Here is a 40,918-nt window from a genome sequence, read left to right on the forward strand (position 1 = left end):
ACAGATGCAAATTGAGTTTATAATCCGAAACAGGATTTGGATATTCTATTTCAAAGTCTCAAACACCCGCTAGTTCCGTGCAGCTCACCAAGCCATCTTATCCCAAGGTTGGCGTTTCTATTTACACCGCTACATCATATTCTCTCAGAGCATCATTCAAAGAGGTCTTCTTATTGGTGCTTTCTTTACGTTTTCCAATAATCAAGGCACAAGGCACATTGTAGGTGCCAGCAGGAAATTCTTTAGCATAACTGCCAGGAATCACAACTGAACGTGCTGGGACAACGCCTTTCATTTCAATAGGCTTTTCTTGGGTCACATCTATAATTTTTGTGGAAGCGGTAAGGCATACATTGGCCCCCAAAACAGCTTCGGTTTCAACCTTTACGCCTTCAACCACAATACATCTACTCCCAATAAAAGCATTGTCTTCTATAATTACTGGTGCAGCTTGAAGCGGTTCTAAAACACCACCAATTCCAACACCTCCAGACAAATGTACGTTTTTACCAATTTGTGCACAACTTCCAACTGTAGCCCACGTATCAACCATAGTACCTTCGTCTACATAGGCACCAATATTTACATAGCTGGGCATCAATATTGTACCTTTGCTAATATAGGCCCCATGTCTCGCTACGGCGTGTGGAACCACACGAATACCTTTATCGGCATAGCCGCGTTTTAAAGGAATTTTATCGTGATATTCGAAAATCCCCACTTCAAAAGTTTCCATTTTCTGGATTGGGAAATAAAGGACTACCGCTTTTTTGACCCATTCGTTCACCTGCCACCCATTCTCTGTAGGCTCCGCAACTCTTAAAGTGCCTTCATCCAATAAACTAATGACACTCTTGATGCTTTCGATGGTGACTTTCTCTTTGAGCAATTCACGGTTTTCCCAGGCATTTTCTATGTTTTGTTGAAGTTGATCCATGTCTAAAGTTAAATTTTCACAAATATAAACGTAAAATTCGTAAAGGGAAATATTGAGCAATAAAAGGGGTACGGTCAATTGAAATTACATGGAGTATATGTTTTTTGTATTATCGTTATCTAAAAGATAAAATTTAGAAGATTGAGTTTCAAAAACCTAGAGTCAGTAATTAAATTCCCTTAACTTTGCCAGTATAAACGGTAAAAAGGAGATTCCTTTTTTCAAAGGGATTATTATGGCAAGAATTTTAGCAATAGACTATGGAACTAAACGCACTGGTATCGCGGTAACCGATGAGCTTCAAATCATCGCTTCCGGATTGACTACAGTTGCCACAAAAGAACTTTTGCCTTTTTTGAAGGATTATATTTCTAAAGAAAATGTAGAGTTGTTTCTTGTCGGTGAGCCCAAACAAATGAACAATGAAGTCTCTGAAAGTGAAGAGTCTATCCAAACATTTTTAAAGAAACTTTCCAAATCAATTCCTGATATGCCGGTTAAACGTGTTGATGAACGCTTTACTTCAAAAATGGCATTTCAAACCATGATTGACAGTGGACTTAAAAAAGGACAGCGGAAAAACAAAGCTTTGGTGGATGAAATCAGTGCAACAATTATTCTTCAAAGTTATTTGTACAATCAATAAATGTGCTTTAACAATTTTATTCTAAGCCTCTAAAATTCTAATAAGAATTGTATTTTTGCAGTCGAAAATTTAAAGAACAATGATTTTACCCATTATTGCTTATGGCGATCCCGTATTAAGAAAGGAATGCAAAACCATCACGGCAGAGTATCCCAACTTGAGCGAGCTCATTGCCAATATGTACGAAACCATGTATGACGCGTATGGCGTCGGTTTGGCAGCACCACAAATTGGACTCCCAATCCGCTTGTTTGTTATAGATACGACTCCTTTTGCCGAAGATGAAGATTTGACAGAAGAGGAGCAATCACAATTAAAGGATTTTAAACGTGTTTTCATCAATGCGAAAATTCTTGAAGAAACGGGCGATGAATGGGCATTTAATGAAGGCTGTTTGAGTATTCCGGAGGTTCGTGAAGATGTCTTTAGAAAACCAAAGATAAAGCTTGAATATCAGGATGAGGGTTTTAAAACGCATGTTGAAGAATTTGAGGGGCTTGTTGCTAGAGTAATCCAGCACGAGTATGATCATATTGATGGCATCTTATTTACCGATAAATTGTCCACCTTAAAAAAACGTTTGATCAAAAGCAGATTGAATAATATTTCAAAAGGAAACATTAGTGTAGATTATAAGATGCGTTTCCCAGCCATGAAAAAGAAACGTTAATTTTATACAATCGTAAAGGCAAAAGTATATATTTGTCAACTTCAAAATTAAAAGCATTTAACGAATATGAGTTTAGACAAGATTTTATCCATTTCAGGAAAACCAGGGCTATATAAAATTGTAACCCAAACACGTAGCGGTTTTGTAGCAGAATCCTTACTTGATAATAAGCGCATAACGGTGAATATTCATAGCAATGTGAGTGTTTTAAGTGAAATAGCCATGTATACACTAACTGAAGAAGTGCCATTACGTGAAGTTTTGAAAAAAGTACGCGATAAAGAAGAAGGTAAAGAAACGTCTATCAGCCATAAAGATTCTAAAGATAAATTGGAAGAATATTTCTTTGACGTTTTACCGGATTATGATGAAGACCGTGTGTATCCAAGTGATATCAAGAAGGTAATCCAATGGTATAACATCCTACAAAAGAATGATCTGTTATCTGCTTTAGACGAAGAAGAGGAAGAAAGTTCTACGGCCACTAAGAAAGTTGAAGGAGCGCAAGCCAAAACTACTGCTAAATCTACGGCTGCAAGAAACGATGCCGCAAAAGCATCATCTTCCAAAAAAGGCGGTACTGCGAAAAACACGAGTGCAAGAAAAACCTAAGAAGTATTAAGATATAAGTATTAAGTATAAAGACTTGATACTTTAACATACCCCACAATGTTATTTGAATATTGTGGGGTTTTATTTTGAAGACAATTTGACGATAAGTTTTTGGAGCTAATAGCACAATTAAAGAAATCCCTAATCCCAATCCCCAATCCCCAATTTCTCTGAAACGCTTTCAAGGACGGATTCATTCAGGTAGGGAAAGGTACGTTAGGGTGGCCCCTAATACTTAATACTAAGTACTTCATTCTACTAATAAGATTCTGAACAATAACCTTCATTGCCATCATCAATTTCGTAATTTTGAATTTTGGATAAAAAATAATCTTCATGACACGACGACAAGAACAATTACAAGCCTTTGACCGACTTTTAACGATTATGGATGAATTGCGAGAGCAATGTCCGTGGGATAAAAAGCAGACCATGGAAAGCCTTAGGCATTTGACGATTGAGGAAGTTTATGAGTTGGGTGATGCCATTTTAGATAAGGACTTGGACGAGGTCAAAAAGGAGCTGGGCGATGTGTTGTTGCACATTGTTTTTTATGCTCGGATAGGTAGTGAAACCAATAGTTTTGACATTGCCGATGTGTGCCACAGCATTTGCGATAAGCTGATAGACCGTCACCCACATATTTATGGCGATGTAGAAGTTGCCAATGAGGAAGATGTCAAGCGCAATTGGGAACAGATAAAACTAAAAGAAAAAGGTAAAACCAGTGTCTTGCAAGGTGTGCCTAAAAGCTTACCCGCAATGGTAAAAGCCAATCGTATTCAAGATAAGGTGGCAGGTGTAGGGTTTGATTGGGAACGTCCTGAACAAGTCTACGAAAAAGTAGAGGAAGAGCTCAACGAATTAAAAATGGAAGTGGCGAGTGGAAATGCTGACAGAATGGAGAGCGAACTTGGCGATGTATTGTTCTCCATAATCAATTACGCACGATTTTTGAAGATAAATCCGGAGAATGCTCTGGAGCGAACAAATAAAAAATTCATCAAAAGATTCCAATATTTAGAAGCTAAATCTGTAGAAATCAATAAGTCCTTGTCTGAATTGACCTTGTCAGAAATGGATGTCTTTTGGGAGGAAGCAAAAAAAGTATAATCTTTTTTCATTCCCGTAATCCAAACATGAGACTACGGACGTATATATATTATATTGGAACTTAATCTTAAAGTTTCAAAATCATAAGTAGGTAATCTTAATTATATTTTAAGCGGTATTAGTTAAGATTAAAAATTTAGTTTAGTTAGGGGTCAAAATCCTACCTGTTTTCACAGGTAGGATTTGATTTTTAGGCCAGTTTGTAATTTATGCCTTTGAATCTTACTCCTTATATAATACAGACTTACCTTTAAACACTTCTTTTAATTTTTGCTTCCATTTAAATAATGAATGCTTAATTACGTAATTGTATAAATTTCGCCAATCCTTTGATGAATTACATTTATGGATTGTTACCATCTGTTTTGGTAGATCTGGATTCATCTGATCACATAATTGGGCAACATAGTCAAACATATTGTATTCTGTAAGAACCTTCATCTTTGATTCTTTTAAATGAGACCTTCTTTTTTCGAAGGTATCTTCACTGATTACCTTATCTATAATAGCAACCGCAGCATCAAAGTCTTGAATATCTATAGATTGAAAAGAATCTTTATCAAAATAATCTGAGAGATTTTTGCAGCCATAATAAATTGGAAAGGTCTCCGCCAAAAAGCAATCTGATATTTTTTCGGTCCAATAATATTTTTCTGAGGAATTTTCAATGGCTATATGATATTTGTAGGGTGCCAAAACATCCCATTTATCCTCAAAACTATTGAACCCTTGCCCAAACACATCCAACCGATCTCCATAGTAAGCCTTTAGCTTTTCAACAAATTCAATTCTTTCGAGATGTCCTTTTGTAAATGCTTTATTACTCGTGATGACAGAAATGAGTTTTGTTTTCTTTGGTGTTTCATTGGTCATTAAATCATCATAGGTTAGAGAGTAAGTAACCTCATTGTTTTTTAATTTTTTAAAACCTACAAACCATGGAAGAATAGCGGGGCCTAATTTTAAATTTTTATGTTTTGTGTCTTCTTGGCAAGAACAAATTGTTCCAAATTGATTGATGTATCCTTTGGGATAAACAAGAACCGATTTTGGCTCTGTTGTCAATAAAATGGTGTTTTCCGGTGCAACCTTACAACTTTCAGACCCTCTAACACCTTTGCCCTGAACTACCCAGAAATCTGGCTCTTCAATTTTTTCATCAATGTAAAACTGATAGCGTCCATCCGAGGAAATTCCTTTCCCGTCTTTGGTCTGTCGAAACATTATTTTGCCTAAACTTTCTCGGTATGGCGTGAATTTAACTTTATACATGATTGTAGCTTTTCAAAGTGATATGATCAATAAACAAAGGTATAGGGTTTGCAAATGTAATTAAAATTTAGGCTTACGGTAACCATTCAAATTTAGACTCTGAGCAAAATTTTTGACTTTTAGTCGGGCTATACTATAAGTTCTTTAGAAAGACATAGGTTACACATGCAATCCAATCTCAAAGAACATGACCCTATTCTCGAGAATAAACCAAAAAAGAAAGTCCATTTTCAATACTAAAAATGGACTTTCTTTCACTATATAAAAAATGTTAATATAACTCCTTTAGTTTTTTGAACTTTTCTTCCCACATAGCCAAGTTTTCTTTGTGATTTTCAATGTTTTTCAACACATCCTTCACTAAAGGATTGCTCTCATCTATGTTTGAAAAAAACTGTAGGTTGTTTTCAAGCTGGTTGAGTTCGCCTTTGACTTCATCAATTTTTTTACGGATAAAGTGATGTTCATTGTCCAAAAGTCGAGTGTCATCAGGCTGCGATAGATGCTCTAATTTATTTTCAAATTTGATCATTTCAACCTCAGATTTGTCCAATTCTAATTTATTGAATAAACCATCAACCGTTTTATTGAATTTACCCTCAATAAAACGTTTATTTTGTGGTACTTGCCCTAAGGCATTCCATGCTTCGGTTTTTTGCTTGATGGTCTCCAGATCTTGTTCTGCATTCCCGCTTAACTTCAGCTCTTTTATTTCGTCAAGCAGTTGCATTTTCTTCTCAAAAGCATCTACTTGTTCTTGATTGGCAGCATTTCGTTCAGCATTGATCTTGTCAAAATAATGGTTGCAAGCCGCTTTAAATCGCTTCCAGATCTTATCACTATCCTTTCTCGGTACATGGCCAATATGCTTCCAATCACTTTGGATCTTCTTCATGAGTGGCGTAACAGTTTCAAAATCGCCACTATCCTTATTGTCCTCAGCTATCTTGATCAGTTCCAATTTCTTTTGCAAATTGGTATACTGTTCTTTTTTGAGGTTTTTATAAAAAGTATTTTTCTTTTTATTGAAAGTTCTAACGGCACCTTTAAATTTCGCCCAAGTGGCTTCATTCACTTTAATTGGTACTTTGCCAGCATTGAAAAATTCAGTTCGCAGGCCTTCAATGACCTTGATCTTATTTTGCCAAGCTTGATGTGAACTGACATTGTCTTTGGCTACCTCTTCAATTTTAGCAATAATAGCCTCCTTTTTTTCCAGATTGGCTTCGTGGGCTTTGTCCACATCAGCGTAATAAGCTTGACGCTTATCGTGTATGGTTTTGGTGGCATTGCTAAAACGTTCCCAAATAGCTTCTCTGTGTTCTTTGCCAACAGGACCTAAATCTTCTTTCCACATTTTATGGAGTACCTGTAACTCTCTAAAGGCTCTATTGGAATTGTCATCTTTGGCCAATTCTTCGGCGCGCTCTATAATTTTTAGCTTTTGTTCCAGATTATGTTTGAAATCCATATCGCGTAAATCGCGATTGAGGTGCAGAAAGTCATAGAAAATCTCAACATGATGATGGTAAGTATTCCAGGCATTATTGTATTTATCTCTTGGAATTGGTCCGGCGGTTCGCCACTCTTCCTGCAAATCTTTAAAATGCTTGTATGTGGTGTTAATATTTTCTTCAACATTAAGTAGACCTTTAATGTCTTCAATAATACGTAATCGGGTTTCTAAATTCGATTTAAGATTGGTTTCAAGCGTTTTATAATAAGCATTAAGTTTGTTCCGATAATCGTTATAAATGGCATTGAAACGTTTCTTAACCGGACTGGAATAGAAGAAATCAATTTCATGACCTCCTTCACTTAGAAAGTCATCTTTCTTTTCCTCAAGAACTTCTGAAAACTTAGAATTAAATTCTGTTCTGATTTCTTCAACCGGAGATTTGATGGTTTGAACTTTTTTGTTTTTCAACAAACTTTCAAATTCATCAGCCAATTGATCCATGGACATGGCGTGATAATCTTTCTCCTCCAAACTGTGACGCTCAACATTGCTGTCGTCCTCAGCATCTTCAGCATTAGAGGCTTCAATTTCTTCTTGCGCATCCTTCTTCTTGGCAGGGGCCTCTTCTGGGCTGCTTGTTTCAGATTCAGCAGCATCGGATTCCGTTGAAGATGTTTCCGTTACAGCTTCCTCTTTAGGTGTTTCTGGAGTTGTTTGTTCAAGGGGGTTTCCATTGCCCTCTACAGCATCAGGTGTATCAGTCTTTTCGGTTGACGTGATAGCGTCGCTTGAAGCGTTTTGGTCATTAGTCGCTGATTTTTCAGGGGTAATAGCCTCTTTTTTTTTAATATCGTTTCCATCTGCATTGTGCAGGTTATCTTTCTCTGACATGGTCATATTGATTAATTTTCGTGCAATTGTAAGCAAGTAAATATACTAACAACCCCTTAGATTACAAAAGAGAAACCTAATTTTAGGACAATTTGGTTATTTGGTCCAGATCTCCCACGCTTTTTCAGCCTGGTATTCCAACATCTTGGAACCGTTGCAGATGGAGGCACCCTGAATTTCGCCACACCTCAAGAATTTTGTTTGCACGGGATTATAAATTAAGTCGAAAAGTAGATGCTCTTTATTAATGCCATCGTAAGGAATATCAGGACATGCGTTGACTTCAGGATGGGTGCCAATGGGCGTGCAATTAATGATGATCTGATGGTCTTTAATGATGTCTTCCGTCAAATCTGAATATAGAAACATGGCTTTGGGGTTCGGACGTCGCGATACATAATCAAAACTTATTTTCAGTTTTTTCAAAGCATAAGCAATCGCTTTCGAAGCTCCTCCCGTACCCAGGATTAGTGCATGGCTATGATGTGGTTTCAGAAACGGTTTTAACGATTTCATAAATCCGTAATAATCCGTATTGTAGCCTTTCATCTTTCCGGAGGGATAGAACTTTATAGTGTTGACTGCGCCAATTTCTTCAGCTGTTTTATGAAGTTCATCCAAATATGGAATGACTTGTTCTTTATACGGTATAGTGACGTTCAGACCTAAGATGTCATTGTTGTTATTTAGAATCTCAGTAAATTGTGAGATATTGGAAATATCGAAATTTTCGTAAAAATAGGGGAGCTTCTCATTTTCAAACTTGGCCGTAAAATGCGCTTTTGAGAATGAATAGTCGATATTTTTACCAATCAGACCGAATTTAGACATTAATTTTTCGAGTTTTTTTTCCGTACCATTCTAATCCTAATACAATGGCAATTCCTACCACAATATATACAATTGCCATATAGGTTTCACCATTAAGGTCAGGAATAAATCGTTCATAATTTAAAACTACCTTTTTACCGGTTGAATCATAAATATATCCGCCGTTGTCGGTCATTCTATAAATGGTTTTTTTCCATGGCCAAACTACACCTAAAGAACCGACAATAAAACCGATAATGGACGCTATAGTGATACTTTTGTAGTGTTTAAGAATATAACTTAGTATGTGTGAAAAGGTTACTAATCCTGCAACGGAGCCAAGGGTAAACACAGCTAATACCTTAAGCATTCGAATGCGCTCAGAATTTTGAAAAAGGCTAAAATCGCCCACAATGATCTCATAAAATGTATCGGAAAGTGCATTGACAGAATCAACAAGCAATAGGACGTAATTTCCTAATAAGATTAATATAAAGGATCCTGAAAACCCTGGTAATGTCATTCCTGAAACACTGATGATGCCACAGAAAAAAACAAAAATCAAGTTATCGTTTTCTTTCGCGGGATCCAAAAAACTAATAGCAACCCCTAATGTAATACCTATGATTAATGAGCTTATGGTCTGATAATTCCAGTCGCTAAAATCTTTATTGATATAGTATATGGAGCCTATGATCATACCAAAGAATAGACTCCAAACATAGAGTTCGGAATGGACAAGAAAATAGTCCAGGATTTTTGAAACACTGAAATAACTGACCACCATTCCCAAAAAAAGTAAGCCCAAAAAGCGTCCATTGACATAGTTGAAAAAGCTCTTGTATCTTCCATTAAACAGAAGCTTAAATGCGGTTTTATTTACTTTTTGCAAAGAATAAATAAACTCTTCATAAAACCCTGCTACAAAGGCAACAACGCCACCGGAAACCCCAGGAACTTTATTTGCAGCACCCATTGCCAAGCCCTTAATGACTAGGAAGATCTTATCTTTAAAGGTTCTTGTGCTTTGCATTTATGAAGTTTTGGAGCCTATCCTTTCAAGGATGAAAATGGTTAAAAAGCCGATGGCCATAAGACCTGCCGCCATCCCTATTTGCGGGTCGATAGCATTATTTATTTCTGAATAATGAAATGGTGAAACACTATGTTCTGATACCATTTTGTAGGTATCAAAATCGTTGATTTCTCTTTGATACACTTCAATGGTGCCATACTCCGTAATTCGAGATACGGGTATCCTTTGTCCCGTAGATTTCTCTAAAATGGTAAAGGTCTCTTTCCAGGGCCATATTTTGTTGAGCGAACCAAAAATAAATCCGGTCAATACAGCCAAGGTAGTATTTTTATAGTGCTTGAACAGCCATTTCAAAATACGACTGAAGCTTAAAAGTCCTACCAACGCTCCAACTGCAAAAAGGGCTATTCGTTTAAAATCGAAGTCGTGCAAAGCGTCACTAAGCGTTTTATAGGCTCCTAAAATAACCAGAATGAAAGATCCTGAAATTCCGGGTAAGATCATTGCACAAATAGCAATAGCTCCAGCAAAAAATAGAAATATGGGGCTGTCGTTATTTGCTAAGGAAGGTAAGGTGGTAACATAGTAAGCTGCCAATGTTCCGAATATTAGAGCAACTATAGTACCCAAATTCCAGGTTTTAATCTGTTTGCCTACAAAGAAGATGCTGGCGACAATGAGACCGAAAAAGAAAGACCAAATTAAGACTGGATGCTCTTCAATCAGAAACTTTGCCAGTCGCATAAAAGAAACAAAACTTATAACAATTCCTGTAAGTAGGGCTACTAAGAAATTTCCGTTAAGTTGTTTCCAAAATGCAGAAAAACCACTGTCTTTAAATGTGGTCAACAAACTCAAATTGACGCCACTGATTGTGGTTATTAATTCTTCGTAAATACCCGAAATAAAGGCAATGGTGCCACCTGATACTCCAGGTACGGCGTCTGCCGCTCCCATTGCAATTCCTTTAAGTGAAATGAATAGGTAATCTATAAAGCGTCTTTGCATCTTTAGTTTTTCAAATAAGAAGCGTAAAGATATAGAATTTTACTTGGAGGTTTTTTTTGAATTTGAAATAATATTGAGCACCATTTGATGGTCGATAATCATCGGGAACAATTCCTCTAAAATAAAGGAAAATTCCGGATTGAGAAGCCATCCGTTTTTGAGGTGGTATTGGGCCTTTTCATTTTCCATAAGTGTGAAATAAATGCCTGCCAATCGGTACTCAATCTCTGCGGTTTCTGGATAAAATTCTGCTGCTTGAATAAGGTTGAGGGCCGCCGCTTCATACTCACCTAAATTAATCAGGACATCAGCTCTTGCGAGCCACGTATCTAATTCATAATTGCCAAGATCCAATGCTCTCTTATAGCCGCGTTCTGCTTCTTCAATAAAATGGAGACGATGATTGATTTGTGCATAAAGCTTCCAATACTTGACATTGCCATCATCAATATTAATGGCTTTGTTAATGTAGTAGAGTGCTTTATGGTAGTCTTTCTTTTTGTTATAAAATCGTGTAATCGCAATCCAGCCCTTGTCTAACAATGGATCTTCATGTACGGTTTTATAGTAGTATTGAACGGCCAAGTCATCTGAATGCAGCTTTTCATAGCAATTTCCTATTCTCAGTAAAGCAAATGAGGTGGGCTCATCAAGCGCCAAGGTCATATTGTAATTTTCAATGGCTTCGTTATACTGTTTCAACTTCTCCAATACTTTTCCTTTTTCAAGATAAGCACCTACAAATGTGTCGTCAGAAATAATGGCAAACTCAAATGCTGCTAACGCCTTTTTATAGTCTTTTAAAGTAAAATATTGCCTACCCAATTGGTGCCAGGCCATTTCACAATAAGGATTCTTGTCCAAGTAACGGTTTAAGAAATCAATAGCTTCTTCGTGCAGATCTAAAAACTCAAAACAATAGATGATGTTGTAAAGTGCAGAGTAATCCTCCATATCCAATTCCAAACATTTGATAAAATGGGATTTAGCGTTGTCAAACTGGTCCATAAAGAGATATTCCATGCCAATTAAGGCTTGTAAATCAGCTTCATCTTCCTCAGCATCTATGAGTTTCAGAGCAATTTTTAAGGTATCAATTGCTTTTTGATGTTCATGCCGCTTGGAAAGCACACTTGCTTTTTGAATATAAATTTCCTCATTGGAAGGCTCAAGGACATGAAGCGAATCTAAAAGTTTTTCTGCTTGTGGCAATTTATCTTCTAAGATATAAATTTCAACTTGAAAGAGTCTTAAAGTTATGGATGACGGATGTTGTTCCAGTCCCAATTTGACGGCTTTCTTTGCGAGCGCAATTCTGCCATTCTCAAAATAGAATTGAATAATATTTTCAAATTCATTTGAATCAAAAAACAACACGTTATTTGTTTTCAACATGGATTCAAATTTGGTCAGCGAATAATTATTGTCGTCGTCGTGTTGACTAAACTCCATAAGCACTTTGTATTGTTCGTTCAATTAAATGTAACGCTATCCTCAGTGAAAAGGGAATTTTAAGGCGAATGTTTTCAACAAATTAGTTAACATTACCAGCGCGTCATCTGTATTAGTTTGGGTTGTTGTTTGGTTAACAGTAAGTTATGATGGGTGCAAACCTAAGCAATTATAATGAAATTTCGTCTAAAATTGAGACGATAACTTGGCAGCCTTCAACTATTTCATCCTTTGTTATGGTTAAAGGAGGTGTTAACCGAATTGCTTTCGACTCAAAAAGTAGCCAAAAAAGTATCAGACCCCGGTTTTGTGCCTTTAAAATTAGTTGGTTTGCAATTTCTGCCGATGGTGTTATCGCAGCCAACATTAAGCCGCGGCCTCTAATTTCTGTAATCAAAGGGTGTTTTAAATGTTTTCTGAATAGTTGCTCTTTTTCAAGGGCTTCTGCCATTAAATCACTCTCTGTTACTTCTTTTACGGTTGCCAATGCTGCAGCAGCAATAACAGGATGGCCTCCAAAGGTTGTAATATGGCCTAATTTTGGAAAATCCTGTAAGGTGTGCATCATGGCTTTAGATGACGTAAACGCACCAATTGGCATGCCGCCGCCGAGACCTTTTCCAGTGACTAGAATATCGGGGATACAGTTGTAATGTTCAAAGCCAAATAATTTTCCGGTACGGCCTATACCTGGTTGAATTTCGTCCAATATAAGTAAGGCGCCTACTTCGTCACACCGTGTTCTTACTTTGGTCAAGTAGTTGTCAAGCGGCTCAATAAAGCCTGCACCACCTTGGATGGTTTCTAAGATAACCGCAGCAGTTTTAGGGGTGATCTGATTTAAATCTTCTTTATTGTTATAGGTTATAAAGTTCACATCTGGCATTAAGGGTCTGAAAGCTCGTTTGCGCTCTTCGTAGCCCATAACACTCATGGCGCCCGTGGTATTGCCGTGGTAGGCATGATGCGCCGCAATAATCTGACTTCTGCCGGTTGCACGACGTGCCAATTTTAAAGCACCTTCAATGGCTTCGGTACCCGAATTGACAAGGTAGGTGCAGTCTAAGGATTTTGGCAAATGCTGGGCCAATAATTTTGTCAGTTGCACCGCTGGTTCCTGAATATATTCACCATACACCATAACGTGCAAATATTTATCCAATTGATCCTTGATTGCTTTGACCACTTTTGGATGACGATGTCCTAAACTACAAGCCGAAACGCCTGCAACAAAATCGAGATAGGCTTTGTTGTTGGTGTCATAAACATAACAACCTTCGGCGTGGGAAACTTCCATAGCTAAAGGGTGCGGTGTTGTTTGGGCTTGATGATCTAAAAAATCGCTGGTCATTTTAATTGTCTTTTTTCTGAGGTTTTTGCAATGTTTTTACCTTTGATGAATCTTCTTTTTTAATTGCTGCCTTTGGAATGGTCCGTGACGCTTTCTGTTCTTCGTCTTTTCTGGCGTCTTTTGGTTTTGCATCTTCAACGCGCTGTAACAAAGCGTCATCAAAGAAATCTTCTTGTGGAATATAATCGTCTAATCCTTTGATGACTGGCAATTCCAATGGCGGATCGTCCGAAAATAAATCTGCAACACTTTTTGGACGCTCCTCTTCGCGCCAATCAAAACCTCGCAGTTTTCTTGCGTTTTCTGGAAATTCTGATTCTGGCCATATTTCGCCATCTACCTGATCAATCAAAGTTATAATCTTATATTCCTCCTCAATTTTAAGATTAATTTTACCTGATTTGGATTTGTTTATCCCTATCAATTCCTGATCGTCATCTCTTGAATAATTGATCACTTCTGCATTTTTGATAATATCCACATTGTAAAGATCATTGTCTTTAAATAGTCCAATCAGCCGCTGTCCTTTTATTTGATTATAACCAGCATCAAGAGTGTCCTTACTGATCAAAAAGGCATTGTCAAAGACAACAAGCGAGTCCAGTTGCTCTGTTTTGGGATTTGAAATAAGATGGATGGTATCTCCAGTCATTTGGTTTTCCAGATTCCAGAGAATAGGCCTTCGTTTTATGGTAAAAGCCTCAGTAGAGGAGAAGCGCTCCAAATTAATTAGTTGTGTCAGGCCAGATTTATGGTCCGCGTGGATGGAATCTGCTTTTCCACTTAAGTCACTTTTAAATATTTTGGCATTGTAATAGGCTCTGGTGATGCGATGCTCTGGTTTTCCTGTGACCATTAGAATGTCACTGTGCATATAGATGGAATCTTTTTCTTGAACGGTGATGGCCAATGCACGTTTGGTGATGAACACCGAATCTTTGGCACGCCATATTTCGGCATAATGTCCCCGGGCTATACTGTTATTAATGGTGTCTGTGACCGTGATATTATTGGTTGCAGAAGCAAAACTGATTTTCCTATCAAAATACATGCTATCGCCTTCAAAAACACGATTCTCATAATTTATTTTTGAATTTTTCACGAAATAGCCAGTATCGTTATTGGTGTCATAAAATCCACGCTCAGCATAAATGGTATTGGAATCGCCAACAATTGTGGTAGGACCATAAAGATAGGCATGGCCAGTTTCAGTATAAAAATCGAGATGATCCGTATTTAATGTATATTCTGGATTGACCAAAACCACATCCTGTACGAATTGGTATTTTTTACTATTCATATAATACCGACCAATTTGGCTCGTAATTGTTCCTGAGGTATCTCTCACAACTTTCCCTTTACTTTGGTAGTATGCTTGCTGCTTGACGCGGTCAAAATGAAGGGTATCTGTGGTCAAAACCGATTTTGGCTCGGTCAGCACCACATCACCACTAGCGAATGCCAGTTGCGTTTTACCACTATATTCGGCATACTTGGCGGTCATGTTTATAGTATCCCCCTGTATCATGACTACATTACTATAGGCTTCAATAAAGTCTTCCTTCTCGTAATAAACAGCTTGGTCACACCATAAATTAATACCTTCATGGGTGAAATGAACTTGTTGGGTATTATCTCTGGTGAAAACGGAAACCCCAGGGCCGCGAAGACTGTCAGAATCGACAAAGCCTGAGTATTCCACACGGATTTTCTTGAGTCTTTCAGTTTGCGATACCGCTGAAAAACTTAAACTTAAAAACAAAACAGTAAAAATAGATAATGCTTTCAATGTGCGACAGATGATTTTCAAAAGTAACTCTTTATTTTAAGCATTGTTTTACGTTAACATTAATTTAGGGCAGAATTATTAGGGAAAAGAGGATTTACGACACAAATTTTACGAATGTAATGGTTTTTATTAGAATAATCCGTTCAACCATTTAATAGAGTAATCCGTTGTAATACTATAACTAACCTGCCCAAAAGTGCGGGCAGGTTAGTTATAAAACTTATCTTATGATTGTCTGTTTTCTATCTGGACCAACAGAAACAATGGTAATCGGAATTTCAAGTTCTTTTTCTAAGAATTCAATATATTCCAACAAAGCTTGAGGCATATCGGAAGCATCGGTCATATCAGTCAAATCTTCGTTCCAGCCCTTAAAATCGGTGTAGATAGGAGTAACGTTTTCTGATTCAATATTATATGGTAAATGATGGATGACATCGCCTTTATATTTATACGCAGTACACACTTTTAGGGTTTTAAATCCTGAAAGTACGTCGCCTTTCATCATAATCAATTTTGTGACGCCATTTACTTGACAAGCATATCGCAACGCTACTAAATCTAACCAGCCACAACGACGGGAACGACCTGTTGTAGCGCCAAACTCATTGCCCACGCGACCCATGGTTTCACCAACTTCATCAAATAATTCGGTTGGGAAAGGACCTGATCCTACTCTGGTAGTATAGGCCTTGAAAATGCCATAGACCTCTCCAATTTTATTAGGAGAAATTCCTAACCCCGTACAAGCACCAGCTGCCGTTGTGTTGGAAGAGGTGACAAAAGGATAGGTTCCAAAATCAATATCTAGTAAAGAACCTTGAGCGCCTTCTGCTAAAATAGTTTTTCCTTTTTTATGGGCTTGGTGCAAGTATTCTTCAGAATCTATGAACGTTAGAGTTTTCAACACTTCGATGGATTTGAAGAATTCGTTTTCCATTTCCTTCAAATTATACTCCACATCCACATTGTAAAACGCAATCATGGCTTCATGCTTATCGGCCAAAGCGCGGTATTTTTCTTTCCAATTGGCCAACTCAATATCGCCAACTCTAATTCCGTTTCGGCCGGTTTTATCCATATAAGTGGGACCAATGCCTTTAAGTGTAGAGCCTATTTTGGCCTTGCCTTTTGAAGCTTCACTCGCAGCGTCTAACAAACGGTGCGTAGGTAAAATAATATGGGCCTTTCGAGAAATTAGAAGCGATTTTTTATAATCTATATTCTGTTCTTCAAGCTTGTCCAATTCTTTATTAAAAATGACAGGGTCAATCACAACACCATTTCCTACTAAATTAACGGTGTCTTCATGGAATATTCCTGATGGAATGGTATGTAAGACGTGTTTTTTGCCGTTAAACACTAAGGTGTGTCCCGCATTTGGGCCGCCTTGAAAGCGTGCAATAATGTTGTATTTAGAGGTAAGTACATCGACAATTTTGCCTTTGCCTTCGTCGCCCCATTGTAGTCCTAGTAGTAAATCTACTGCCATTTTTAAGAATCTTTAGGTGGTTCGTTTTTTGTTCCGTAAAAGTATAAGGAGTGGTTGTTGATAGAGATATCAAAAACCTCTTCAATCGTTTTTTTGATGGACTGGATTCTCGGGTCACAAAACTCGTAAACCTCGCCAGTATCCGTCAGGATGACATGATCATGTTGTTTATCAAAATAAGATTTTTCATAGTGTGCTTGATTCTGTCCAAATTGATGTTTGCGCACCAAGGCACATTCCAAAAGTAGTTCGATGGTATTGTACAACGTCGCACGACTCACCCGATAATTTTTATTTTTCATCTTAATATAAAGAGACTCTATATCAAAATGCTCGTCATTATCATAAATTTCCTGTAATATGGCATAGCGTTCAGGTGTTTTTCTGTGCCCTTTGCCTTCCAAAAATGTGGTGAACACATTTTTCACTATTTCTTGATTGCTATGTTTTGTATTTTGACTCATAATGTATGCCGAAACTTCGGGGGCAAATTTACGCCTTTTAAACTCTTATAACCTTATCAATCCCGTTAATTTTTTTGAGATTCTCCATGAGCTTTTTAAGCATGGTGTTATTTTTTACAACCACATTGATCTTACCTGAGAAAACACCATCATCACTTTGAAAACTAATGCTTTTCATGTTGACGTGCATATTAGAAGAAATGACTTTGGTGATGTTATTGACCAAGCCTAAATTATCAATTCCTGATAATGTAATTTGCGCAGCAAACTCCTGCTGAGAAGAGTCAATCCACTTGGCCTGCATAATTCTGTAAGCATAATTAGATTGGAGACTCAGCGCATTGGGACAGTTCTTTTTATGCACTTTTATCCCCTCGTTGATGGTTAGAAACCCAAAAACATCATCACCTGGAATCGGATTACAGCAGGCAGAAAGTTTATAATCCAGCTTTTCTTCTTCCTTACCAAACACTAAACTATCATATTTGGCGGTAATTTCATCTTTATCAATATTTTGGACTACCGTTGGTTTGCGGATCTTACTTTTGATATAGCTCATAATGGCACCGCTTCTTGAAGAAGCAAAGTCCTTGAGCATGGTATTATCAATAGACCCAATGCCCACCCTATAAAACAGATCTAAACTTGTTTTTAGTTTGAAGAACACTACCATCTCATTGATGGATTTTTCGTCGAGATTAATCTTAAGCTGCTTTAACTTTCGTCTTAAAATCTCCTTACCATCTACTGCAACTTCTTTCTTTTCATCTTTTAAAGACGATTTGATTTTACTTCGCGCCCTGGCCGTGGTAGCATAATCCAACCAATTACTATTGGGCCTAATGTTTTCTGAGGTTAATATTTCTACTTGGTCGCCACTTTGCAGTTCGTGACTTAGTGGAACTAATTTTCCGTTGACTTTGGCGCCTCTCGTCTTCATACCTATTTCGGTATGGATACTAAAAGCAAAATCGAGTGGAGTGGCACCTTTAGGCAACGATTTTAATTCGCCTTTTGGGGTAAATACATAAATTTCTTTGGAATATAAATTCAGCTTAAACTGTTCTACAAAATCGACAGCATTGGTTTCGTTGCTTTCCAAGGCTTCCTGTAGTTTATCAATCCACGTGTCTAAAGCATCCTCTGCATTACCCTCCTTGTATTTGTAATGTGCGGCGTAGCCTTTCTCGGCAATCTCATTCATACGCTCACTTCTGATTTGTACTTCTACCCAGCGACCTTTGGGCCCCATTACCGTAATGTGTAGGGCTTCATAACCGGTAGACTTAGGCGATGAAATCCAATCCCGCAAACGGATAGGGTTTGGAATAAAATGATCCGTGACGATAGAATAGATTTTCCAAGCCAGAAATTTTTCATTGGCATAATCAGATTTGTAAATGATCCTGACCGCAAATTTATCATAGACTTCATCAAAGGAAACACCTTGTTTGAGCATCTTTCTTCGGATGGAATAAATGGATTTTGGACGTCCTTTAATATCATAGCTCAAACCTTCCTTATCCAGGGAATCTTCAATTACTTTTGAAAATGCTTTGATATAGGCGTCTTGCTCTTCCTTACTCTCTTTGATTTTATTGTGAATCTCATTATAGACTTCAGGTTCGGTATATTTTAGTCCTAAGTCTTCCAGTTCACTCTTAATATTGTAAAGCCCAATCCGATGCGCCAGAGGTGCGTAAATGTACAAGGTCTCAGAGGCAATTTTCTCCTGTTTGTCTGAACGCATGGAATCCATGGTCTGCATGTTGTGGAGACGGTCGGCAATTTTGATGATAATAACTCGGACATCATCGTTGAGCGTCAACAACATTTTTCTGAAGTTTTCTGCCTGGGTTGACACGTCTGCTTCTTTGCTCAAAGATGATATTTTAGTCAATCCATCTACAATTCGAGCTACGGTCTTACCGAATTTTTCTTCAATATCGGCAAGGGTATAATCTGGGCTGTCTTCTACAACATCATGCAGTAAAGCTGCCGCAATACACGTCGCATCCAGCCCAATTTCTTGGGCTACAAGCCTTGCCACTGCAATAGGGTGAAAGATATAAGCTTCACCAGATTTTCGGCGTTGGTTTTTATGGGCATCAACAGCCACATCAAAGGCCTGCCTTATCAATTTTTTATCAGCAACGGTAAGGGTTTGGTAGCTTACCTTAAGCAGTTCTTTGTAGGCTTTTGCAATAGCCGCATTTTCTTTTTCTATGTCAACTTCTGTCATAAACTAAATGTAATACAAAGAAAAGAAATGAGCAATGTTTTTTGGAAGGAAAAAATTAGAATACTGTGGAAATCGGTCGAATAAATTACGATATATTTCACTCATATATCTTATAAAATACCTAAAAAAATCTGATTGCTCAGTACATTCTTACAGTGGACCCGTTATCTTTTATGGCACAATGAATAAATAGGGTTTTAAGTTAGATTTACACGGTTTAAGGACAATCAATAAAATCAAAAATTTCTAATTTTGATTTCAATTTAAACAGCCCTAAATATATTTCATGTCCTTTGAACGAACTCAAGAAAAATTAAAAATCTTAGCGGATGCCGCTAAATATGATGTTTCCTGCTCTTCAAGTGGAAGCAATCGGAAAAACACCAATAAAGGTATTGGAGATGCAACGGGGATGGGTATTTGTCATTCCTACACTGAAGATGGACGTTGCGTGTCTTTGCTGAAAATTTTGCTGACCAATCATTGTATTTTTGATTGCGCCTATTGTGTGACCCGAAAAAGTAATGACATTAAGAGAGCCGCCTTTAAGGTTCAGGAAGTGGTGGATTTGACCATCAATTTTTATCGACGAAATTATATAGAAGGGCTTTTTTTAAGTTCCGGGATTTTTAAAAGTGCGGATTATACCATGGAACGCTTAGTTGCGGTGGCAAAGAAATTGCGATTGGAAGAGAATTTCAACGGTTATATTCATTTAAAATCTATTCCTGGCGCATCAGACGAATTAATGAAAGAGGCTGGATTATATGCCGATAGACTGAGTGTTAATATTGAAATTCCCACAAAAGAAGGTTTGAAATTGTTGGCACCAGAAAAAAACCGGGAAGACTTTTTGAAGCCGATGCGAAAAGTTCAAAATGAAATCACTCAATATCAATCTGAGAAAAAAATTATCAAGAGTACTCCCAAATATGCACCTGCTGGTCAAAGTACGCAAATGATCATCGGCGCCAGTGGTGAGAGTGATCAGCAAATCATGTGGACCTCAAATTATTTTTATAAGAAGTTCAATTTGAAACGGGTTTATTATTCAGGTTATATTCCCATAAGTTACGACCACCGATTGCCCCAACTTGGAACAGACGTGCCCATGCTACGAGAGAACAGACTGTATCAAACCGATTGGCTGATGCGTTTTTATGGGTTTGAAGTCCACGAAATTTTAAATAACGACCATCAAAATCTCGATTTGGAGGTGGATCCAAAATTGGGTTGGGCCTTAAGAAACTTGCAGCATTTTCCTATTGACGTGAACAAGGCCGATAAACTTATGTTGGCACGTATTCCAGGATTAGGTATGAAGTCAGTTCATAAAATAATACAAGCGCGACAGTTTAGAAAATTGAATTGGGAGCATCTTAAACGTATGGGGGTCGCCTTGAATAGAGCTAAATACTTTTTAGTTTGTGATTCCAGAGATTTTGAAAGACGAGATTTGACCGGACCACAATTGAAATCGATTATTTTACAAAACAGTACGAGTAAATATCAAAAAATCTTAAGTCCACAATTGAATCTATTTGAATAAAATGAGGATTTCAGAAGAACATATTCTTGTTTATGATAGCACATTTGATGGTTTTCTAACCTGCGTTTTTGAAATTTACGAGTTGAAATTAAAGCAAGTTTCTTTTCAAAGAAAAAATCAGACGCAAGAATCTTTGTTTGGAATAAGCACAGAAATTATTACGGATTTAAAAAAGGCTGATCGGGTGTGGCAGGGTGTTAAAAACAAGTTGTCGGCAAGAGGAAGTTTACGACTGTATTATGCTTTTTTAAGTGAGCAACCTCAAGTAGAATCCCTTTTGTTAACGTATATTCAGCAGGCGTTAAAGAGCACGATTCCACTTGATTCTGATTTTGGGAACGAAACGGTTCTTAAAGTCTCCCAAATCGCTAAAAGTGTCGGAAGAGAGAAGCATAGAATGGAGGCTTTTGTACGATTTAAATTGACTAAGGATGACATTTATTTCGCAAATATTGAACCTGATTTTGATGTGTTGCCATTAATTTCCAAACACTTTAAAAGTCGCTATGCAGATCAAAAATGGATTATCTATGATTTGAAACGTCAATACGGATTGTATTATGATTTAGAGAAGGTAGACGTGATAAATTTAACATTGCCCGCAAACTTTGATCCAACCCAAACTACGAATGAGTTTTTTACGCCCTCTGAGATTGAATTTCAAACCTTATGGCAGAATTATTTTCAGTCCACAAATATCGTAGCAAGAAAGAATACCAAACTTCATATCCAACATGTCCCAAAAAGATATTGGAATTACCTTAGTGAAAAAAAACCTTAAGAAATTTCGGTTTAATATGATGTGAGCATTTTCTTAATCACAATTTAAAACCTTAAAATGTTTGCTTGCTATTAATTGCTTTTAGATGTAGGTCGGCTTCGCGGAATTGGTACCCGTATCCATTCCTTTTCTGTTTTTGGCTTGGTCTCTTCTTTAACAACCTTACCTGGCGCATTTAGTTTTTTCAGGTTTTGCTTTTTCTGGTGCCTAATAAAAAATTTTGATGTCAGTGCATAGTCATACTTAATACGATGTATGAATATATCGAATGGCTTGGTAGGTTTATATTCGCTCTCTGCAATGGCGACCTGTAAAAGCGTCCAATCCGGGGTTTTATCTTTCGGATCGGGTTTCAACCGATTGAGGTTATCAATATATTTTTTGTAGTATTTTTTAAAAAATAGAAACTTTAGGCCGTTGAGTTTATTATAAAACTGGTCAATATCCGTCTGTGTGATTTTAGCCTGGCTTTGTGGACTCGCTAGTTTCGTTCTAAATTCTGAAATGATGGTGTGAAAGCTCATTTGTTTTCTAAAATAATTTTGTTCGAAATGAAATAATATAAAAGAATAAAATTGCTCCTCAGATACGATCTGTTATGTTATTTGCAAAATTAGTTAATCCATGAAGATATTCCGATTTTCTCATGGACATAGTTTTTTAATTTTGCACTTTGATGGTCATCCTGATGCAATTTTCGATGAAATCATATAATGGATACGATAGTTTATGGCTAACTTTGCAAGACTTAAAAAACCTTAATTTTCCGACTATTTATGTCCCAATTGCTTTTTAATCCGTTTCAGGATTTGATTTTCGACGAACATTTTTGCTTTCTCTCCGGAGTCTTGACCAATGAAGAAATGACCGTTTTCCCTGAATGGTTGATGGCCCATTTTAAATTTGGTGATGAACGCGTGGAGATGATGGATAAAGCTAAGTCTTACCATTATGAAGATCTTAAATTGCCGTGTTCACCTGAGGTGAAAAAAGCTTTTGACGACTTAGATTTGAAAATCCAAGAGGCCTATAAAAAAGGATATGAAGGCATGGCGGCACTCGATGAAGAATTACTTTTTCAATGGACTGGTAGAATGGTCTATGGTCTCTTATATTATGAAATGGTCTATGAGAGGGATGTACTTTTAAGGAAAGGTGAGGAGTTTCAATTGTCGCCAGTTCTCAGAAAGCGTTTTAGCGAATTTCATCTCATGCTGCAGTCTATTATCGAGCCGATATCGTTTGTTGGAAAAAAACCATGGACCATTGTCGTATTTCCACTCAAGTATTCTGCCGATATTTTTAGCTATCGCGATGACGCCATCAATTTAATGTTCTCTTTTGGAGTAAATGGATTTGGTTTTATTGCTTGCCTACAGGATAATGGCGTAATAGGTGAGAATCAAAAGGAAGTCCTTGATAAAATTGAAGGCCACGTACTTCATCCCGTCCAGTTTGAAGAGTTGTACGCAAGATTTCATTATACAGATTATATCATGCAGTATGCACCAGAATATAAGATAGAGAATCTTGATGATAGGATTACCATAGAAGTTGATAAAGCGGGCAAGCCACCGCATTTCGGACATTGGGACGAGGATGTCTATGCCCAGTTGCTCTCCAATTACTGGCAGGTTTACGGTATTGAAAAAGATCATATTCTTCCCCCTCAAAGACCGCGACTGAGCTTTCTTGAAAATCCATATACCAAGGATTTCGTTGATCCGGAATCTATTAGCTTGCCGTTCTAACGGAGTAAGTAAAGATAAGCTGTCAATTGCACATTTAATTATTGCCTTTGGAGTTGGTTAAAATCCTGCTTAAAAGGTTAAATTTGTATGTTTTTACCTTTTATATGTTTCACTTCGATCTTCCGAATACCCAAGTACAACGCTTAGCTGTCAAATTAATTCCTGCGGCTGAAAAGCTGGTCATGCAAACTGCACACCCTTGGGTGTTTTCTAAAAATATTGGGAAGATCAACAAACCTGGAAAGGCAGGAGATATTGCCATTTTGTTCCGACAGAAATCCAATGATGTATATGGTGTCGGTCTGTATGATCCTGAGTCGCCCATCCAAATTAAAATGTTGCATTATTATAGCGGCAAAACTATTGATAAGACATTTTTCTCGGAAAAGATAGACGAAGCCTTCGCTTTAAGAAAGTCATTGCTGGCGACAAACACCAATAGTTACCGTCTGTTGTTTGGTGAGAATGACGGATTTCCAGGATTTATTGCAGATGTTTACGCCAATGTGATGGTTGTAAAATTGTATTCTGCCATTTGGTTTCCTTATTTAAAAGACATTTTAGAAGTGTTAATTGAGGTCTCAGGATGTGAAACTGTGGTGCTACGATTGAGCCGCAATCTTCAAACACATGATCATTTTGGCTTACAGGACGGCATGGTTTTATACGGAACCTTGGAAAACGAAGAAGTAGAATTTGTAGAACACGGTGTTTTGTTCACGGCCAATGTTATTAAAGGCCATAAAACAGGCTATTTTTTAGACCATCGCGAAAACCGAAGAAGGGTTGGCGTCCTATCCAAAAATAAGACCGTTCTAGATGTGTTTTCTTATGCTGGCGGATTTTCAGTTCATGCATTAGCGGGTGGCGCCAAAGAAGTGACCAGTGTTGATATTAGCAAACAAGCTTTGGAATTGGCAACTTCAAATGCAGCTTTAAACGGCTACGTGGACAATCATCTGACCTTGGCTGGCGATGCATTTTTAATTCTTGAACAATTAATTGAAGAGGGAAGGACCTATGGTGTGGTGGTTATTGATCCGCCATCGTTTGCAAAGAGCCAAAAAGAAGTCTCAACGGCAAAACATAAGTACGCTCAATTGGCACGATTAGGTGCGAAGTTGGTAGCCACTAAAGGAATTTTGGTATTGGCGTCATGTTCATCACGCGTAGTGGCCGAAGATTTTTTCGAAATCAATGAAACTGCCCTTAAAGCTTCTGGTCGTCAATTTGTAATGCAAGATCAAACCTATCACGACAGTGATCATCCCATTACTTTTAAGGAAGGCGCCTATTTAAAATGTGGCTATTACAAATTCTCATAATTGCACACGTCAAATTTTGCCATTATTCTATATGAGTTTTATCAGCAATTAATTGCTTTTATTTTCCGCCGGAGGCGTAATCATAATATGCGAACGGTGCGTATTGGCATCCATCAGCCATGGCATACCTGGCAATCCCGGTTGGGTAGGCAAACCAGTTTCTTCTGCCGTCATATAAGGCCTATATAACACATACCGAATTCTACTATTTTTCAATTCACCAGTTTCAAAATCGTGATCTTCTTGCCTGGCATTCACCACATAAACCGCAGCGGGTTCTTTTGGCATCAACAGAGCTTCTGAATCGATTTCTTTTTTACGGAGTTCCCGTTTTTCTACTTCTGTTTTTCCTTCAGCAATAAATTCGCGACCTCTGGCCATATAGGCTTCCAATTTATCACTGTAGCAAGACACACTAATGCGCTCCTTGTTGGGGTCGTCAGCGAGACAGACCATTCCATTATTACCTTCGCGAATGGTAATAAGTTTGCCGTCTTGGTTGTAGCCCAAAACTTTCGCACCCTCCTTATACATTTCAGGACAGGCGTAAAGCGCAGTTTTAATCTGACTTTCTACGGTTGGTATCTTGGTTTGACCTATTGCCGATGAGAAACAAATAAGCGCTGATAAAAGAAATACGTTTTTCATAATTGAATGTTATTATTGGACTGCTTAAGATACGAAACTTATTGGAAACTACTTAATAAAATAAGCGTTAGAATATTCTTGCAACAATGAATTCGCAGGATTGAAAAATCGTTAAACGACAGATCTGTTGCGAAATTTAATTACCTTGACCCACTTAAGATAACCACTCTATTTTCAATTTTAAAACGATGAGATTTTTCAAGCCAGTATATATCTGTATTTTAATTATGGCGTTTTCTTGTAATAAAGAGACCGTTAAAAAAAACGGTATCATTCCACAACCTAATTTTATAAACTATCAAGAAGGGACATTTCCTATTACAGAAAACACCACTATTGTAGTGGAGGATTCCAAGGAAAGCAACTGGATTGCAGCAGAATTGAAGTCGTTTTTGGATGAGAATTTTGATCTCAACCTAAAGATTTCGGCTGAATCTCAATCGAATGCCATTAGAATAATAGTAAATCATATAGAAACTGATAAAGAAGCTTATCAATTGGAGGTTTCCAAAACCGGTGTTTCAATCACTGCCAACGCCTATCAAGGCGTATTTTATGGGGTAGAAACTTTGAAGCAGTTACTGACCCCAAAAACGATTATAAAAAAGCCCGTCCTTGGTTTTGTCAGCATTAAAGACAGTCCAGAGTTTGGCTGGCGCGGGATGATGTTGGATGTGTCGCGTCATTTTTTGGAAAAAGATTCGGTTAAAAAAGTGATTGATATCTTGGCCATGCATAAAATGAACAAGCTCCATTGGCATTTGGTAGATGGGATTGGTTGGCGAATTCAAATTGATCAATATCCAGAGTTGACCAAAAAAGGAGCTTGGAGGAAAGTAAAAGCCTATAAAAAACCTTGGGAAGACTTTGAGACCACTTATAAGGATAGTGAAGGCGAAGTTTATGGTGGTTATTATACCAAAGATGATATCAAAGAAATTGTGGCCTATGCCGCCGAGCGTTTTATTGATGTGATTCCGGAAATTGAAATGCCAGGACATTCGGAAGCAGCCTTACAATGTTATCCTGAATTTATTTGCGAAGATGCCGAAAACACAGGCGTTTACTGTGCAGGGAATGACGGCTCTTTTGAGTTTTTACAGAATATTATTGACGAAGTGGTTGAGTTGTTCCCTTACGAATACCTCCATATTGGAGGCGATGAAGTAGGGAAGGAGGCCTGGTTGAATTGTAGGAGATGTCAAAAACGAATGCGTGACGAGAATCTTCAAAATGGCGAAGAATTGCAGAGCTATTTTGTAAAGCGTATGGAGGAGTTTGTACATTCTAAAAATAGAAAACTGATTGGCTGGGATGAGATATTGGAAGGTGGCTTACCAGAAAGAGCCGCCGTTATGTCCTGGCGGGGTTTTGAAGGCGGCATTGAGGCAGCCAACGCTGGGCATGATGTGGTCATGTCTCCCGCATCGCCGCTATATTTTGACTACAATCAAGGAACAAGTGAGTTTGAACCACCCTCCTGGGGTGGGTATAACAGTTTACTTGCGGTGTATAATTTTAATCCGATTCCCGACGATATCGCAGCAGATAAAAGACACCACATCCTTGGTGGGCAAGCCAATCTTTGGACCGAACAAGTTAAATCATTGAGTCATATTGAATATATGATGTTACCAAGATTATCGGCGCTTTCTGAAGCACTTTGGACCAGTCCAGAGCATAAAAACGAAGAGGAATTTATTAAGAGAATGGATATTCATTTTGATAGATTAACCGCCTTGGATTATAATTTTGCCTGGAGTGCAGTTTCTCCCAATTATGAGGTCACTTATGATAAAACGAACAATGACTATGTACTTGAATTAACTAATGAGCTGGGCATCTATGATATCCGGTATACTTTGGATGGTTCGACACCTGCAATGACCTCGGAAATATACTCAAAACCCATCCGTTATTCCGATCCCATTGATTTACATGCACAAACATTTAGAAATGGGGCACCAATTGGATTTCCGTTAAAAAGGCTATTTTCTACAAGTTTTACAGAAAATACCAAGGTGATCTATACCAATCCTTATGATGTCAGTTATAGCGGCGGTGGTGATCAAGCGTTATTCGATAATAGATATGCAACGCCACGTGGCGACGATTCCAATTGGCAGGGACTTCCACAAAAGGATTTTGAGGTGATCATTGACATTGGCGCACCAACCAACTTGTCCTATATTGGATTGAATTTTTTCCAGCACTTGGCTTCAACCTCGGTGATGTTGCCAACCGAAGTCACTATTGCTATTTCAAAAGATGGCAAAGACTATCAAACGGTTTACAACCAAGCCTTGGAAACTGTAAAGGACAGAGACCCCATAATTAAAAGAATAGAAGCTGATTTTGAAGAGCAAAACCTATCTTTTATCAAAATCACTGCGAAAAATAGAGGCCAATTACCAGAGTGGCATACTCGGAAAGGTGATGCTTGGGTTTTTATTGATGAGGTTTCAATAAAATAAAACTACCAAACTATTATAATGTCAAGCGTATGTAACTATTCAGCCAATATCTAATTAAGCTAATTTCTACCATTTTTTCCCCTCCCTAAAGGATGAAATGGTAGAAATCATCTTGATCCCTTTTAGGGTTGGAAAACAAGAGGATTTGTTTTGAATGGTTAATAGTTACAAGAATTTTGAGAATGTATCTGTTTGTTTGATATTCAATGTGTTTGGATTCCGATCGTGCTAAAAAACTCTTTAATTTCTGAGATATCTTTTTGGCTTTTAACGTCCATTAAATCTCTCGTTTTACCGTTTTTAAGTTTTAAACGCAACATCTTTCTGCCAAAAAACTGTGTTTCGTTTAGCGAACTTATGTCTGATAATTTCAGTTTTTCAGATGCTGTTTTTTTTTAATAGCTGATAGGCTATCAAGACGATTATAAAAAGTCCTAGAAGTATCCAAATAAAGCCCATCCATTCAAATTGCTTTTTATCCAAAATAAATACTGGAAAAAGAACGGAATTGGCAAGCACAAAAACCAATGAGATTTTTAGTAATATAAACTGTGTTTTTAATCCATCCTGGATTTCAATCGATTTTTCGTTTTCGTTAAATGTGATTTTCATTGGTCTTTATTTCTGTAGTTTGATTTTTTCTTTATTCTCAAATCTGAATTCATCCAACTCTTTTAGCTTGGTCGCAATAAGTTCTTTCCATTCCGCTAATTTTTCTTCATTCCTTCCTGAATCTGTTTCTCTAATCAAGGTCATTCTCATTGCCGTAAGTTCTGCCATGATCTCATTATTGATTTTATTGACAATATCGAAACCTTTTGTGAGCTGGCCTTTATCTTTTAAGGCACTTTTTCGAAAGTTACGTGCCTGAATTTCGGCGAGATCAAATTGCATCTGTTGAAAGTCGATTTGTTTTTGGAGATCCTCAACTCTTGTTGTGTCTATATAAGAAGCATTCCCTAAAAAGATATTTTCCACTTTTTGATTCATATTCTTCTTCATAAAGTCTAATCCACTAATGGCGTGAGTCATCATGAACTGGCTATAGGCAACCTCGTTATTGGTATCACTCACTTTAATCTTGAAATCGTCTAAAGTGAGTTTATTGTCTGAACTCCATCTTTTTTGTCCGTCCTGTAACTCTTGTCCAAAATTGAAATGGATAAAAATTACGCTTAAGATTAGTCCTAAAAGCACTCTTTTAAAAGAGAAGCCACCGACGTTTGGAGAATGTGCGTGCATAAAATGATTGTGGATTTGAGTGTCTAATTTAGATAATAAAAAGAGATGGGCAACCTGTCCAATTAACCAAACTAGTAATAAAGCCCGTTTTTAACAATAGCGTCTATGGCGCTTTTTTCATGCTGCTCTAATACCTCATAAACATCGGTGTCCAAATTACTTTTTACACCAATAAAATCCATGGTATAATTCTCCAAGATTTCATTAAAAATCAGTTTTACTCTTTTAACATGGTAATCGGAAGTAATTATGGTCAGCCTAATGTTTTCTAATTTTGATAGGATTTCTTTGGCTTTAACAGCATCTTCAACCGTATTTCCTGACAAGGCAAAATCTAAGAAAACGTCTTCTGGAATATTGTTTTCAAGCAAATACCGTTTTGCCAATGCGGCATGCGCATGTTCTGAAGTGTTAAAATGTGCGCCCCATCCGCCTGTACAAAGTATGAGGTTTCCTTTCTGATAATGATTAACACAATAATTCAATCTGCTCAGCGAAATATCGCTTAGTTTTCCAGATGGTGAATTCGGACTGCCTAAAATGATTAAAACTTCTTTTTTCATGACTGTTCAATTTGTTGGCAAATAGCAGATGGTATTTGTTTGGTTGTTTGCGGCTTAGGTTTTTATGAATTCTGTTCGTGAGTTCTTTAGTTGTCTTAAAGCAAATTTTTCTTGAAACTCAACACCATTTAAAATGCGCTCTAAATCGTTTTTTGATGTCCTATTTCTTATAAGAATTTCGAAATTGTACTTTTCTCCGGATGTTTCAGTGATCTCAATATAGTTCTTATTTCCAAATATAGAATGAGTGGACCAGCTTCCGTAATCGGTGTATTTCAAGTAGATTTTTTCTAATTGATTTAAAGTTATGTTTTTTGTCAAACCATCCTTTTGAATATGGATTACACCATTGGAAATTTTAAAAATCCCGATAGTTTTTGGTTTTATAAAAGACTGACCAAACAAATAAAAAGCTCCAATTAAGTATGCTAAAAATGCTGCGTATTTTAAATATATGTTTACGCGCTCTTTGTCAATTAAAAAGAGATAGACTGTTGCCAGTACATAAAGTAGAACGATAAAGATGCTAAACACCTTTCTGTATTTTTTAGTCTTAACTATTTCGGTTCTGAATTCTGTATTCATTTTTAAAATTTTTTGGGTGAAGTTTAGGTCAAACGCTCAGACAGTTACTTGCACCACACAAGACTTAATGCCTATGTTTTCCAACTGATGTCGGTCTGAGTTATTAGGCATAGTTTTATTCCCCTGTTGTCTTTTCCGTTTCTTCTTTTACAAAATATCGAATATAAATCAGGACTAAAACAGGAACAATAATCAATCCACTAATAAAGTTGAGTAATGATGCCCAATCAGTGAGTTCATTTCCGCCTTTTTGAATTAGTAGTAATGCCCCCAATGGTCCGTTTGAGAAGATTGTATTATAGATAAAATTCCAACCCAAATGAAGTCCTAAAGGTAACATAATGGATTTTGTTTTTGAAAAAGCCCAAGCCAAAGCGTAGCCCATTAGTCCAGTTCCGATAAAAACTAAAATCATGGCCATTACATTGCCTAAAACACCGTATGAGAACCAATGATAAATTCCGAACACAATTGCAGAAATCAATATACTTTTTTTTGCGCCAATTTTTTGGATGAGTATATATAGTAAAGCGCCGCGAAACATCAATTCTTCCGTCAATACAGATTTAAAATCCCACCAAAATGATTTTATTATAATACCGCTCGTCATCTCTTTATTCAAGATCCAAGTTGACGATTTTAGATATGATTCTAAAAATTGATCAAGAACGCAAAGTAGGCCAGTAACTAAAAACCCGATTAAGAATTGCTTTAATCTTTTACCAATGGGAAGAAATCCTAATGCTAAAATATTATTTTTTTCAATCAGATATAAAAGCAACCACGAAACGACAATTGCTACTAAAATTCCTATCATTTAATGGGTTGGTTTTAAATAAGGTCTAAGGTGGTTTTGGGCAAAGGCGTGTTTAAGCACCTAATTTAGTTAATAATAACCAGACCTGCCGGCAGGCGGGTAGAAAATACGCGTCCCAATGGCTATCGAGATTCGTGAATAGACCAGAACCAGCCGTTAATTATATACGGTTTAGTTATTTCTTTTCTTTTCAAATTCTATTTTTCTAATTCCGTGATCGGTATTCCATTGTTTTACTTCTATAAAGCCAAGTTTCTTATATAGTTTTATTGCTGGATTATTCACAAGTCCAGTTTCAACAACAAATAGATTTGAATCAAATGTATTGAAAACAAAGGCAATTAATTTTTTTGCTATACCACGTCTAAAATATTTCGGATTGACTACCAAACTATTGATATCTGTACGTTTATCGTTAGTTTCAATCTCAATAACTCCTGCTAATTCGTTATTTTCAAAATATCCAAAGAACATAGTGTCACCATTTAAATAACTTTCAATGGATCTTTTAAGAGGAGGAAAATCGGTGGCATTTAACAACTTAGCTTCAACTGCATACGATAATTGAAAAACAGAATGTATCTGAATTGCAACGTCTAACGCGCTATTTTGTAGCCTTTCAATCATTTTTTTTTTTTTTGATGGTGCTCTTGTATATGGCTCGTAGCGTACAAATTAGAAAGTCATTTTCAGATAAGTACAAGCCGGATTTTTAAATTTTACTATCTACCTGCCTGCCGGCAGGCAGGTAGAAAGTCTGCGAGGACTTTCGTAAGTAAGCTATAACAAGAAATGAATTATACACGGCTTATTGTCCACAGTTTTTTATTCCACATTGTAATTTCCATTCGCCCATTTTATTGTCGGTTCAATCCATTCCTTTAAAGGTCTGAATAAAAATCCGTGTCGCAACCCAGTATTCAGCTCGATTTCTTTAAAATGTTTTATTTCGCAATTTGAGGCTTTTTTTCGTTCCAATGAAGAAACTCCAAATGGATCAGACTTTTCGTAAATCGTTAAAATATTTCCGCAATAATTGATTTCAGGTATATTTTGAATGTCTGTATTCCTAAAACTTGCAATAAAAACAAAATTCAAATTTCGATTATTTGACAAAGTCGAAACGTATTGCGCGATATATCCACCTTTTGAAGTTCCAACTACAGTTATTTGTTGAGGTTTAACTCCAGTGTTTATTAAACTGTCAATTTGATTTACAATTCCGATTGCGTAATCTCTTGCGTTAACATTTTCGTTTCTCTTTTCGCTAATAACATTTAAATCACTTTTTTCAAATTCGGTAATAATTTCGTTGTATTCAGTTCGCCCGTATTCAGGATGCAGTTCATACAGTTCGTGTTCTTCCAAAAATCGATTATGAAGGAAGAACATAAACCGGTCATCATTTTCGTTTTCGCACGCAAGTAAAGTTGAGCAAAACAGAATTCCAATTAATAGACTTATTTTCATTGATTTACGATTTTTCTCAAATTGTGGAATACGTATATATAAGCACTACCCTTCATACTCATCACCTCTCAACGGGCAAATAGGAGCAAGTTCAGATGTACGCTAATTATCAACCTCCAATCTACCAACTTTCCTATACATAAAACTACGTATTTTAAAACTAACCTATAAATTATAGTGGTGGATAGTATTTGTGAGCACGTGCGGGACGCTCGCGGCAGCGGGATAGTGGCGTGCTTCAGTAACTAATTTAGCAAATAAAAACCAGGCCTGCCTGCCGGCAGGCAGGTAGAAAATCCGCAAGGATTTTCGTAAGCAAGCTCGAACTAGCCATTAATTATACATGGTGTTACCCACTGGTTTTTCCGTTGTTTAATTGATTTTCTACTATTTTCTCTAATTCATTTCGTTTAAAATCAAACCAATTTTGTCTAAAATCTGAATGGTCAATTCTATGCTTAAAATTCTGAAACGGCTTCTTGTTAGTCAAAACATTTTCTAATTCAGTTTTAAGCTTTTTATCAGTAACCTGCTCAACAAATCGTTCGATAATTTTAAATGACTCAAAACTTTCCAAAGCCTCAAATTTTATAAAATCTGATTCATGCTTTTTTATTTTTTCTAAATTGTCTCGAAAAGCTTCTTTAAAGTCTTCCTCGTCAGAAAATTGCGAAAAGTTTGGGATTGCTATAATTTCTTTTGTTTTTGAATTGTAATAGCAGTCAAATCCACAATCTATTTCTTGTGCGATGTTCTTAACGATATTTTGTTTAAGATTATCCAAAAAAGCAGCTGTGTTTATCTTCTTTTATAATTTCTATTATTTTTTCTAAATGAGTAGATTCGGGAAACGGTTCGTAAATCTCCCATTTCCCACTTGCTCTCCTCCAATATAAATTCCATTCTTTTCTTGATTTGTAATGTCGGATTTTCGCGAAATCAAATTGTTGTTTCTTTTTTTGATCGTTCCAATCAGGTCGAATTTCAAATAGAATTACAACTTTTCCGTCATATGAATATCCAATATCGACTTGTTTTCGTATTTCAAGATTTTCTGGTCGTAACGATTCTACATATTTTTTTATTGTGGATTCATTTATATCAATGGTTTTGTTTGTCATTTAGTTTTGATTTTTTAGCTTGTGGGTAACCTGTATTCATAAGCACCATCTCTCATCCTTATCACCCCTCAGCAGGCAAATAGGAGCAAGTTCAGATGTACGCTAATTATCAACCTCCAATCTACCAACTTTCCTATACATAAAACTACGTATTTTAAAAATAGTCTATAAATTATAGTGGTGGATAATATTTGTGAGCATCAGCGTGACGCTCGCGGCAACGGGGGTGTTTTAGGACTAAAGTTAGCAAATAAATCACTGACCCGCCTGCCGGCAGGCCGGTAGAAAGTCCGAAAGGATTTTCGTAATTAGGCTAGAACTAGCAATAAATTATGCGGTGTTGGCAATCTGGCATACTTTCCAAAATTTCCACCATTTCGTTTTTGTTTTAATTTCGTTTTCGTTTAAGTTCAATTGGTTAAACTCGTTATTTTCAATAATAGATTTTTCTAAGCGTCGGTTTCCGCTATATATCCATCTTGTTCACTTATTCCTGTCAGTTTTTCTCCTTTTTTAAACAATAGTTCGAGTCCGTGTTCTTGTTCCCATTCACATTCACAAGCTAAAACCAGATAGATATTTTCAAATTTGTCGTGACTTCTTGTTACATAAATATCTTGAGGATAAATAAATTTCCAAATTTGGTTTTTGTCTTTTATATCCCAAAGTGGCTGGTCGGCTTCATCAAATTCAACTGCGTTTAGAAACGCCATACAATTGTCATAAGCGAGATTTGATATTGATAATCTATCAGATTCAGATTTTTTTAAAAATGTTTTTAAAGCTTTATCTGCTTCTTGAATAAATTCAGGATCACTTTCAGGAATAAAATCCATAAAAGTGATTTTCATTTTTTTATTATCAAAAAAAGGAATTTCAATGAGTTCACTTTCCCACCAATCCTCAAATTCCTCGTTTTGTTTTAATTCTCCTATTATTTTGCTTTTTATCGTTTTCATTTCGGTTTTTAGCTTGTTGCTAACATGTTTCTTGTATGATTTCGTTGCTTGGTTTAAGCACTAAAGTTAGCACATAAATCACAGAGCTGCCTGCCGGCAGGCAGATAGAATGTCCGTGAGGATTTTCGTAAGTAAGCGAGAACCAAGACATTAATTATACACGTCTTAAGTGGGGTGTAGTTTTTATATTCCATCTAAAGTGATTTCTTTTCTCAAATGTTTTAAAAAATCGACGTTATCATCATTTTCGATAATTTCATAGTTTCCAAAATTGATTGTATTAATGCTATGTTCAGGTGCTTTAATGGGAAAGTTAAAACTTGCAAATCCGTTTAGTTTTGTGTCCGAAAACTTAATTTTATCAAGTATCAATATAGATGAATCTATTCTTATAGTTAGGTTTTCGTAACCTGTGCTAAAATTGATGTTACTTGTTAGGGAATTTCTAATATTATCCTCAAATTCAGAATCATTCTCACACTTTTTAATTATCTCATCCCAACTTAAATTTTGTGAATTTTCTATTTTTTTTATTCTATCTCTATTATAACTATCTATAAATTTCACATATTTTTTTGCTGTGATAGAATCTGCTTTTATACCTCCATAAATTCCCCATTCGGGTAGATTATTTTCAAAGTAATATATGTAATAATATTTATAGCTTTCTAGATATTTCCCCATTTTCAAATGGGTTAATATTATTCTAGTTTGTTCCGTGTCATATTTTGAGAAATAATCATTTAGATTTGATTTATTGATTAAATCAATACACACTTTTTCTCTTTCATATTCTGAATTAAATATTTGTTCAGGTAGGTTTAAATAAAGTGATTTTTGCTTTACGGAATTACTGAATAAAAAAGATAGAGGTTTGGTTGGCGTAAATGAATTAGTAGAATTTTCTTTAGTTACAAATACGTCATTACCGAAAAATAAGTCTCTAGAGTATTGTTCTTTATGAATTAAATTAAAAGCCGAATATTCAACTGATTTATACGATATATTGTTTTTGTATTGAAATATGTTAGTAATGAAGAAAAGCCCAAAAAAAAGGTAGATGATACTTAAACTGGCAAATTGGGAATGAATGAATTTATTTTTTTTAATTGTAAGATTCAAAATATAATCTAGTAAATGAAATTTACCAAAACTAAAAATGAATATTATTATGTCGGTAGTAAAAAAAACAAATAGTAATTTGAAAGATATTACTAAATCTGGACCTTTAAATTGATTGCTTAAATAAGGGAAAGATATAAGTGCTATTGGGATTGAAAATGTTGGTGCGACTATCAAATAATACAAAAAATATTTTAAACCTAATTTTAATTTAAGATTAGTTGATTTTCTCCAATGAAGATTAACAATTTCTTTTCCGATAGAATTATTAATAGTGGCTATAGGTAGTAAAAAAACTATACAAAATGATGAGAAATAGAAGAAGTAAGAATGTGCAATATTATATTCTAAACCTGATATCTTAAATGAAATAAAATATACTAGAAAGAAAATAAGAAAATCTAAAATATTGCTAAATACTCTTTTAAAAATCATTGCTTTTTCGAGTATTTTATTCCAATATGATAAACAGCAATAAAAATCAAAATCAGCAATGCTAGAAATTCAAAAGAGTAATTTACAAAGTATCCCTTGAGTCCACTTACAGAATAAGATTCTTCAATATGTCCATCACCATTTGAATGATTTATAATAAGGTTATTATTGAGAATTTCATTTTTGAAATTCCCCCAAATTTCTATATTAATCTGTGAATTTGGTGCTATGTCAATAGGTTTAGTGAAGTATAATATTTGTCTGATTTCATCAACATCGATATTTTTTTTTAGATTTTGTTCTTCATCACTTGTCAAAAAATCGCTACTTATACTCCAAGCAGTTAATGCTTCGGTATTTAATTGTTTAAATTTTACATCTCTTAAAGTTTTACTACTAGTATTTTTTAATGTTATTTTTTTATGATCTGTTGTTCGTAATAAAAAATTATAAATAATTCTAGATTCACCAATTAGAGTATCTGAATGTATTATATAATTATCTAATTTCTCATAGTAATTACCAAGTGAATTTGGGTAAGAAACTTGCTCGGTTTGAATTGTTACTCTCAAATCTGAAGGTGAAATTATAAATTTGTATGCTGAAATAAATAAACCTGAAAAAAAAATTATCATTGTTATCAATGAATAGTAAGGTTTTAGTTTTTCGTTAAGCTTTATAAATTGTTTACTCATAGTTTCTTTTAAATTACACCCAACGTGTTTGTGTATGATTAGTGGCGTGTTTAAGCACTTAATTTAGCAAATAAAAACCGAATAGAAAATCCGCGAGGATTTTCGTAAGCAAGCCCGAACTAGCCATTAATTATACTTTGTTGCCCACAGTACTTTTTCGTAATGTTATTCCAATCAATCTTGGTATTCCACTTTTATTTTCTTCATCAAACCATTCTTTTAGTTCCAGCAATTCAAATCCGTTTTCATTTGCAACTTCTAAATATTCAGAGAAGTGATGAACATAAGTTTCTAATTCCTGTGTTCCGTTTTCCGTCTCAAATTTGGCTTTACTTCCTGAATATTGTTTGAATGGGTGAAGCTCGCTAATGAAAAAAAGTCCTCCGTTTTTTAATTTTTTATTCGCTTGATTAAATACAAAATTCAGCTTTTCAATATGTTCAAGAACTAAACTACAAGTTATTAAATCCGCATAATTATTTTCAATATTCCATTCAGCAGTTAAGTCCGCTCTCCTAAATTCAACTCGCTCGTCTTTAATTTTGTCTTTTGCCTTGTTCAGCATTTCTTGTGAGAAGTCCAATCCTATAATTTCATCCGCTTTCTTTAGTAAAAAAGTTGTGTTTTTTCCAGTTCCGCAACCTAATTCAATAACTTTTGAAAAGTCAAATTTATTCAAAGTTTCGATTGTCGATTTTGTATCTAAATCTCTCGTTTTGTTTGAATTCGTGTCATATTGGTCAGCCCAAATATTATATGCTTTCTCTATGTTCATTTGTTTCACGAATTTTTTTTCGTATTGTGGGCAATTTGTATTTATAAGCACCACCCCTCATCCTTATCACCCCTCAGCGGGGCCATAGGAGCAAATACAGGTGCACAAATATTATCAACCTCCAATCTACCAACTTTCCATCAACTTTCCTATACGTAGAACTACGTATTATAATATTAGCCAATGAATTATAGTGGCCGATAGTATTTGTGAGCATGAGCGGGACGCTCGCGCTAACGGGGGGATCTTTAGGAATTTATAAGCAGGCGGAAACAAGCCATTGTTTATATTTTGATGGCCACTGGCTTTTATCGTTCTAATATTGAAGTTCTATTCCGAAATCGCTTGCCTTATCAGATAGTGTCTTTATGCGTTCGAGATACTTTTCTTCAATTCCCATTTTATTTATGCCGTTGACCGCACTGTAGAACATTGTTTCCATTGCCATATAATACTTTTCATCCCAATATCCAAAATCTTCAATAATTTCCAAGCAACAACTTACATAATGTAATTCCAATTCAATATTTAATTCTGTAATATTCATTTTGCGAACTGTGCGAATTATTTTTCGTGCCTCAGTTTCACGTAAATTCATTTCCCTCCCAGATGGATAAACATATTTTTCAATGTCTTTTTTATATTTTTCTGCCAGCTCTTGAATATCGCCTGTTGTGAATATATCTAAGTAATCTTTAGCATCAGGAATTTTTTTATACATCTCCAAAATCAATTTAATGATTTCAGTTTTGTCCATTTGGTTTAATTCCTTTTTTAACGCTCTAATTGCCATGATTGGCTTGGTTTTTTAGCTGGTGGTTAATGTTTGATGCAAGAATAGTTGCGTGTTTTAAGTACTAAAGTTAATACTCCTTTATTAATCGTTCCGCTTTATTAATGTATCCGTCCGAGCAACTACATTAGCTATTGGTCTTCATATTTCGTAGTGAATTCAATATCCTTGCCTTCTGCCCTTGCTTGAAGCACTATTTGTTGTATATGTTCTGGAAGGTTGTCCAAGGGCAATATCAGTCCATCGACCATTACCATGTTGTTAAAAGGGCTGTTCTCCTGCATGGCACCGGTAGAAAATTCAGGGCTATAATACCATAGATCGAACATATCCTTTATGATCCGGGCCTTGCTCGAGACCGTAGCCCCCTTGGTCCCGAAGTATTCGTTCATCTCTTTGGAACTTATATACGGCTCGAAGGATCTGTCGAACAAAAAATTTATCGACCCTATGGCATGGACCACAGCTGCCGCCCATATCTCTAATTTTCCCCTTGTGAACGGGACGTCTCTTTTTCTACCCATCTTTTTGATGAGTTTTTCACAGAGTACGAAGTATTCATCATTGAGTTTCTGCGCACAGAAGGCCCCCGTTATTTCCAATAATTGTTTTTCCTTTTCCTTTACCTGTTCTTTGGTCATATGCTGTTCTGTTTTTGGTATCCGGGCAGGAGTTCTTCGAGTTTTTGTATGCTATGATCTGGGATCCGCCCGAGGGTCTCCTTTAGCCATTCCCGGGGATTGACGCCCTGCATCTTGCAGCTACCGAAGAAAGAATAGAGCATGGCGGCATTTTGTGCCGCTTTATGTGATCCACAGAAAAGGAAGTTCTTTCTGCCTATGGCCATGGGGCGGATGGCATTTTCGATCAGGTTATTGTCAAGTTCGATGCGTCCATCCTCAAATATGGCCTCCAGTTTTGGGTATTGATTGATGAAGTAGGTCATCGCCTTGCCGATGGGACTTTGCGGCAGCACTCTGAATTGTTGCCCTTCGATCCACGTTTTGATCTGTACCAATAGCGGCTTGATCCTTATGTCTCGTTGTCTTTTTCGGGCTTCAAGATCATCTTGGGCCTCCTCTTTGATCTTACGTTCTTCCAAATAGATATCCCTAAAGATGGCCAATGCTTTTTCCGCTTGTTTTTTATCACTGTCCAGCGCGTCGTGGAACTTGCGCCTGGCATGTACCAGACATCCGGCAAGTGCGATCTTGGGGTCGGTACCTATTTTATCGTACACGGTATAGCCATCGCATTGCAGATACCCACTATAGCCCGCAAGCAATTCTTTGGGGCCGTGCTGTCCACGGCCTTTTCGGTAATTGAAAAGCACCAATTTTTGAACGGGATCGTGATAGACCCATTGATATCCCTGATGTGTACTGCCTTTTTTATCGGAATCCAACACCTTGATCGGACTCTCATCGGCCTGGATATAATCGGAGGCCAGTATTTTTTGTTTCAGTGTATTGTAGAGCGGTTCCAGCAGCTGGCAACAACTGGCCATCCAGTCGCTCATGGTGCTCTGTGCGGGTTCCCATCCAAAGTCCCGTTTGAACATTTGGATCTGCCGGTAGAACGGAAGGTGATCGATATATTTGCCCACCAGGATGTGTGCCAGTAAACAGGCCTCGGCTATCGATTTGTCGATGGGACGGGTAGGAAGTGCCGCGATCAGTACGCCCTCTCCATCCGCTTTGGCATACTTGGGCCGGATCGTCCTTCTTTTGATAAGGCTTGCGGGAGTGTATTCCAAGGTTTCGGTGACCTCTTCCCCGATCTTCTTCAGTCCCGTGGTATCCTCTTCGGGCTCGATGGTGATTTCCCTGACCGGCAGATGTTCGGGCAGTGCATTGCGCCCATTGTGTTTTTTCTTGTCCCTGGAATAGGTAATGGTCTCTTGCGGGGTCTCTTCTACGGTTTCTGGGGAATCATCCCCTGAAAAGAGCGATAACTGGTCGACCACAGCTTGGGATATGAAACTCTCGGATTTGAATCCACTTATGAGTTTGTAGAGCTGTGCCAGTTGATGTTCCAAGGAAACTATTCTGGCCGTGGAGGCCTTCTCCTTTTTTTGAAGGTCCCGGTTCTCGACAAGCAGCTCTTGATAGGTCATAGCAGGGCTAAGATAAAAATTGCCCTGTTAAAAAACAACCTAATATCACGTTTTTTTGTAACGTTTTCTCCTGGTTATATTGGTAATGGAGATCCCATCGATGAGCAGGACCAATTGAGCGTAATCCAGCCGTAGACTGCCGACTGATCCATCGTAATCGGGAAGTTCAAAAGTACCGGATTCCAGCCTTTTGTAGTACAGCATAAACCCTCCCGATTGCCAGTGCAACAACTTTGCCTTGTTGCGGACCTTGTTGATAAAGATATATACCGTACCGTCATCGGGGCTCTGGTCCAGATCGTTGATGACAAGTCCACTCAGGCTATCGAAGCTTTTTCGCATATCGGTGGGGAGGCTGTAGAGTTGGAACCGGTGCGAAGTACCAAGTGCGAACATCTATACTGGGATTTCGATCTCGATCCCGTTTTTGCAACGGATCAAAATGGTTCTGCC

General features: G+C 36.8%; 40 protein-coding genes and 1 pseudogene. 10 read left to right on the top strand and 31 right to left on the bottom strand.

Features of this window, described 5'->3' with window-relative positions:
• Positions 1-121 precede the first annotated feature (121 nt).
• Entirely contained in the window at positions 122-937 is an 816-nt protein-coding gene (locus H3Z82_RS09880) for a 2,3,4,5-tetrahydropyridine-2,6-dicarboxylate N-succinyltransferase (protein ID WP_182205338.1), read from the bottom strand.
• A 235-nt stretch (positions 938-1,172) separates the two neighbouring features.
• Here H3Z82_RS09880 and ruvX point away from each other — a divergent pair, with 235 nt between their 5' ends.
• From ruvX to mazG, 4 genes and pseudogenes are all read left to right on the top strand, one after another.
• Entirely contained in the window at positions 1,173-1,583 is a 411-nt protein-coding gene (ruvX, locus tag H3Z82_RS09885) for a Holliday junction resolvase RuvX (RefSeq protein WP_182205339.1), read from the top strand.
• Between the two features lie 79 nt (positions 1,584-1,662).
• Positions 1,663-2,253, top strand: coding sequence for a peptide deformylase (gene def, locus H3Z82_RS09890; protein WP_182205340.1), 591 nt, complete (start codon positions 1,663-1,665; stop codon positions 2,251-2,253).
• Positions 2,254-2,319: 66 nt separating this feature from the next.
• Positions 2,320-2,745 (top strand): annotated as a pseudogene (locus H3Z82_RS09895) (DUF5606 family protein); the annotation flags it as partial.
• A gap of 456 nt (positions 2,746-3,201) precedes the next feature.
• Entirely contained in the window at positions 3,202-3,978 is a 777-nt protein-coding gene (gene mazG, locus H3Z82_RS09900; protein WP_182205342.1) for a nucleoside triphosphate pyrophosphohydrolase, read from the top strand.
• A 222-nt stretch (positions 3,979-4,200) separates the two neighbouring features.
• On the opposite strand, the gene H3Z82_RS09905 is transcribed toward mazG, so the two are convergent.
• The 11 genes from H3Z82_RS09905 to H3Z82_RS09955 form a co-directional block, all read right to left on the bottom strand.
• The gene (locus H3Z82_RS09905) at positions 4,201-5,250 is read right to left on the bottom strand and encodes a glycosyltransferase family 10 domain-containing protein (RefSeq protein WP_182205343.1); all 1,050 of its coding nucleotides are present in this window, start codon (positions 5,248-5,250) and stop codon (positions 4,201-4,203) included.
• 271 nt (positions 5,251-5,521) lie between these two features.
• Positions 5,522-7,600, bottom strand: coding sequence for a DUF349 domain-containing protein (locus tag H3Z82_RS09910; protein WP_182205344.1), 2,079 nt, complete (start codon positions 7,598-7,600; stop codon positions 5,522-5,524).
• Between the two features lie 96 nt (positions 7,601-7,696).
• Positions 7,697-8,431: a shikimate dehydrogenase family protein gene (locus H3Z82_RS09915; RefSeq protein WP_182205345.1), complete on the bottom strand. Its 735-nt coding sequence runs from the start codon at positions 8,429-8,431 to the stop codon at positions 7,697-7,699.
• Entirely contained in the window at positions 8,424-9,443 is a 1,020-nt protein-coding gene (locus H3Z82_RS09920) for a DUF368 domain-containing protein (RefSeq protein WP_182205346.1), read from the bottom strand. The genes H3Z82_RS09915 and H3Z82_RS09920 overlap by 8 nt, the downstream gene beginning before the upstream one ends.
• Positions 9,444-10,454 (bottom strand): DUF368 domain-containing protein, encoded by a 1,011-nt coding sequence (locus H3Z82_RS09925; protein ID WP_182205347.1) that lies wholly within the window; start codon positions 10,452-10,454, stop codon positions 9,444-9,446. It abuts the gene before it with no gap.
• A gap of 39 nt (positions 10,455-10,493) precedes the next feature.
• Complete coding sequence (locus H3Z82_RS09930; protein ID WP_182205348.1) at positions 10,494-11,906, bottom strand: tetratricopeptide repeat protein; 1,413 nt, start codon at positions 11,904-11,906, stop codon at positions 10,494-10,496.
• Positions 11,907-12,075: 169 nt separating this feature from the next.
• Positions 12,076-13,257: an aspartate aminotransferase family protein gene (locus tag H3Z82_RS09935; RefSeq protein ID WP_182205349.1), complete on the bottom strand. Its 1,182-nt coding sequence runs from the start codon at positions 13,255-13,257 to the stop codon at positions 12,076-12,078.
• Position 13,258: 1 nt separating this feature from the next.
• Complete coding sequence (locus tag H3Z82_RS09940) at positions 13,259-15,067, bottom strand: OstA-like protein (RefSeq protein WP_235982423.1); 1,809 nt, start codon at positions 15,065-15,067, stop codon at positions 13,259-13,261.
• A gap of 199 nt (positions 15,068-15,266) precedes the next feature.
• Positions 15,267-16,538, bottom strand: a complete 1,272-nt coding sequence (locus tag H3Z82_RS09945; protein WP_182205350.1) for an adenylosuccinate synthase — start codon at positions 16,536-16,538, stop codon at positions 15,267-15,269.
• A 2-nt stretch (positions 16,539-16,540) separates the two neighbouring features.
• Positions 16,541-17,002 (bottom strand): Fur family transcriptional regulator, encoded by a 462-nt coding sequence (locus tag H3Z82_RS09950; protein ID WP_182205351.1) that lies wholly within the window; start codon positions 17,000-17,002, stop codon positions 16,541-16,543.
• Positions 17,003-17,039: 37 nt separating this feature from the next.
• Positions 17,040-19,244: a RelA/SpoT family protein gene (locus tag H3Z82_RS09955; protein ID WP_182205352.1), complete on the bottom strand. Its 2,205-nt coding sequence runs from the start codon at positions 19,242-19,244 to the stop codon at positions 17,040-17,042.
• 286 nt (positions 19,245-19,530) lie between these two features.
• Here H3Z82_RS09955 and H3Z82_RS09960 point away from each other — a divergent pair, with 286 nt between their 5' ends.
• Complete coding sequence (locus H3Z82_RS09960) at positions 19,531-20,793, top strand: putative DNA modification/repair radical SAM protein (protein WP_182205353.1); 1,263 nt, start codon at positions 19,531-19,533, stop codon at positions 20,791-20,793.
• A 1-nt stretch (position 20,794) separates the two neighbouring features.
• Complete coding sequence (locus H3Z82_RS09965) at positions 20,795-21,574, top strand: TIGR03915 family putative DNA repair protein (RefSeq protein WP_182205354.1); 780 nt, start codon at positions 20,795-20,797, stop codon at positions 21,572-21,574.
• Positions 21,575-21,645: 71 nt separating this feature from the next.
• Here H3Z82_RS09965 and H3Z82_RS09970 read toward each other — a convergent pair whose 3' ends face one another.
• Positions 21,646-22,098 carry a hypothetical protein gene (locus H3Z82_RS09970; protein ID WP_182205355.1) on the bottom strand — a complete coding sequence of 151 codons (453 nt, stop codon included), beginning with the start codon at positions 22,096-22,098 and terminating at the stop codon, positions 21,646-21,648.
• A 252-nt stretch (positions 22,099-22,350) separates the two neighbouring features.
• Between H3Z82_RS09970 and H3Z82_RS09975 the strand changes: the two genes are divergently transcribed.
• Both H3Z82_RS09975 and H3Z82_RS09980 read left to right on the top strand, forming a co-directional pair.
• The gene (locus H3Z82_RS09975) at positions 22,351-23,325 is read left to right on the top strand and encodes a hypothetical protein (RefSeq protein WP_182205356.1); all 975 of its coding nucleotides are present in this window, start codon (positions 22,351-22,353) and stop codon (positions 23,323-23,325) included.
• A 104-nt stretch (positions 23,326-23,429) separates the two neighbouring features.
• A complete protein-coding gene (locus H3Z82_RS09980; RefSeq protein WP_182205357.1) occupies positions 23,430-24,650 on the top strand; it encodes a class I SAM-dependent rRNA methyltransferase in 1,221 nt (406 codons plus the stop codon).
• Positions 24,651-24,698: 48 nt separating this feature from the next.
• Here the strand turns inward: H3Z82_RS09980 and H3Z82_RS09985 are convergent, their stop codons facing one another.
• Complete coding sequence (locus tag H3Z82_RS09985; RefSeq protein ID WP_182205358.1) at positions 24,699-25,298, bottom strand: hypothetical protein; 600 nt, start codon at positions 25,296-25,298, stop codon at positions 24,699-24,701.
• A gap of 188 nt (positions 25,299-25,486) precedes the next feature.
• Here H3Z82_RS09985 and H3Z82_RS09990 point away from each other — a divergent pair, with 188 nt between their 5' ends.
• Positions 25,487-27,772, top strand: a complete 2,286-nt coding sequence (locus H3Z82_RS09990; protein ID WP_182205359.1) for a beta-N-acetylhexosaminidase — start codon at positions 25,487-25,489, stop codon at positions 27,770-27,772.
• Positions 27,773-28,150: 378 nt separating this feature from the next.
• On the opposite strand, the gene H3Z82_RS09995 is transcribed toward H3Z82_RS09990, so the two are convergent.
• From H3Z82_RS09995 to tnpB, 17 genes are all read right to left on the bottom strand, one after another.
• Positions 28,151-28,384: a hypothetical protein gene (locus tag H3Z82_RS09995; protein ID WP_182205360.1), complete on the bottom strand. Its 234-nt coding sequence runs from the start codon at positions 28,382-28,384 to the stop codon at positions 28,151-28,153.
• 6 nt (positions 28,385-28,390) lie between these two features.
• Positions 28,391-29,014 carry a hypothetical protein gene (locus H3Z82_RS10000; RefSeq protein WP_182205361.1) on the bottom strand — a complete coding sequence of 208 codons (624 nt, stop codon included), beginning with the start codon at positions 29,012-29,014 and terminating at the stop codon, positions 28,391-28,393.
• Between the two features lie 71 nt (positions 29,015-29,085).
• Entirely contained in the window at positions 29,086-29,577 is a 492-nt protein-coding gene (locus H3Z82_RS10005; RefSeq protein WP_182205362.1) for a YdcF family protein, read from the bottom strand.
• Between the two features lie 54 nt (positions 29,578-29,631).
• Positions 29,632-30,162, bottom strand: coding sequence for a hypothetical protein (locus tag H3Z82_RS10010; RefSeq protein ID WP_182205363.1), 531 nt, complete (start codon positions 30,160-30,162; stop codon positions 29,632-29,634).
• A gap of 115 nt (positions 30,163-30,277) precedes the next feature.
• On the bottom strand, positions 30,278-30,979 hold the full coding sequence (locus H3Z82_RS10015) for a CPBP family intramembrane glutamic endopeptidase (RefSeq protein ID WP_182205364.1): 702 nt from the start codon (positions 30,977-30,979) through the stop codon (positions 30,278-30,280).
• 171 nt (positions 30,980-31,150) lie between these two features.
• Positions 31,151-31,606 carry a GNAT family N-acetyltransferase gene (locus H3Z82_RS10020; protein WP_182205365.1) on the bottom strand — a complete coding sequence of 152 codons (456 nt, stop codon included), beginning with the start codon at positions 31,604-31,606 and terminating at the stop codon, positions 31,151-31,153.
• Between the two features lie 198 nt (positions 31,607-31,804).
• Positions 31,805-32,449, bottom strand: a complete 645-nt coding sequence (locus H3Z82_RS10025) for an alpha/beta hydrolase (RefSeq protein ID WP_182205366.1) — start codon at positions 32,447-32,449, stop codon at positions 31,805-31,807.
• 349 nt (positions 32,450-32,798) lie between these two features.
• The gene (locus tag H3Z82_RS10030) at positions 32,799-33,233 is read right to left on the bottom strand and encodes a UPF0158 family protein (protein WP_182205367.1); all 435 of its coding nucleotides are present in this window, start codon (positions 33,231-33,233) and stop codon (positions 32,799-32,801) included.
• Positions 33,226-33,570: a DUF3024 domain-containing protein gene (locus H3Z82_RS10035; protein WP_182205368.1), complete on the bottom strand. Its 345-nt coding sequence runs from the start codon at positions 33,568-33,570 to the stop codon at positions 33,226-33,228. Before H3Z82_RS10035 ends, H3Z82_RS10030 begins: the two co-directional genes overlap by 8 nt.
• Before the next feature lie 449 nt (positions 33,571-34,019).
• The gene (locus tag H3Z82_RS10040; protein WP_182205369.1) at positions 34,020-34,529 is read right to left on the bottom strand and encodes a DUF6985 domain-containing protein; all 510 of its coding nucleotides are present in this window, start codon (positions 34,527-34,529) and stop codon (positions 34,020-34,022) included.
• Positions 34,530-34,712: 183 nt separating this feature from the next.
• On the bottom strand, positions 34,713-36,086 hold the full coding sequence (locus tag H3Z82_RS10045) for a hypothetical protein (RefSeq protein WP_182205370.1): 1,374 nt from the start codon (positions 36,084-36,086) through the stop codon (positions 34,713-34,715).
• The gene (locus H3Z82_RS10050; RefSeq protein ID WP_182205371.1) at positions 36,083-36,781 is read right to left on the bottom strand and encodes a hypothetical protein; all 699 of its coding nucleotides are present in this window, start codon (positions 36,779-36,781) and stop codon (positions 36,083-36,085) included. The genes H3Z82_RS10045 and H3Z82_RS10050 overlap by 4 nt, the downstream gene beginning before the upstream one ends.
• Before the next feature lie 130 nt (positions 36,782-36,911).
• A complete protein-coding gene (locus H3Z82_RS10055) occupies positions 36,912-37,556 on the bottom strand; it encodes a class I SAM-dependent DNA methyltransferase (RefSeq protein ID WP_182205372.1) in 645 nt (214 codons plus the stop codon).
• 316 nt (positions 37,557-37,872) lie between these two features.
• Entirely contained in the window at positions 37,873-38,349 is a 477-nt protein-coding gene (locus H3Z82_RS10060) for a DUF6155 family protein (protein WP_182205373.1), read from the bottom strand.
• A 131-nt stretch (positions 38,350-38,480) separates the two neighbouring features.
• Entirely contained in the window at positions 38,481-38,990 is a 510-nt protein-coding gene (locus tag H3Z82_RS10065; protein ID WP_182205374.1) for a DUF6398 domain-containing protein, read from the bottom strand.
• Positions 38,987-40,465 (bottom strand): IS66 family transposase, encoded by a 1,479-nt coding sequence (tnpC, locus tag H3Z82_RS10070; RefSeq protein WP_182205184.1) that lies wholly within the window; start codon positions 40,463-40,465, stop codon positions 38,987-38,989. The genes H3Z82_RS10065 and tnpC overlap by 4 nt, the downstream gene beginning before the upstream one ends.
• 45 nt (positions 40,466-40,510) lie before the next feature.
• Complete coding sequence (gene tnpB, locus H3Z82_RS19815) at positions 40,511-40,786, bottom strand: IS66 family insertion sequence element accessory protein TnpB (protein ID WP_394368104.1); 276 nt, start codon at positions 40,784-40,786, stop codon at positions 40,511-40,513.
• Here tnpB and H3Z82_RS19645 point away from each other — a divergent pair.
• Positions 40,682-40,918, top strand: a 237-nt coding sequence (locus H3Z82_RS19645; protein WP_235982424.1) for a hypothetical protein, incomplete at its 3' end; no start/stop codon positions are given. The genes tnpB and H3Z82_RS19645 overlap by 105 nt on opposite strands.

Source organism: Gelidibacter maritimus, assembly GCF_014062315.1.
GTDB lineage: Bacteria > Bacteroidota > Bacteroidia > Flavobacteriales > Flavobacteriaceae > Gelidibacter > Gelidibacter maritimus.

Bases quoted from the DNA above. Each gene is read 5' to 3' on its own strand.
- H3Z82_RS09880 (WP_182205338.1), bottom strand. From the start codon at position 937: ATGGATCAACTTCAACAAAACATAGAAAATGCCTGGGAAAACCGTGAA.
- ruvX (WP_182205339.1), top strand. From the start codon at position 1,173: ATGGCAAGAATTTTAGCAATAGACTATGGAACTAAACGCACTGGTATC.
- def (WP_182205340.1), top strand. From the start codon at position 1,663: ATGATTTTACCCATTATTGCTTATGGCGATCCCGTATTAAGAAAGGAA.
- mazG (WP_182205342.1), top strand. From the start codon at position 3,202: ATGACACGACGACAAGAACAATTACAAGCCTTTGACCGACTTTTAACG.
- H3Z82_RS09905 (WP_182205343.1), bottom strand. From the start codon at position 5,250: ATGTATAAAGTTAAATTCACGCCATACCGAGAAAGTTTAGGCAAAATA.
- H3Z82_RS09910 (WP_182205344.1), bottom strand. From the start codon at position 7,600: ATGTCAGAGAAAGATAACCTGCACAATGCAGATGGAAACGATATTAAA.
- H3Z82_RS09915 (WP_182205345.1), bottom strand. From the start codon at position 8,431: ATGTCTAAATTCGGTCTGATTGGTAAAAATATCGACTATTCATTCTCA.
- H3Z82_RS09920 (WP_182205346.1), bottom strand. From the start codon at position 9,443: ATGCAAAGCACAAGAACCTTTAAAGATAAGATCTTCCTAGTCATTAAG.
- H3Z82_RS09925 (WP_182205347.1), bottom strand. From the start codon at position 10,454: ATGCAAAGACGCTTTATAGATTACCTATTCATTTCACTTAAAGGAATT.
- H3Z82_RS09930 (WP_182205348.1), bottom strand. From the start codon at position 11,906: ATGGAGTTTAGTCAACACGACGACGACAATAATTATTCGCTGACCAAA.
- H3Z82_RS09935 (WP_182205349.1), bottom strand. From the start codon at position 13,257: ATGACCAGCGATTTTTTAGATCATCAAGCCCAAACAACACCGCACCCT.
- H3Z82_RS09945 (WP_182205350.1), bottom strand. From the start codon at position 16,538: ATGGCAGTAGATTTACTACTAGGACTACAATGGGGCGACGAAGGCAAA.
- H3Z82_RS09950 (WP_182205351.1), bottom strand. From the start codon at position 17,002: ATGAGTCAAAATACAAAACATAGCAATCAAGAAATAGTGAAAAATGTG.
- H3Z82_RS09955 (WP_182205352.1), bottom strand. From the start codon at position 19,244: ATGACAGAAGTTGACATAGAAAAAGAAAATGCGGCTATTGCAAAAGCC.
- H3Z82_RS09960 (WP_182205353.1), top strand. From the start codon at position 19,531: ATGTCCTTTGAACGAACTCAAGAAAAATTAAAAATCTTAGCGGATGCC.
- H3Z82_RS09965 (WP_182205354.1), top strand. From the start codon at position 20,795: ATGAGGATTTCAGAAGAACATATTCTTGTTTATGATAGCACATTTGAT.
- H3Z82_RS09970 (WP_182205355.1), bottom strand. From the start codon at position 22,098: ATGAGCTTTCACACCATCATTTCAGAATTTAGAACGAAACTAGCGAGT.
- H3Z82_RS09975 (WP_182205356.1), top strand. From the start codon at position 22,351: ATGTCCCAATTGCTTTTTAATCCGTTTCAGGATTTGATTTTCGACGAA.
- H3Z82_RS09980 (WP_182205357.1), top strand. From the start codon at position 23,430: ATGTTTCACTTCGATCTTCCGAATACCCAAGTACAACGCTTAGCTGTC.
- H3Z82_RS09985 (WP_182205358.1), bottom strand. From the start codon at position 25,298: ATGAAAAACGTATTTCTTTTATCAGCGCTTATTTGTTTCTCATCGGCA.
- H3Z82_RS09990 (WP_182205359.1), top strand. From the start codon at position 25,487: ATGAGATTTTTCAAGCCAGTATATATCTGTATTTTAATTATGGCGTTT.
- H3Z82_RS09995 (WP_182205360.1), bottom strand. From the start codon at position 28,384: ATGAAAATCACATTTAACGAAAACGAAAAATCGATTGAAATCCAGGAT.
- H3Z82_RS10000 (WP_182205361.1), bottom strand. From the start codon at position 29,014: ATGCACGCACATTCTCCAAACGTCGGTGGCTTCTCTTTTAAAAGAGTG.
- H3Z82_RS10005 (WP_182205362.1), bottom strand. From the start codon at position 29,577: ATGAAAAAAGAAGTTTTAATCATTTTAGGCAGTCCGAATTCACCATCT.
- H3Z82_RS10010 (WP_182205363.1), bottom strand. From the start codon at position 30,162: ATGAATACAGAATTCAGAACCGAAATAGTTAAGACTAAAAAATACAGA.
- H3Z82_RS10015 (WP_182205364.1), bottom strand. From the start codon at position 30,979: ATGATAGGAATTTTAGTAGCAATTGTCGTTTCGTGGTTGCTTTTATAT.
- H3Z82_RS10020 (WP_182205365.1), bottom strand. From the start codon at position 31,606: ATGATTGAAAGGCTACAAAATAGCGCGTTAGACGTTGCAATTCAGATA.
- H3Z82_RS10025 (WP_182205366.1), bottom strand. From the start codon at position 32,449: ATGAAAATAAGTCTATTAATTGGAATTCTGTTTTGCTCAACTTTACTT.
- H3Z82_RS10035 (WP_182205368.1), bottom strand. From the start codon at position 33,570: ATGACAAACAAAACCATTGATATAAATGAATCCACAATAAAAAAATAT.
- H3Z82_RS10040 (WP_182205369.1), bottom strand. From the start codon at position 34,529: ATGAAAACGATAAAAAGCAAAATAATAGGAGAATTAAAACAAAACGAG.
- H3Z82_RS10045 (WP_182205370.1), bottom strand. From the start codon at position 36,086: ATGATTTTTAAAAGAGTATTTAGCAATATTTTAGATTTTCTTATTTTC.
- H3Z82_RS10050 (WP_182205371.1), bottom strand. From the start codon at position 36,781: ATGAGTAAACAATTTATAAAGCTTAACGAAAAACTAAAACCTTACTAT.
- H3Z82_RS10055 (WP_182205372.1), bottom strand. From the start codon at position 37,556: ATGAACATAGAGAAAGCATATAATATTTGGGCTGACCAATATGACACG.
- H3Z82_RS10060 (WP_182205373.1), bottom strand. From the start codon at position 38,349: ATGGCAATTAGAGCGTTAAAAAAGGAATTAAACCAAATGGACAAAACT.
- H3Z82_RS10065 (WP_182205374.1), bottom strand. From the start codon at position 38,990: ATGACCAAAGAACAGGTAAAGGAAAAGGAAAAACAATTATTGGAAATA.
- tnpC (WP_182205184.1), bottom strand. From the start codon at position 40,465: ATGACCTATCAAGAGCTGCTTGTCGAGAACCGGGACCTTCAAAAAAAG.